Genomic DNA, 57,671 nt, shown 5'->3' on the forward strand with positions numbered 1-57,671 from the left:
TTCCTATTTCGATAAACTGGGTATTAAAAGTGTAGGCATCGCGGTGCAGGAATCAGCACTGAATCAGGACATGTATCAATACGTGGTTGCCGAGCTGCGCAAACGCAATATGCTCATGAGCGGCATCGTCCACATCAGCGGTACGGCTGCAGATATGGCCAGGGAATCCGCCGTACTGGCAAAAACCAATCCTGGCATCGTGATTGCCATTTCCGACACCCTGGGTACTGGTATCTTTCTGAAAGAGTTCAGGAAGTATGCGCCACGTACTTTTGTCGCCGGTATGTCGCTGATCAATCTGGACCGTCTGGCAGAAGTAGCCGGACCTACCGCGCTGGAGTGGACGGTATTTTCACAGGTAGTGCCAAACCCTTTGAGCAAGAAGTCTCCGATACAGATGGACCATAGCAATATGATGAAAAAATTCAGGGATGAAGATTTGTCTTCCCTGACTTTTGAAGGCTTCATGGTTGCCAAGACGCTGGTCAAGGGTATACAAATGGCCAAACCGGGACGTGATGCCGTGCAGTCATTGGCCGTACAAAAGAGCATTATTGACCTGGGTGGCATTACCGTCACGACATCTGATGGTACACATCGCATGTCCAGTTTTGTGGATATGGCCTTGTTCCGCAAAGGTGGCGGCTTGCTGTTCTGAGCCTGATCTCAGTAGTCAAACTTGGCAGTCAAACTTGGCAGTCAAACTTGGCAGTCAAACTTGGCAGTCAAACTTGGCAGTCAAACTTGGCAGCCAAACTTGGCAGCCAAAAGAAAAACCTCGCTTGCGTTTTGCAAGCGAGGTTTTTTCTTTCAGGACAGGCTGTGCTCAACCGCTATTGCGCAAACCGGCAGCAATACCATTGATGGACAAATGGATGCCACGTCGAACACGCTCATCTTCATCCCCGTTGCGATAACGTTCCAGCAACTCCACCTGCACATGGTTCAAGGGTGACAGATAAGGGAAACGGTTACGTATCGAACGTGCCAGCAAGGGGTTGGCTGCCAGTAATTCATCCTGGCCAGAGATTGCCTTCAATATGTCAATCGTCGCTTCATGTTCGGCCTGTATGCGCGGGAAGATGCGGTTACGCAAAGAGTCATCTTTCACCAATTGTGCATAACGGCTGGCGATACCGATATCGCTCTTGGCCAGCACCATTTCCATGTTCGATAACACAGTAGAAAAGAAAGACCACTCCCTGAACATGGCCTGCAAGGTCTGCATGCCGGTATCCGGATGGGCGCTCAGATAGCTTTGTACGGCACTGCCAAAACCAAACCAGCCCGGCAACATCAAACGGCATTGTGACCAGCTGAATACCCAGGGTATGGCGCGCAAGTCTTCTATCGCTGTCGATTTCTTGCGTGATGCGGGGCGGCTGCCTATGTTCAGGCCAGCGATTTCGGAAATGACTGTCGATTCCCAGAAATACTGTTCGAAGCCTTCAGTTTCATACACCAGGTTGCGGTATGCCTTGAAGGCATGATCAGACAATTCTTCCATTGTCGATAAAAATTCTGGTTTTGGTGCTGTTTCGGTATACGCCAGCAAACTGGCTTCCATGGTGGCGGCTGCCAGCACTTCCAGATTGCGCCGCCCTACTTCCGGATTACCATATTTGGCGGTGATCACTTCCCCCTGCTCTGTCAAACGAATTTGCCCCTGCACGGCACCGGCAGGCTGCGCCAGGATAGCCTGGTAGCTGGGGCCACCGCCACGGCCAACTGAACCGCCACGCCCATGAAACAGGCGCAGCCTTACCTGATGCTTGGCGAATACCTCAACCAGATCCAGTTCGGCCTTATACAATTCCCAGCCAGAAGTCAAAAAGCCGCCATCCTTGTTACTGTCAGAATAACCGAGCATGACTTCTTGCGCATTGTTGCGGCTGGCCAGCAAGCGTGCATAGGCAGGGATACCAAACAGCCTGTCCATGACTGGTGCACTATTTTGCAAATCACCAATGGTTTCGAACAGCGGGATGATGTTGACATCGACACGTCCTTCTGCCGGATGTAGCAGGCCAGACTCTTTCAAGAGCAGAGCCAGTTCCAGCATGTCGGACACACCATCGGTTTTGGAGATGATGCAATTAGGTACCGCGCCTTTGCCATAACGTTGTTGCGCAGTGCAGGCGGCGCGATAAATTGCCAGTTCGGACTGGGTTTCTTCAGAATAGCTCAGGTAAGGCGATGCCAGCGGCCGGGCCGAACTGATTTCTTTAATCAAAACCTCAATACGCTGCTCTTCATTCAAATCCAGGTATTTCAATTCAGGATTGGCAGCCTGCAATAATTCGTGCACCACGCGCTCATGCACATCAGAATTCTGCCGCAAATCCAGTGGTGCCAGATAAAAACCAAATACTTTGACAGCACGTCGCAGGTGACGCAGACGCCCACGGGTAATCGCTGCAGAACCATTCGCATGCAGGGAATGATGGACGATATCCAGATCCGCCACCAGTTCTTCGGCCGTGGCATAAGGCTCGGCAATGCCGCTGGGGTGAATCACCGGTTCAAGATCAAGCAATTGCTTGTAGGTGGCAGACAGTCGCGCATACACGCCGCTGATGGCCAGGCGATAAGGCTCATCTGCACGATGCGGTGAATGATCGGGCGAACGCTGTGCCAGTGCCAGCAGATCGTCAGATACCTTGACCAGCAGGTTGGCCATCGATAATTGCGAACCCAGGGTATGCAATTCGTCGAGATAAAATTTAAAGGCACGGGTCGCCTGCATGGCCAGGGTTTTTTCCAGCACGGTGGCAGTAACAAAAGGATTGCCGTCGCGGTCACCACCTATCCAGCTACCCATTTTCATGAAACTGGGCAATTCTGTTTGCGTCAATGCCGCATCTTTGCTGGCCAATAAATCTTCCAGCCCTGCATACAGTTGTGGCAATTCGCGCAGGAAGGTGTAGTCATAAAAACTCAGACCATTTTCCACTTCATCCAGCACCGACAGTTTGGAAGTACGCAACATGCGTGTCTGCCACAGCGTCAGGACGGCACGTCCAAGAGCTTCTTCATTGGCGGCTGATTCTTCGGGGGTCAGTTGCATGCGGTCACGTTCATCCAGCAAACGTGTAATCACCATCTGGCAATTCAAGATACTCTTGCGTTGCACCTCGGTAGGATGGGCTGTCAATACCGGAAACACTTGCGCTGTCTGGAAAAAATCCAGCAATTGTTCGCTACTGTGCCCGGTGTTGTACAGAGCTTCTATGGTATGCGCCAGGCTACCCTGACGCGGCGCAGAACCGGCGATCAAATGGGCACGCGTGCGACGTATGTGATGCTGATCTTCTGCCAGATTCACCAGATGCGAAAAATAACTGAAGGCACGTATAACTTGCGTGGTCTGGTCATTGGTCAGGGTATCCAGTGTGGTTTCCAGCTCGGCACGCGCGGCTTCATCTGCATCGCGGCGAAAGCGTATGGAATTCTGGCGCACCTGTTCGATCAGGTCGAACACTTCATCACCATGCTGGTTTCTTACCGTATCACCTAAGATACGCCCCAGCCTGCGTATGTCCTCACGCAGGCTCTGGTCTTTGTCGTCGCTGATGTCGTTCATTTTTAATTGTGGATGTAGGTGGGCGTTCATGCTGACAAATTCTACGGTAAGGATAAAATCGGAATGATGAAAATTCTTGCGTGTCTGACTGAGGCAATATATCTGGCAACAAATCGGGCAACGTTTCGGGCAATAATATCAAGCGATAATTTTATCTGTATCAAGACGCAGCTCTATAGAGTAAGCACCTGTCTTGACAGCATGCTTACACCACAATCTGCGACTTGATATATCAAACAGGCTGCGGCTTGCTTACAACAAATGCCTGACTTATCTACCCGCATGCGAGGGCGTGCTGCCGTGTGTTACCGCGTGTTACCACGTATTACCTACGCAGCCTTCTTCAACTTGTGACTGCGTCCCACCGCCTGCAACAGGCCCTTGGTGGAACTATCGTAATCTTCCTTGACGGCACTGGGGTCGAGACTGATCAGTTGCTGGGCCAGGGATTTACCCAGTTCCACACCCCATTGATCAAAGGCATTAATATCCCAGATCACGGATTGCACAAAGACCTTGTGTTCATACAAGGCAATCAATGCGCCCAGGGAACGTGGCGTCAGGGAATCCAGCAAGACGGTCGAAGTTGGGCGATTGCCCTCGAACACACGGGGTGCCAGTACTTTATCTGGCAAATCGCCCAGTTCTGCACGCACTTCTTCGATGCTCTTGCCCCAGGCCATAGCTTTGGATTGCGCAAAACAATTCGCCAGCAGCGCCTGATTGTGGCCAGGCAAACCGGCATCGTCATCCGCCACCACGATAAAATCGGTTGGGATGATGGTTGCACCCTGATGCAGTAACTGGAAGTAAGCATGCTGGCCATTGGTGCCTGCTTCACCAAACAGGATGGGTGAGGTGGTGTAATCAACGCGCTGGCCTTCACGTGTGACGGACTTGCCGTTGCTTTCCATTTCGAGCTGTTGCAAATAAGCTGGCAGGCGTGTCATGCGCTGATGATACGGAGCAATCGACAAGGCTTGCAGGCCAAGGAAATTGATATTCCATACACCTATCAAGGCCATCAAGACTGGCAGATTTTGTTCCAGTGGCGCCTGGGCGAAATGCAAATCCATTTCATGTGCACCGGCTAGCATTTCTTCAAAACGGTCTGCGCCCACGTAGAGTGCAATCGACAGACCGATTGCACTCCACATCGAATAACGGCCACCCGCCCAGTTCCAGAACGGGAACACATTTTCAGGTGCGATACCAAAATCAGCTGCCGCCTTGACATTGGTGCTGAGTGCCACGAAATGCTGGCGTATCTGGTCAACCGGGCAACCGTGCGACAACATCCATTCACGCGCGGTACGGGCATTGGTCAGCGTTTCCATGGTGGTGAAGGTTTTTGATGCCACCACAAACAAGGTGGTTTCGGGATCGGCATTCGCCAGCGCATCGGCCACATGGCGGCCATCGACGTTGGAAACAAAATGCAGTGACAGGTTTTTTTGTGACCAGGGTGCCAGGGCGATGCAGGCCATTTGCGGGCCCAAATCAGAACCGCCGATACCAATATTGACAATGGTACGTATGGCCTTGCCGGTATAGCCCAGCCAGCGCCCTTCCCTGACTGCATCACTGAAGCTGCGCATTTGCGCCAGCACCTGATGCACATCCGCCGCGATATTGTCGCCATTCAAATCAAAGGTTTCACCTTTCGGCAGGCGCAAGACCGTGTGCAGGACAGCGCGATTCTCTGTCTGGTTGATGGCTTCGCCACGCAACATGGCGTCACGACGCGACTCCACATCCTGCTGTCTGGCCAAAGCCAGCAAATTAAGCTTGGCTGTTGTGTCTATGCGCTGCTTGGAATAGTCCAGCATGATGCCGCAGGCAGACGCAGAAAAATGCGTAAAGCGCTGTGGATCAGCGCGAAACAATTCTTTCAGGCTGGGCATATTGGTGGCACGTTGCTGCAACAAACACCAGAGCGGAGTACGGGAAACGGAAGTAGCCATAATCTTGCTTATTTTGCGAAAAGTGATTTACGAAAACTGCTAACACTGCTAACACATATGAACCAGTACCAATGCAGGACTATCACATGCCGGCATCGGTGACAATATTTACTTCTTGCCAGCCGCAGTTGCTGCTGCGGCCAACACACCTATCGCTGCCCAGTCACCGGCATTGATCAGCGCAGCCGGACACATCCATGATCCGCCCACGCACAGGATATTCGATTGCTGCAACAAGGCCGGTGTCGCTTCCACAGTAACGCCGCCGGTCAGGCAAAACTTCACATCGGGGAAAGGGCCGCCCAGGGCTTTGGCCATCTTGGTACTGCCAACGATGTCCGAAGGAAAAAGTTTGACAACATTAAAACCATGCTCCAGCGCCAGCATCAAATCACTGGCACCACCGACGCCAGGAAAATACGGCAGGCCGGAATCAGCAGCAGCCCTGGCCAGTAATGGTGTGATGCCAGGGCTGATACCAAAGGCAGCTCCCGTAGCCTTGACCGCTTCCAGTTGTGCCTGCGTCAGTATCGTGCCGGCACCTACCGTTACGGTTGGGCAAGCCTTGACAACTTCACGCAGTACCGTCATGGCATTCGGCGTACGCAGCGTGATTTCCACGGCTGGCAAGCCGTTTTCTGCCAGGGTTGTGACACAGCGTATCGCCTGATCCACATCATCGGTGACCAGGATAGGCAGTACGCGGATTTGTTCAAGCTGGGCGATGATGTTGCGTTTGCTCATACTGATATTCAGGCTCATGATCTTGTCTCGCTTTCAGAAATAGTGATGGAAGTTTCCGGCATTAGTCGATGAACAGTGTGGACGCGCCATGTTCTGGCGCAGTCACGACTCGACGTTGTGCGGCAAACAGGTCACGGCCATAACCGAAGGTCGGTTCCTTGCTGAGTTCACGCACGGCACGTTGTGCCCAAATATCGGCATCCACCAGTGCACGTAATTCGCCGGTATGGACATTCAATTCAATCAGGTCACCATCACGCACCTTGCCCAAGGGCCCACCTTGCGCCACTTCAGGGCTGACATGCAAGGCCGCCGGTACTTTGCCGGATGCGCCTGACATGCGACCATCCGTCACCAGTGCCACCTTGTAGCCAGCCGACATCAGGCTGCCCAGTACAGGCGTAAACTGATGCAACTCAGGCATGCCATTCGCCTGCGGGCCCTGGAAGATCACGACAGCAACAAAATCCATATTCAGTTCGCCGGCCTTGTATGCCTTGACCAAGGCATCCTGTGATTCAAACACCTTGGCAGGTGCCTTGATGATCCATGCATCTTCAGGTACGGCAGACGCCTTGACGATGGCACGACCCAGATTGCCATGCAATAAGCGCAGACCACCGGTAGGTGCGAATGGATCCGTCACATTCCGTACCACGGTGGTATCTGTCGATTCCGCAGGCAGTGCTTCCCATCTGACCTTGCCTTCATCCGTCAATACCGGACGGCTGGTATGTGAGTTCAAACCGTCATTGCCATAGACAGTCATGACATCAGCATGCATGAGACCGGCCGACAGCAATTCGCGTATCACGAACACCGGGCCACCGGCATCTTCAAAGGCATTCACGTCGGCAGTACCATTGGGATAAACACGCGTCAGCAAAGGAACGACGGATGACAGCTCATCAAAATCCTGCCAGTCGATGATGATGCCGGCGGCGCGGGCCACTGCGATCCAGTGAATGGTGTGATTGGTGGAACCACCCGTCGCCAGCAAGGCGATGACCGCATTGACGATGGTTTTTTCATTGACCAGTTGGCCAATAGGTTTGTAGTTGCCGCTTTGTTCGGTCAATTGCAGGACGCGTTCTACGGCTGCATCGGTCAGGACGCTACGCAAAGGGTCGGATGGATGGACAAAGGCTGCGCCCGGCAAATGCAGGCCCATGGCTTCCAGCAACATTTGATTGCTGTTGGCCGTGCCATAGAAGGTACAGGTACCGGCGCTGTGATACGCCGCGCTTTCTGCTGCGAGCAATTCTTCTTTTGTCGCCTTGCCCTGCGCATAGCGTTCACGCACTGCGGCTTTTTCTTTATTCGACAAGCCAGAACCCATGGGGCCTGCCGGTATAAAAATGGTTGGCAGATGGCCAAAGGCCAAGGCACCGATCAGCAGGCCAGGCACGATCTTGTCGCAGATACCCAAACAAAGAGTCGCATCAAACGCATCATGCGACAAGGCCACCGCCGTTGCCTGGGCGATCACATCGCGCGAAAACAAAGACAATTCCATGCCTGGACGCCCTTGCGTCACGCCATCGCACATCGCAGGTACGGCACCGGCCACCTGGGCTGTACCACCAAAGCGCAAGGCTGTCTGGCGTATCTGCGCCGGATAGTTTTCGTACGGCTGATGTGCCGACAGCATGTCGTTATAGGCAGTGACGATGCCGATGTTCGGCTTTTGCGCCTGGTTCAGCCAGATCTTGGTGCCACTATCCATAGCTGCATTGGCGTGTGCCTGATTGGCGCACGACAGGCTGGCACGACGTGGGCCGCGGCCACGCATGTGCTCCAACTGGGAAAGATAGGTACTGCGCAAGGTTTTGCTGCGCTCAGTAATACGCTGGGTAACCTTGTCGATAACAGGGTGCAGCGTCGTGGATGGGGATGTCGTCATATAAACACCTGAGGCCCTTAAGGGCGAAAATAAGAAAGCTTTTGCAAGACTGATGCGATACCCATAAAGATAACATAAATCGAATTTTTCTGTAACAAACTTTCAGTATTTTCAAATACAGCCATTATTTTAAGCAAACACATCAAATTTATCGTAATGAAACTACATTTCTGATTATTTTCTGGCATAATCAACATAAATCCTTATCATCACTGTAGACCATTTATAGAGCTACACTGATTTTAAACAGAATCATCTGTTTTAATCAAAACACAACACGGAGTCAGCATGACCACATTTGTCTTATTTGGCGGCACTGGCGATCTTGCCAAGCGCAAGATCATCCCTGCTTTGTATAGCGCATTTGTGAATGGCCGGCTGGACCAGAACTTCAAGTTTATCGGTGCGGCCCGCGAAAAGCTGACTGATGAAGAGTTTCGTGTGCGTGTCGCTGCTGCCATAGCATCCTATGCCGCCAATGTCGATGGTGCGACGGAAGAAAAACGTACCGCCTTCCTGGCGACGACGTATTACTCAAAAATCGACGCACGCATCCCCGAAGACTTTGCGGCCCTGAAAGACAGCCTGCATACCAGCGACGACAACGCTACCCTGTTTTACCTTGCAACTGGCCCTGACATTTTTATCCCCGTGGTTGAACAATTGTCCAAACATGGTCTGGTCGAAGGCAATGCCCGCGTGGTGGTTGAAAAACCGCTGGGTCGTGATGCGCAGTCGGCCAAAGAAATCAACCAGTCCCTGCGCAGCTATCTGAACGAAAACCAGATTTACCGTATCGACCACTATCTGGGCAAAGAGATGGTGCAAAACCTGCTGGCCCTGCGTTTTGCCAATTCTTTCCTCGAACCATTGTGGAATCGCAAGTGGATACAAGATGTACAAATCTCCATCTCTGAACAGGTGGGCGTGGAATCGCGCGGTGATTTCTACGACCATACCGGTGCCCTGCGCGACATGGTACAAAACCATTTGCTGCAACTGGTGTCCATCGTCGCCATGGAACCACCGGTGAATGCCAACCCGGATGCCATCCGCGATGAAAAAGTGAAAGTCTTGCGCGCCCTGCACAAGTTCACGCCGGATGAAGTCAGCAAGAAAACCGTGCGTGGTCAATACCGGGCTGGCGCAGTCGATGGCAAACCCGTCATCGCTTACCAGAATGAACCCGGCGTACCGCCAGCATCGCGCACAGAGACCTTTGTCGCCATACGTGCCGAGATTGATAACTGGCGCTGGGCCGGCGTGCCCTTCTATTTGCGCACAGGCAAACGCATGGCCAGCCGCAGCGCTGAAATCACGATTAATTTCAAGCCGATTCCTTACTCCATTTTTGGCAAGTCGCAAGGGCCATTGCGCTCGAACCGCCTGGTCATATCCTTACAGCCGGAAGAAAGCGTACAACTGTACATGAAGGCCAAAGAACCCGGCGAAGGCATACGCCTGTCTGACGTGGCCCTGAACCTGGACTTTGCCGAAGTATCAAAGTCACGCCGGGTGGAATCATATGAACGCCTGCTACTCGATGCCATGCATGGCGACCTGACCCTGTTCGTGCGTGATGACGAGCTGAGTGCCGCCTGGGCCTGGATAGACCCTATCATGAGCGCCTGGCAAAACGATAGCGAAGGCTTGAAGTCATACATCGCCGGTAGCTGGGGGCCATCTGCTGCCAGTTATCTGCTGGCCCAGCACGGTGCCGCCTGGGGCGAAGAATTCGTGGAAAGTTAAGCCGGAAAATGAGCATGAAATACCACAACTTCGAGAATTTCGCCGCCCTCAGCGAAGCCCTGAGCCAGCAATGGCTGGACGTAATTCAGACCACCCCGACAGGCAGCAGCTCAAGCTTTGCGCTGGCTGGCGGTTCCACGCCCGCCCCTGTGTATCAGCGCCTTGACCAGTTGCTGGCCGACATCGATAAACATCAACCGATCAAACTGGTCGCCACCGACGAACGCTGGGTCCCGGACCAGGACACACAAAGCAATGAAGGCCTGTTCCGCCGCTGCCTGTCAGCATCGGCCACAGACAAACGCTGGCAACTGGTGTCACTTAAAAATGCAGCAAATACACCTGAAGTCGCCACCGAAGCCATCAATGCCAGGCTGAATGAACAATTACCTCAGGCTTTCAGTGCGGTGTTACTGGGCATGGGTGCAGACGGGCATATCGCTTCGCTATTCCCCGGCGCGCCTACCCAGCATGATGATCTGGCCTGTCTGGCAGCAGTACATCCGCAAACCCGGCAAAGCCGCATGTCGCTGTCGCTGCCGCGCCTGCTGAACACCAAACGCATCTGGCTGGTGATTACCGGCGCAGAAAAACGTCAGGTGCTGGATCAGGCCATAGAAAATAATCTACCGGTTGCGTCCTTATTACGTGAAGCAGGCTGTACCATAGATGTTTTCTGGTGTCCGTAAGACCAAACCATATGGCAAACCCGTTTTCCGACAACAAACCCAACAACCCGCCTGAAAAAGGCTTGCTGGCACGCATACGCACTGCGAGCACGGCCCTGAGCCGTGCTGAGCGTCAGGTGGCAGAATTTTTGCTGCAAAAGCCGCATGATGCGCTGGAAATGTCGATACGTGTACTGGCCCAGGCCTGTGATGTCAGTGAACCCACGGTCGCCCGTTTTGCCCAGAGCCTGGGCTTTGATGGTTTCAAGACCTTCAAGCTGGCATTTGCCAAAAGCCTGGCAACCGGCATCCCTTACCTGCATCTGGATGTCAACCAGGCCGATCATGTACGTGATGTCTTGCCCAAGGTATTTGACCGCACCATCGCCGCCCTGATGGAAGCCCGCAATAATGCCAACACCGCCACCTTTGAAGCCGCTGTCAGCCTGCTGGCGCGGGCGCGGCGCATAGAATGCTATGGCCTCGGTTATTCCGGCGCACTGGCGATTGATGCGCAGTTGAAGTTCTTCCGTTTTGGCATACCCACGACGGTATTTTGCGATGCCCACTTGCAGGCACAGTCAGCGACTTTATTGAACAGCGATTGCGTCGTGGTCGCCTTTTCACGCACAGGCCGTACACGCGACCTGATCAATAGCGTGCAACTGGCCAAGGAAGCTGGTGCCAAAATATTGGTATTGTGTGCCAGTGGCGGCCCCCTGGCAGAGCTGGCTGATGTACACATCGGTGTGGATGTGGAAGAAGATCCTGATATTTACACCCCCATGACTTCACGCCTCGCGCATCTGACCTATATCGATGCGCTGGCAGTCGCCGTCACACTGCTGCGCGGCCCGGCTGCCATCGACATGCTGGAGCGCGCCAAGGCCAGCATCAGTGAAAAACGCCTGGTTCCCAAGATAGGTTGAAAGATAGGCTAAAACCAGACAGGCCACTACGAAATAACTGGATTAGTTAATCTTACCGGGGCTTTGGCGACCACCCTGGCGCGCCGTTTCCTGATCCAGATGATCAGGCCGGTGATGCTCAACATGGCTACCACCAGACCCAGCATTGAAATAAGTATGCGCCCCGTCAAACCCAGGATGCGCCCGGAATGCAGCGGGAATTGCGCTTGCAGGAAAATATCCCCGGCACTGCCGGTACCAGGGATTTTGCCACCCAGTGCGTGCCCATCCTTGCCATCAAAATACAGCCAGGCATTGCCCAGACCCACATCGCCATGATCATTGCCGGCCTCAAAAAATCCCACACCGTATACGCCGAAAGCTGGTGAATAAAATATGCCGCCTGCCGGCAAAGTCCAGCCACGCTGTTGTGCTTCCTGTTTCGCCAGTTCAATAACGCGTTCACGGCTAATGTCTGGTATGACAGGCTGGTCTTGGGCCTTTGGCACGCGGCTGGCAAATACGTCAGCACTTAAAGGGGAAAAGAATGAAACCACGGGGCGCACAACCTGCGTATTCAGGTTCATCGATACCGATGTAATCGCCAGCAACAGCATGAACAGCCACAGCCAGACACCACCGGAGCGATGCAGGTCAAAATTGAGTTTATGCCCGCCCTGCGACCAGCGAAAAGCAAACGACTTGCGCCAGCTACGCCAGTTGGGGAAAGAAATCCACAGTGCAATAAAACAATCCAGCACCCATACCAGGCCAATGATGCCCATGAACCAGATACCCAGTTCCACGCCCGATACATCGGGAATATGCATGGTGTAGTGCAGCTTGTACAAAAAGGGCAAAAGGTTTTCGCGGCTGAGGGATATTTCACCCCATTGCCGCTTACCCTGCACATCACCGGTAACGGGATCAACCGCGATCTGATTAAAGCCCAGAACATATGGTTTCCCCGTGGCAGGATTGATCTTACCATCCACCGACATCTGTATGGTGTGACCAGGTTCCGCCTCATTCAATACATAGGTCACCTGTATTCTGGGATCATTTGCCTCTATCTTGTTGGCAAGTTCCAGTCCTGACAAGGTTTTGCCACTCTCACTTTGTGCATGGCTGCGTGCCTGGAACAGTTGCGGATTCAGCAAAGCATCCAGCTCATGATCCCAGGAGATGAAAGCGCCGGTCAAACCGGAAATGAAAAGGAAAACCGCCACCGCCAATCCAAACCAGCGGTGCAGCAAGACGAATACAGGGCGCATCAACATGTGTTACCAGACCTGTCAATATTTCCAGTTGATCGTGACGCTGCCATTTCTTGGTGCGGCATAATAGCTCTGGCTCCAGTACAGGCTGGTCAGGTATTTTTCATTACTGACATTGTTCAGGTTGGCCGATATGCTGAAATTCTGGTTCACGTCATAACGTGCCATCAGATTCATCGTTGCATAGCTGTCCTGGCGAATGATGATGCCTGCACCTTCGTCACGGAAAGCAGCGCCCTGCCAGTTCAAACTACCACCGACTTTTGCATGCGGCATGAAAGGCAGTTGATAGGTAGTCGACAGACGGAACAGTTTTCTGGGCACATAGGTTTTCACATCCTTGTCGTTGCTGCCCTTCAGGCTTAACTGGGTGTACCCGGCACTGAGGTTCCAGCCTTTTGCCAATTCACCACTGGCATCCAGTTCAAAGCCTTGTGATTGCGCATCGATGCCTTTGTAATAGGTTTTGGTACCGATATAACCGGCCTGCTCTGCTGCATTGTTTTGCTGTATCTTGAAAACAGCCGCAGACAGGTTGAGCTTGCGCTCAAACAGTTCAACTTTAATACCCAGTTCATCACCCTTGCCTTTGACAGGATCAAGAGTCTTGCCACTGACATCCACCTCACTTTGTGGATTGAATATTTCAGTATGGCTGGCATACACAGAAGCATAAGGGGTCAGGTCATAGACCAGGCCCAGATACGGCGTAGTCTTGCTGGCATTCTTTTGACTGCTGACTCCATAAGAAAAGCCCGTGCTTTCAGCCTTGGTGCGATTGGCACCGGCGATCAGTTTGAATTGATCTGCCAGGTTAAAGCGTGAAGCAATAAAGACCGTGCTGCGCTTGTCTTCATAGGCGCTGCCATCGGTATAAGCATTAAATGCCGGTTGCGGATAATTGCCTGTCCAGTTCGTGATATCCGGCAAGGCTGTACCTATACCCACGCCATAGTGGGAAATATCATCCATTTTCGACTTTGACCAGTTGACACCAAAACTGAGGTCATGCTGACGCCCTGCCAGCGTAAATTTACCAGTGGCAGACAGGTCAAACAGGGTCTGGGTATTAACGTCGTTATACAGTGAAGGGTAGCTGTACAAGCCGAGGCCGGTCTTGCGATCAGGCGTACCATAGACATAAAAAAGTTTGGAATCTGCCGTTGAACGATTGTGGCTCAGGGTAGTCTTGATTTGCCAGTCATTGTTCAATTGGTGGCTCAGCTCAACAAAGCTGCGATCATCTTGCGTGAGCCAACGTGACCAGTCTGCTGCAGTGCTGGTAGAGGTTCTGTAGTTGGTCGGGCTGCCATCGGTGTAATACAGGGGCAAAGCACCCCACATGCCGCCCTTGGCATCACTCTTTTGATGTGAATGCCCTAGCGTCAGCACGGTAGCATCACCCAGATTGGCTTCAATTACACCATATACCACCGTTTTTTCTGGTGAGTAGCGGTCAAGATAAGAATCACTCGCCTGTTTGGCCACGACGATGCGACCTGCAATCGTACCAGCCGCATTCAGGGCACCGGACACATCGGCATCCAGCCTGCGTGAATTCCACGAACCCAGAGTCAATCCGGCCGATGCCTGGAATTGGTAAGCGGGACGCTTGCGGATAAAGTTGACCGTCGCAGAAGGATTGCCGGTAGACGACATCAAACCATTCGCCCCGCGCACGATATCCACCCTGTCGTAAATCGCCGTATCAATATCACCGGCCACATTGCCAGTCGTGAATGGCAAGCCTACACCGTCATACTGGAAATTGACGATATCAAAACCACGTGCCATGTAATAGGTGCGGTCCGTTTCTACTTTTTCCACCGACACCCCGGTGGTGTTGGCCAGCACGTCATTGGCGTTAACTTGTTTGAAGTCATCCATTTTGGCGCGCGTCACGACCGACACGGATTGCGGCGTTTCACGCAAAGACAGGTCTAGGCGGGTAGCCGAACCACTTTTACGCGTGGTGTAAGCGCCGGTTTTTTCGGTACTGGGCTCATTCGTTGCTGTTCCGCTGACCACTACTTCAGGCAATTCGGCAGACAATTCAGCCTTGTCCATTTTCACTGTCACCATCTCATCCGCAAAAACCATTGCGGGCGACATCAATGCAATCGACAAGGCCCACGCCATCGGGCGCAGACGGGGTGAATTTTCATGGTTGACACGGGGAATTTGATAGATGGATTGCGAAATGCGCTGAATCATGAAATTGCCTTGAAATAGATCTGAGTACAAAGGTGCACCCCATCCAAAGTCTGGTATCAGACTCTGGATGGAATATAGATTGCACACATTGTACCCAAGCAAATATTCAAATGCAAATCATTCTCATTTATATTTGCAACTTAAATTAAGTAACTTCTTTCAGCTTTACATCGGTGGTACGGCCAAGCCTGCATCACAGGCACATGAAAAACCAAGTGCCGGGCTTAGCAATGCCTGCCATCAAATCAATCAAGTCTTTTCGAGTATTGTTGTCGCTCTTTTTTGATAGAAATGCAAGATCACTTCTTCAAAATCCGTAATGAGTAATTTGGCAACAGCGTCGGCATACCAATTGAAATCTGTGCTCACCCGATAACGCATTTGTATTTTCAGTTCTGTAGTTTGTGCGTTCAATGGCTTGAGGGAATAAGTCGTATCCAGAATATCGAAGTATCGCCCACCTATCATCACATGATCATCAAGCGCATTGGGCGGGAAAGAATCCGGGTAAAAGTGGTAACGCCAAACCACATATTGATTTTTCACCCAATCGTTGGACACCTGATCAAAGTAAATAGCCTTGTTCATCCTGATTGTGCGCACCAGTCCAGTCGGAGTTTCTCGGGTGATGCCAGCAAGCGGCGAAGGAACACCTATTCGATACATCCAGGCCTGCCCTACTTCATCTTGCTGTATGTTTTCTGCATGATGTAATTGATGCCAGATCTGTTCTGGCGAAGCCTGTATCTGTATCGTACGTTCAAGCATAGCTATACGTTGCAGATCAGGATCAGAAGCCGGGATTGCACCAAACAACAGTGGCAACACCACAAAACCGGATACTGCCTGTCTGGGCCAATTGGTGGTACGGCAAATTACTCCCATCAATAGCCCTCCAAGCGCACCAACCACGGCAAACAGAGGGATGATAATAATGGCGCAAATCATGCCTTCTATTAAAATCGCCATCGTACCTAATACAAACAGGGTGTTCGCAACAATAGGTCCTGTCACATAGAACCACCAGCTTTGCCGCGTTTGGCACTCTGCAACAAACACGGTACTTGCCCCAACCGCCATTGGTACCAGCCAGATAAACGCACTTGCCATAGCGGTATAAGCCGACCCGGTGGTGCCTGAAAAAACCAGTCTCAGCACAACACCGATGACTGCACCGGCAACGAACGGCAGCCATTTTGAAAAAGGCAGCGCTTTCTTGTGTGGTGCTGGCAGAACCGAACCATTTACTATTTCCGGAACAGGCCCTTCAATGATGTTTTTATTTGCGTTCTCTGCCACCAATGGAACTAATGGCTGCACTTCCTTACCCTCATCTTCATTCATAGATGTCTTTTATCTCGTTAAACTGCCGCATTTGGGTATTTTTTTGGGGGCACATACGGTCCGGCTACCGTATATACATGCAATTCAGGTCGAACCGGCAAATCATCCGGCAGCTTCAAATTGGAAACCAGCCTCATTTTCTTTAACAGCAGAAGAGCCCACCAACCCGGATCCCATTCACCAGCCAGCAAACCCAGTCTTGCAGAACCTGGATAGGCGTGATGGTTGTTGTGCCAGCACTCTCCCATGGTCAGCAGTGAAGCGAGTCGTATGTTACGCCCCTGTACCGCAGCACCGCTGACTTCATACCGCAGTTGCCCATGATTGTGTGCAAGGTAACCAATGAACCAGTGACCAAAAACACCTGTAGTAACGCGTGCGCATACGCCCCAAAATACAAATGCCCAGCCACCCCAGCAATAAAAAAGCATGGCAACCGGTAATTGCTGCAACATCCAGGTTTTTTCCAGAAAACGATAAAAACCGTCGTCTGCTATTTTGCTTTCTATACGAATTTTTGGTGAGTGATGTAAATGCAGATCACAATGTAATTGCCACCATCCATCCACCAAGATACGACGACCATGCCGCAGGTAATCATGGCAGTCTGGCAGACGTTGCGCGTAATCACGCAATTCGTGTTGTCGCAACAGCCCTATCGGCCCAGCCAGCCCCACTTGCACACCCAGATAAACCATAAGGTATTCCAGCCATAACGGACATTCGAAGCTATTGTGTATCAGCTTTCTGTGGCTGCCCAGCGAATGTCCAAACAGCAAAACCACGATCGTGGACGAGATGAACAGTGTCAATGCAGCCCAATTGAAATGCGTGATGCCGCCTATCACGGCGGCAGACAGCATCCCTATAAACCAGAAAGATTTCAATAACGAATAGTTGACACTGCCTGCCTGAACACAAAGGGCATCAGTAGCAAGCACACGATGATCAATAATAAAAGGCTGAATTGATTTCATAAATTTTCATGCAGGAAAGGATCTATTTCTACACGTGCACCAACGAAGCAGCTCACCAGACCAAGGTTGGCTAACAATCAGCATGGTTTTACACCTATTCTTTTTGGCAACTTATCTTGTATCCTGACACAAAAATGCGAGTTGCTGCACATTCTTTGAATTACTCAATTTCATAGCATCTTGCGTAGTAAATTGGTACACATAAGAAAAATGCATGTTCAATTGCCAAATTTCTGGCAATCTATGGGGATCAGCATTGCAGGAAAACCCGTATGAACTCCATCTCACTTGCACAGATTATCGACGGCGTTAAAGATTTGCCAACTTTACCAGCAATAGTGATGGAATTGCTGAACAGCATGGATAACGACGAACTGGATATGCATGAACTGGCGCAAAAGGTCAGCCTGGATATCGCACTGACGGCCAAGACTCTGCGTTATGCCAATTCGGCTTATTACTCGACCATGATCAAGGTCACCACGGTGCAGCAGGCAATTTCACTACTGGGACTGAGTACGGTAAAACAGATAGTGATGACCGCCGCCCTGTCTGGCTGTTTTCCGGAAAATAATTGTCGTGGTTTCAGCCATAAGGAATTTTGGCGTCACTCAAATGCAGTTGCGATTGTCGCCAAGATCCTGGCAAGGCGCCTGAACTTTAATACTGACGTTGCCTTCACCGCCGGTCTGCTGCACGACATAGGCGCGCTGGTACTGGCGACGTCGTACACAGAGGCATATGAAGCGGTGCTGGCCCATAGGCAAGAGCATCCGGAAACACAATACGAAACTGAAAAAAGTTTAATCGACATCGACCATGCCGCGATAGGCGAAGCGCTGGCGATACAGTGGAATTTTTCGGAAATGATGATCAAGGCCATTTCTGGCCATCATCAGCCAGAAAAACCCGGACTGGGTTTTCTGGCAACCATCATCCATGTGGCTGATGGCATCGCCCATGCACTGAGGGTAACGACCACACCCGATCTGGCGCCGCCAGAAATCACCGGGCAGTCATGGGAAAGCCTGGGACTGGATCAGGCTTCGCTGGATGAAGTCTTGAATGAAGCCACCACCGAATTTGAGAAACTGCAAGACATGGTGGAAGTATGAATCTTGCAGGCGAACTGGCTGGCGGCAGAATGTCTTACAGCTCTGGTTGTATCAGATGCCCGAGCTTGGTGGCCTTGGTGGCCAGGTAACGCTCATTAAAAGGATTGCGCTTGATGATCAGCGGCACATGTTCTTTCACCGTGATCTTCATGCCTTCCATCGCAGCGATCTTGCGTGGGTTATTGGTCATCAGTTTGACTGAGTTGATACCTAGATGCTTGAGCATGGGGTCACACAGACTATAGTCACGCAAATCAGCCGCGAAACCCAGCCTTTGATTGGCTTCTACGGTATCTGCACCTTCATCCTGCAAGCGATAGGCACGCACTTTATTCACCAGGCCAATGCCACGTCCTTCCTGGCGCAGATATAACAAGACACCGCGGCCTTCATTAGCGATCTTTTGCAGGGCAAGTTCCAGTTGCGGGCCGCAGTCACAACGCTGGCTGAACAAAGCATCACCAGTCAGACATTCGGAATGGATGCGTGCCAGCACAGGCTGGCCGTCGGCCACGTCACCCAGGGTCAGGGCAATATGTTCCTTGCCTGTTGCTGTTTCAACAAAGGCATGCATACGAAATGTCGCCCAGCTCATGGGCAGATTACAGGAGGTAACGTATTCCAGTGCCTGTTCCTTCAGATCGACAGGCTGGTCATTGCTTAACATACAATTCTCGCGGATTCTTTTTATGAATATTGCTTGGTATTCTGTTATGACCGGCATCAAAAAACCTGACGGCTCAGACCAGAGTATAAACGAGGCGCGCATTTCCTACTTTTTGCGGTGAACGATCGTATTATTTACCAACTCTGGTCAGTATGTATGGTCAGCGTGCCAGAAAGCAAGTAGCGAGAACTCATTTCATAAATAGGGGTGAGATGCGTTTGCCTCATAACGTGGGCTGGCAAGGCGGACGAGGCAGTCAATAGCGGGTCTATTGACAACGAGTCCAACGCAGTCCAGCACGCGTTATGAGGCAAACCCTCCGGGAGCTAGCGATTCGGGCGCATTGCAGCGTTGCGCCGCTTGCTTAGGCACCAGCCTTAGCTGCGCGTCACGCCTTGCACTGCATCCCGAATCGCCTTGCTCGCACTCATCCCTATTTATGAAATGAGTTCTACCAGCTTAGAGGATTTCTACAATTAAAAAAGGGCATCGGTATATACCAATGCCCTGCGATGTCAACCAGCGAACAAATTTGCCCGAACGAGGCTTTATTTACGCTGCAACTGGGTAATGTCCCTGACTGCGCCACGATCAGCCGATGTTGCCAGGGCTGCATACGCCTGCAAGGCTTGCGAGACATAACGCTCACGGTCTACCGGCTGCCAGGCTTGCGGGCCACGTGCTTCCATTGCTGTCCTGCGCTGAGCCAGATCGCTGTCGCTGACTTTCAGGTTGATAGTACGGGCGGGAATATCGATTTCTATGATATCACCCTCTTCTACCAGACCAATCGTCCCGCCTTCTGCTGCTTCGGGTGAAGCATGGCCGATGACCAGACCGGAAGAACCGCCCGAGAAACGACCATCAGTGAACAGCGCGCAGGCTTTGCCCAGGCCCTTGGATTTGATGTACGAAGTCGGATACAGCATTTCCTGCATGCCGGGGCCGCCTTTGGGGCCTTCATAACGGATGATGACGACATCACCTTCATGTACGGTATCACCAAGGATGGCTTCGACAGCAGAATCCTGGCTTTCAAATACACGGGCTTTGCCGGTGAATTTCAGGATGCTTTCATCGACACCTGCGGTTTTGACGATACAGCCTTTTTCCGCCAGATTGCCATACAGGACCGCCAGGCCACCATCCTGCGAATAGGCATGTGCCCTGTCGCGTATGCAGCCAGCTTCGCGGTCAGTATCGAGGCTGTCAAAACGTTTGTCTTGTGAGAATGCAGTCTGGGTAGGCACGCCACCCGGCGCAGCGCTGAACAGTTTGCGTATCGCGGCATTGTCAGTCACGGCGATATCGTTTTGCGCAATCGCGTCTGCCATGGTCGGACTATGCACGGTCGGGCGTGTGGTATCCAGCAAACCGGCGCGTGCCAGCTCACCCAGGATAGAGATAATGCCACCAGCGCGATGCACGTCTTCGATATGGTATTTATCGGTCATCGGTGCGACCTTGCACAGACAGGGTACTTTGCGCGAGATGCGGTCGATATCAGCCATCTTGAAATCAACGCCAGCCTCATGTGCCGCAGCCAGCAAATGCAAAACGGTATTGGTAGAGCCACCCATGGACACATCCAGCGCCATGGCGTTTTCAAAGGTCGCCTTGTTGGCAATCGAACGTGGCAGGATGGAATAATCATCCTGCTCATAATGGCGCTTGGCCAGTTCGACCACCAGACGACCAGCGCGCAGGAATAATTCCTTGCGGTCAGCATGCGTCGCCAAAATTGTGCCATTGCCTGGCAAGGACAGGCCCAGTGCTTCGGTCAGACAGTTCATGGAGTTTGCCGTGAACATACCGGAACAGGAACCACAGGTTGGGCAAGCAGAACGTTCTATACGTCCAATTTCTTCATCCGATACCTTGCTGTCACCCGCCTTGATCATGGCATCGACCAGATCAATCTTCATTATCCTTTGTTCGCCAGTCTGCTTGGGATGCAAAGTCTCCAGCACCTTACCCGCTTCCATCGGGCCACCGGATACAAACACGACGGGGATATTCAGACGCATGGCAGCCATCAACATGCCGGGGGTAATCTTGTCGCAGTTGGAGATACACACCATCGCATCAGCACAGTGGGCATTGACCATGTACTCAACCGAATCAGCAATCAATTCGCGTGAAGGCAGCGAATACAGCATGCCGCCATGACCCATGGCGATACCGTCATCCACGGCAATGGTATTGAATTCTTTTGCCACACCACCAGCCGCTTCAATCTCGCGTGCCACCATCTGCCCCAGGTCTTTCAAATGCACATGACCAGGCACGAACTGGGTAAAGGAATTGACGACAGCAACGATAGGCTTATCGAAATCACCATCTTTCATGCCAGTCGCACGCCACAGGGCACGGGCACCGGCCATATTGCGGCCATGGGTGGTGGTACGGGAACGGTAAACGGGCATGATGCGACTCCAGAGGTTGAACAATAAAAAATAGTATATGAGAGATTGCCTTGCAGGGAGTGATATGTCAAATATTGAATTTATTGATAATTAGGTCGAAAAAAGTATTAATTAATTTTTCAAGACCAAAAAGCTCACCACAGAGACACAGAGAAAGGCAGGAGAAAACCTGAGTGCTTTTCAAGGTTTTGATTTTCTCTGTGTTTCCTCTGTGTCTCAGTGGTGTAGCAGGGAATTCGTGTGGTATGCCGCACGCCTGCGCAACGAAGACTTCTTGCAAGAAGTCTTTCCCTCCTCTGTGTTGAGAGGTCTTCACTCAAAAATGCGCTGAACGTAAAAAAACGCGAAGCTCTAACACTTCGCGTTTTTCAGGTTAATGACTCCATCATTCCTGATGGTATTGCGTCACTCTTTCCACTTCATTTTTTGAACCCAAAAACACAGCCACACGCTGATGCAGCTTTTCTGGCTGGATATCCAGCATGCGTTGCTTGCCGTCAGTGGATGCGCCGCCAGCCTGTTCGACGATGAAGGACATGGGGTTGGCTTCGTACATCAGGCGCAGTTTGCCTGCCTTGTCCGGTTCACGCTTGTCTGCCGGGTACATAAAGACACCGCCACGATTGAGGATGCGGTGTACGTCGGCCACCATGGAGGCGATCCAGCGCATATTGAAGTCTTTGCCGCGTGGCCCGGTGCTGCCGGCCAGCATTTCATCGACATAACGCGTGACGGGTGGATACCAGTGACGGGTGTTGGAAGCATTGATGGCAAATTCCTTGGTATCTTCCGGGATCTGCATATTGCGTTGTGTCAGTACCCAGGACCCCATTTCGCGGTCGAGGGTAAAGCAGTTCACGCCATTACCCGTGGTCAGTACCAGGACTGTTTGCGGGCCATACACGGCATAACCGGCGGCGACCTGCTTGCTGCCTGGTTGCAGGAAGTCTTGCTCAGTTGGTTTACCCATGCCTTCCGGTGCTTTTAATACCGAGAAGATGGTACCGATGGAGACATTGACGTCAATATTGCTGGAGCCATCGAGTGGATCAAACAGCAGCATGTATTCGCCCTGGGGGTAGCGGTTAGGTATCGGATGGATGCTTTCCATTTCTTCCGATGCCATGGCGGCCAGATGCCCCCCCCATTCATTCGCTTCCAGCAAAATCTCATTCGACAGGATGTCGAGCTTCTTTTGCACTTCGCCCTGAATGTTTTCGCTACCGGCGGTACCCAGCACTTCGCCTAATGCGCCTTTGCCTACTGCATGGCTGATGGTTTTGCAGGCACGCGCCACCACTTCGATCAGCAGGCGCAATTCTGCCGGTATCGAATTATTCAGGCGCTGCTCTTCGACCAGGTACTGGGTCAGGCTTACACGTTTCATGTTGTTCTCTCGATTTTTTCAGTAATTCTTGTCAATAGTTTGTTCAATAAGTCGTTCAAAACCTGTTTACGATCTGTAGCGAGCGTGCGTCAGCGGGCTCAGTGGCAACAAATAGAGCCGCGCAAAAAGCGGAATGTACTGTAGTACATGAGCATTTTGAGCAGCGCATGAGCCCCGCGCAGACTCCGATTGCGCTCGCGCAGTAAGATCGAAAACAGGTTTTCAGGAAGCCAGGGCCTTGCTGACTACTTCCAGCACATCTTTCGACAGTTTCTTGGTGTCAGCCACTTTTTGCAAGGCGGCCTTCATATGGGTTTGCAAATTCTTTGGATATTTCTTCCAGCGGTCCATGCTGCGGGCCAGACGGGCTGCCACTTGCGGATTAAGTTTGTTGAGCGCAATTACCAGTTCTGCCCACAAGGCATAACCACTGCCGTCAGCAGCATGAAAGCGTGCCGGATTGGCATTGCAGAAGGCAAAAGTCAGACTGCGTGCGCGGTTAGGGTTGTTCAAGGTGAAGGCTGGGTGCTTCATCAGTTCACGCACTTTGGCGACATCAGTAGTACGCGCAGTGGCCTGCAACATGAACCATTTGTCGATGACCAGTGCTTCTTTCTTGAAATCTTTGTAGAACTGGTTCAGGGCTTTGGCGGCTGCTTTGGCATGCTTGTCCTTGCCACTGAAGTTAGTCAGCGCAGTCAGTGCTGCCAGGCGATCTGTCATATTTTCAGCTTCATCGAACTGGGTTTTCGCCAGGTCAAAGGTGGAATCATCCGACCATTCAAGCAAATACGACAGGGACAGGTTTTTCAAACCGCGTCTGGCCATGGATTGTGCATCCGGGCTATATTTGCCCGGTGTCAGGTGGCCTTCATAGGCACTCAGGAAATCGGCACGCAGATGTTCGGTCAGGGTAGCACGGGCAAACTGGCGGGCAGTATGAATAGCCTGCGGATCAACAACCTTGAATTCTTCTGCAATCATTGCCTCGGAAGGCAAAGTCAGCACCAGTTCGCGGAATGCCGGGTCGAGGCTGGCATCCTTCAGCGTGGCACGCAGGGCTTCTATGAACATGCTGTCGAGCGTCAGTTCTTCACCCTGTTGTACTGCTGTCGTCAGTTTGACCAGACGGCGTGTCGCCAGGCGCTGGCCAGCTTCCCAGCGGTTGAACGGGTCGCTGTCATTGGCCAGCAAAAGGCCCAGTTCTTCATCGCTGTAATCAATCTCCAGCACCACAGGTGCAGAGAAATTGCGCAGCAGTGAAGGCACAGGCTTGTTGCTGATTTTGCTGAAGCGGAAGGTCTGGCTTTCTTCTGTCAGTTCCAGCACCAGACTGCTTGCGCCTGCGTGGGCTTCGTAACCATCGCAATGCAAGGCCATGTCCTTGCCATCAGCACCCAGCAAACCCATCACTACCGGGATATGGAAAGGCAACTTTTTCACTTGTCCTGGTGTGGCAGGGCAAGACTGGCTGAGTTTGATGTCATAGGTCTGCGCCTCTGCATCATAGGTCGTTTCTACCTTGACGCGCGGGGTACCGGCCTGGCTATACCAGCGTTCAAACTGGGTCAGGTCACGACCGCTGGAATCAGCCATGGCTGCACGGAAGTCATCGCATTCAACAGCCTGTCCATCATGCCGCTCGAAATACAGATCCATACCCTTGCGGAAGCCATCGTGGCCCAGCAAGGTGTAATACATACGCACGACTTCAGAACCTTTTTCGTAGATCGTAACGGTGTAGAAATTATTGATTTCAACAAAAGAATCAGGGCGTACCGGATGGGCCATAGGACCGGCATCTTCCGAGAATTGTACCTGGCGCAGCAGGCGCACATCTTCGATACGTTTGACGGCGCGACCGGTGGCGGTACCAACCAGATCGGCAGAAAATTCCTGGTCACGGAAAACTGTCAGTCCTTCTTTCAGCGACAGCTGGAACCAGTCGCGGCAAGTAACACGGTTGCCGGTCCAGTTGTGGAAATATTCATGGCCAACCACAGATTCTATGCCTGCGTAATCAACGTCAGTGGCGATGGATGGATTGGCCAGCACGAACTTGGTATTGAAGATATTCAAGCCCTTGTTTTCCATCGCGCCCATATTGAAGTCGCCAGTGGCAACGATCATGAAACGATCGAGATCCAGCTCCAGGCCAAAACGCTGTTCATCCCAGCGTATGCTATTTTTCAGGGAATCCATGGCATGCTGGGTCTTGTCCAGATTGCCTTCTTCCACCCAGACTTGCAGCAAGGCTTTGCGGCCGGATTTGAGCTTGTAATTTTCTTCCTGACAGACCAGCTTGCCCGCCACCAGGGCAAACAGATAGGAAGGTTTTTTGAACGGGTCTTCCCACTTGGCGAAATGACGGCCATCGCCCAGATCACCTTCTGCAATCAGGTTACCGTTACTCAACAGGACAGGGAATTTTTTCTTGTCGGCACGCAACATGACGGTGTATTTCGCCATGACATCGGGACGATCCGGAAACCAGGTGATCTTGCGGAAGCCTTCTGCCTCGCACTGGGTGATGAAGTTACCATTCGATGCATACAGACCGGACAGCGAGGTGTTTTTTTGCGGGTTGATCAGGGTTTCAATTTCCAGCGTGACTTCATCCGGTGCATTGGCAATGCGCAGGGTTTCGCCTTCTATCTTGTAAGCGCTTTTCTTCAGGTTGACGCCGTTCATGCGCAGTTGCAGCAATTTCAGGGATTCACCGAACAGTACTAGGTCTTTCTCTTTACTGTCATGGTTGCGTCGCATGGTCATGCGTGTTGCTACGTGTGTAGCTTGCAGATCAAGGTCAAAACCCATCTCTACCGTATCCACCCAAAAGCCTGGGGCAACGTAGTCTTTACGAAAAATAGTCTGTGGTGTGCTGGCAGTATCGTTGCGCATGGATTGAATATCTCGCGAAAATAAATGGAATGGCAAAGTCTTGTGAACCCTGCGAAGACTGCCATTTTACCAAGCCGCGTGTGAGCAGGCACAAAAGCAGTCATAATTACTTTGTAATAAAGCAGAAAATTTGGTCAGATTGTGGATTTTTTGCTGAGACCTGCTACCTATTTTATAAAAAACTGGGAATATCACCAATTTTTACCGATGCTCACAAAGTCGTTACAACACGTTACAGAAATCGCAACATGTTTGCGCAATGATGCATATCATGAAGTGATGAAACAGAAACTGAATTATCAAGGAGTAGCAACATGAAAAAGATCGCCATGCTATTTGCTGTGGTCTGTAGTGTTTTACTGAGTGGCTGTGCAACCACCTTCAGCAGCCAGGTCAGCGTATTCCATGAATGGCCGGCAGCAGCGACCAATAAATCGTATATCTTTGAACGTTCGCCAGGCCAGGAAAATAATCCCGAACACAAATTATATGAAGACTTGCTGCGCAGTCGCCTGCAGGTTCTGGGCTTCACTGAAATCAGCGCCGGTGCAACGCCTGCTATGAAGGTAGGGATGAAATACGGCACCACACTAAGGGAAATCCAGTACTCGCCGTTATGGCATCCTGCGATTTATGACCCATTCTGGAACATGCATTTCAGCCGCGGGATTTATCGCTATCGCCTGGGCTATCCTTACCCTTACTGGGGTTGGGGCGGCTATCCACGCTACTGGACCGATTTCAGCCTGCGTGCCAGCTATCTGCATCAACTGGAAATACATATAGACGAAATCAATCCGGCCAAAAAGCTGGCAGACATCAAGGTCAGTTCAGAGCAGACCGATCCGGAAATATCGACATTCATGCCCTGGATGATGGACAGCGCGCTGAAAGACTTTCCAGGTAAAAATGGCAGCACTACCGCAGTTGAAATAAAGATGGGTAAATAGTAAATCTCTTCACTATAGCCTATAGAAAATGCCCCTGGATTGATGCAATCCAGGGGCATTTTTGTAAGGCATTGTAGCGGCGTTACACTACTCAATCAGGCTGGCGGGTCTCTCAGTGCTTCCACCAGGGCACGGTCCACTACCGATTCGGCAACGATCTGTATCGCATTGCCTTCCCGGAACTGGGTAATCAATTCTTCGCTCGATACAGAGAACGCATCATGTCCCTGACGGTTGGTGAAGATATAACGGGTACGTTTGGGGCTGACCCAGGCCAGCTTGAAACGGGTGGTCACACCATTCTGCCGGGTAAAATCAACCCAGATGCCGCGCTCCATGGTTTCTATGACGCGCGCCCATTCATCGACCGGTTGCTCTATCTGATCCTGCACATGACGGTTGAGTCGTCGTTCACTCGCTCTTTGCGCAATATTGACGGCAATTTCCAGTTGGCGGCGCGGTGAAAATTCCAGTGGCGCACGGGCAATCGCTGCATGCCGTTCTGCCAGTTTGGAAAAGAATATGACGCGTTCCGGCTCATCCCATTTGATCGCATTCAGCCAGGCATTCAACAGCGACAGCATGGCCGGCAATTTACTGACCAGTTCCTTGCGTTCTTCCGCGCTGTTTTTCGGTTTCAGACTCCAGATCAGGTCATCCATCGTCCGCAGGGCATTTTCCAGGGCGTTGGGTTTTTCTTCCTTGACGTTATGGGAAATGGTCAGAATACGTATCCACTGCTCTTTCAAAAACACTTCCAGAAAGCCAGCAACTTCACCTGTTTCTACCCGGATGGCGACATCGTTTTCAGCAAACTCGCGCGCCAGCCGCATTTTCTCCTGCTTCAGGGCGACTGCCACCGGTTCACTGATGGCAACTTCAGTTTGCTGCTCTTCTTCCTTCAGAAAGGCTTCCAGATCGGCGACAACATCTGAAAACAATTCTATCTGCTGATCGAAATCCTGCTGCACGCGTTCGACGATGCCTTCTATCATTTGATAGAGGGGGTCTTCTGCTGTCGTATCACTATTGAGCAAGACACTGGATTTTGCCAGCGTATCAATCAGTACCCTGGCTGGATGGTTCTCTTTGAAAAAGAAATCCTTGTCCAGCAACGCCACTTTGAGCGTGGGTATCTGCAACTGGCCGATAAGGCCCTTGATATCTGCCGGAATACTGGAATCATTGAACACATAATCAAAGATCCGTGCCAGCAATTCGATGGTACTTTGATCGATGTGGGTCAGGCTTTCGGCATTCGGCTGCTGCGACAATTGCCGCAAATGTGCCGTATCCATGGGCATGGGGCTGACCGAGAAATTCCTTTGTACGCTAGTCAGGTAGTCAAAAAACTGACGGTCAATGGTTACCATATCGGGTGCGTGCATGCCACCACCGCCGACATTGCCATCACCGGCAAAACCTCCACCACTGCTGCCACCAGCTCCGCCACTGCCGCCCTGCTGGCCGCCGGCGTAAGGTATGCCGTCCGCACCGCCACCGCCACCGCCACCGCCACCGCCACCGCCACCGCCACCGCCAACAGTATTACTGAAAGAAGCAGGCGTAGAGTTACCAGAGAAAATATTTCTTAGTTTATTTTCAAGATAAGGATCGCGGTCGCTAATATCTTCTGTAGGCGAAAGCATGTTTTTCTTTTGTTTGTTCTTATACCCGTCATTGATATCCGGAAGAATGCCACGTTCTATCAATGCCTGGTTCAATTCCCTGTAAATCGCACCCAACTGAAAAAATAATTCCGGCTGCAATAAGCGCAAAATCAGGTGATGGGTTTCCGGATCAGGTTCCAGTTCCATCCAGGCTTGATGGACAGCCTTGACAAACAGCTCAGGACGAAACGGGTTTTGCGACACGCTGATAGGGGTTCTGCGCAAGACATGTCCTATACGTACATTTAAGGCCACCAGTTGCTCGGCATTATTCACTTCCAGCGCCTGGCTAAGGTTACGGCTGAGTACCTTGCTCTCCATCTCTTCGAAACTGACCAGCGAAAAATCCTGCTTTCCTTCATCGGTTCTGGCACGCTTGCGGGTATTCACCACGCTCACTTCCTTGGCCAGCGCAGCATTGATCTGTCCCGCCACCAGGCGGTAAAAAGTGGTGCCATTGCGTTTCAACTGCTGATACGCCTGGAAACTGATGGCGACCTCTTCGGGCCTGACCGTCTGATCAGACAACTTGAACAAGGCTTCGGTCAGGCGACCGGCAAATGCTTCCAGTTGTGAAGACACCAGATTGGTCGCTATCGGCACCAAGCTTTGTAAGATCAGCAAACGACTGGAGCTGGAAAATTCGCTGGTTTTAGCGGTATTCAGTGGAAGGGTGTCCATTGCTAGTTTTTATTGTAATCAGAATGGTTGATAAAACTGCGGTGACATGGCGCACCAGGCACTTGCGCCACGCACCACCAAATGTACACTGTTCACGGCCTGAATTGTCTGCATAGACAAAAAATGACAAAAAGCAACGAAGAAACGAACAACAAAAAAACCAGCCAAGCTCTTGTGTAACCCGGCTCGTCTGATTGTTTTAATTAGTATAGTAAGCCTCTGAAGCCAGCGTAATAACAACGATCAGCATCACGGCAAAAATCAGAACAACCAGCAGGCGTCCAAATTTGGGACCATCATTTTTCTGTTCATCTGCGCTTTTTTGTGGTGTCGTTTGTGTCATATTATCTTGCATCATGGAATTAATATGGTAGAACCTGTTGTTTTTCGCGCTTCCAGATCACGATGCGCCTGGGCAACCTCGCTCAGGGTATAGCGCTGGTGAATATCTATTTTAATTTTGCCGCTTTCCACCATGGAAAACAACTGCGCCGCCATTTGCTCAAGGTCATCGCGCTTCGCGGTATAGCTCATCAAACTAGGGCGAGTAATAAACAGCGAGCCACGCGAAGCCAGTTCGCTCAGGTTGAAAGCCGGCACTGGCCCAGACGCATTGCCAAAACTGACCATCATGCCCAACGGTGCCAGGCAATCAAGTGAATTGATGAAAGTGTCCTTGCCGATGGAATCATAAACGACAGGGACTCCTTTTCCATCCGTAATTTCACGAACGCGCTGTACAAAATTTTCTTTGTTGTAGTTGATAACGTGGGTGCAACCATGTGCTTTTGCCAACTCTGCCTTCTCATCAGAACCCACGGTACCTATCATGGTCACCCCGATTGCCCGTGCCCACTGGCTGGCGATCAGACCTACACCACCGGCTGCGGCGTGAAACAGTATGGTTTCACCGCCCTGTAAAGGAAAGGTACGATGAAACAAGTATTGCACAGTCAGTCCCTGCAACATCATCGCTGCGGCTGTTTCAAAAGTTATGCTGTCAGGCAGGCGTACCAGGTTGTCGGCTGGCATGATGCGCGCCTCGGCATAAGCACCGCATGGCCTGCCAGCATAGGCAACACGGTCACCAACACGCACATAGGTAACATCCGGCCCTACCGCTTCGACTATGCCTGCACCTTCCATGCCCAATCCGGCTGGCAGGGGCTGCGGGTAGAGTCCGGTGCGAAAGTACACATCGATGAAATTCAGGCCACAAGCCTTATGTCGCACCAAAACCTCACCGGCGCCAGGTTGCCCCAGCTCCACATCGACATATTCCATGACTTCCGGACCACCGGTTTGCTGCATCCTGACTGCTTTTACCATTACCATTTTTTGTCTCCTGCTGGTTGAAGCCGTTAGCAAACGATGTTGCTGCCCAAGTTTAACCTGAGGTTTTCTTTGCCGACAGCAAATACATTCCCCCCATGACCAGCACTGTACCTGCCATTTGCCAGGCCGTGATGGGCTCATCGAGAAAATAGGCACCTAAAAACAAGGTCGATACCGGTCCTATCATGCCAGCCTGCGATGCTGTCGCCGCACCAATCTTTTTTACGGCGATCATGGTCATAAAAACCGGCAACACCGTGCAAAATATGGCATTCACCACTGACAAGGAATATACGGCAAGTGGTTGCACCAGCATGGACGCCGGCCGCAAGACAAAAAACTGGCTTATGCAGGCGGCACTGGAGACGCACATTGCATAAGACACCAGGCGCAAGGACCCCAGCCGCTGTACCAGTTGGCCAGACTGTATCAGATACAGGGCATAGGACACCGCTGCCCCCAGCACCAGTACCGAGCCCAGCAAGACATTACTGCCACCAAACTTCAAATCATGGAAAAACACCAGCACGATGCCCATATAGGAAACCACCAGGGCAGTCCATTCCAAGCTGCTGACGGCCCTTTTCAAAAAGAACGCGGATATCAGCAACACAAAAGAAGGCGTAAGAAACAGGATCAGCCTTTCCAGCCCGGCCGTGATGTATTGCAAACCCAGGAAATCAAGGAAAGATGACAGGTAATAACCAATCAGCCCCAGAACTACCAGACTCAGGCGGTCTTTTGGGCTCAGGCTACCTGCCTTATGCATCTGCCACAGGGCAATGCCGGCAAAAATCGGCAGGGAAAATGCCATACGAAAAAAGATCAGGGTGACGGCGTCCACGTTGTAGCGATATATCAGCTTGGCCACGATGGCTTTGGTAGAAAAAAGGATGGCACCAACCAGGGCGATTGCAAGACCGGTCAGGTAGGAACGTCTTGCGAGTAAAGCGGTATTGTTATTGGGATGCATAAATAATTTGTTTAAACCTTGCGACACATTGGTAGCAGCAAAAAATCATTACTGCCACGCATCATTCTCTCACTCTGGAAACAATCAGAGGAATATAAATTTCCACATGGAAAAGAACTCACAATCTTTTACAAGCCTCCTCTGATTTAGCTGTCCATTTGACTTTGCGTAACCATTGAAAGATGCAAATTTCATTACACTTGATTTATGGATAACAGCACTGTCAAGGAATATCAAATGTACACACCGAGATTGCAATATGCGGATCAACCCGTACTCCGCCCTAAGCGCGCGCAAACTGAAACACCACAGTTGCGCCAGAAGCCTGTCGCCCTGAAACAGCAGGTTGCGGATTTGAACAGCATTTTCAAGCGTCTGGCCTCAGGTCAGCAAGGCTGAAACTTGCATAGCAATGTTGAGGGCTGAGGGCTGATAGCTGAGGCATGAGCCCTCTTGCCAGTTCTTATTTCTTCAGGATGGACCCCAGCACGCCCCGGATGATTTCACGTCCTACCTGGGATCCCATGGTTCTGACCGTGGACTTGATCATGGTTTCCACCACGTTGTCCTTGCGTCGCAAGCCACCACCGCCAAGCAGATTGCCGAATACGCTTTTCAAGGTATCACCAAAACCACCACCTTCCTGTTGCTGTGTAGTTTGTGCAGGTTGCGCAGGTTGAGCTACCCGCCCGGTGCCACCTGCGCCACCTGTGGGTCGTGCAGGTGCTGATGGCGCATTGCCCCAGCCATTGGCATCTGCCGCTGCGGGTTCTTCACTGCTGCCAGGTTGCAGACTTTCATCCCTATCAACAGCAGTTCCAGCCGCTGTTCCATTTGTCGCAGCACGTGCAGCCACCCGGCCTGTCAGTTTTTCATAGGCAGATTCGCGGTCTATATGTTTTTCATACACACCAGCGACGATGGAGGTCTGCATGACTTGCTGACGTTCATCGGCAGTAATCGTACCTATCTGCGAAGATGGCGGCACGATCAGGGCGCGTTCCACGATGTTGGGCCGGCCTTTATCATCCAGGAAGGACACCAGGGCTTCGCCCACACCCAGCTCAGCAATCACCGCTGCCGTATCCAGTTTTGGATTGGGACGGAAAGTCTCTGCCGCAGCCTGCACTGCTTTCTGGTCACGTGGGGTATAGGCACGCAAGGCATGCTGCACACGATTACCAAGCTGGCCCAGCACGGTATCCGGAATATCCAGCGGATTTTGCGTCACGAAATATACGCCGACACCCTTGGAGCGTATCAGGCGCACCACCTGCTCTATCTTTTGCAATAAAACCTTGGGGGCTTCATCGAACAGCAAATGGGCTTCATCGAAGAAAAATACCATTTTCGGCTGATCGACATCACCGACTTCCGGCAGATGTTCATACAGTTCGGACAACATCCACAGCAAAAAAGTCGAATACAGACGCGGCGACTGCAGCAATTGATCGGCAGCGAGGATATTGACGTAACCACGGCCATCGCCGTCGGTCTGCATCATGTCATCCAGGTTCAGCATGGGTTCGCCAAAGAATTGCTCGCCTCCCTGCTCAGAAATAGTCAGCAAGGAACGCTGGATGGCCCCCACGCTGGCGGCAGAGATATTGCCGTATTCAGTCTGGAATGCGGAAGCATTCTCGGCCAGGTATTGCAGCATGGCACGCAAATCCTTGGTATCGAGCAGCAACAGGCCGTGATCGTCGGCGATCTTGAAGGCCAGTTGCAAGACCCCTTCCTGGGTATCGTTCAGATTGAGCATGCGTCCCAGCAGCAAGGGCCCCAGGTCCGACACGGTAGCCCGCACCGGATGGCCCTGTTTGCCAAATACGTCCCAAAAAGTCACAGGACAAGCCTGCCATTTGGGTTCATCCAATTGCAGCGCCTGTAGCCTTTGCTGTATCTTGCTGCTGGCAGTGCCAGCCTTGGCCATGCCGGATAAATCACCTTTGACATCAGCCATGAATACCGGTACCCCGATATCGGAAAATGCCTGTGCCATGGCCTGTAGTGTGACAGTCTTGCCGGTACCGGTTGCTCCGGTGATACAGCCATGCCGGTTGGCCCAGTCTGACAGTAAATTCAGGTCGATTTCGGAATTTTTAGCGATCAACAATGGTTTTGACATAGTTTTGAGGGGTGATTTGGGGAATTCGGTCTGTACCACTATGGTAAAATACTGGTCTTCATTATAAAACCAAGCCAGGCAAAATTGCCGCCCTCAGGGTGAGCTATTGTCAATTCAGGAAAGAGCGATCATGGCAGGACATAGTAAATGGGCCAATATCAAGCATAAAAAAGCCGCAACCGACGCCAAACGCGGCAAGATCTGGACACGTCTGATCAAGGAAATCACGGTTGCAGCGCGCATGGGTGGTGAGGATGTCGACTCTAATCCGCGCCTGCGTCTGGCAGTAGATAAGGCTGCTGACGCCAATATGCCCAAGGAAAACGTCACGCGCGCGATACAACGCGGCGCTGGCACGCTGGAAGGTGCAAATTACGAAGAAGTTCGTTATGAAGGTTATGGCATAGGCGGCGCAGCCATCGTGGTTGACTGCATGACTGATAACCGTGTCCGTACCGTGGCCGAAGTACGCCATGCCTTCAACAAATACGGTGGCAATATGGGTACCGAGGGTTCGGTTGCCTTTTTGTTCCAGCATTGTGGCCAGATGTTCTTTGCCCCAGGCACGAATGAAGATGCACTGATGGAAGCTGCTTTGGAAGCTGGTGCTGACGATGTCGTCACCGACGAAGAAGGCGGCATAGAAGTGCTGTGTGCACCATTCAGCCTGTCTGACCTGCGTGCCAGCCTGGAAAAAGCAGGTTTCAAGGCAGAAGTCGCAGAAGTGGTCATGAAACCAAATACTGAGACCGTATTTGCCGGTGAGGAAGGCATCAAAATGCAAAAATTGCTGGATGCACTGGAAAACCTCGACGACGTACAAGAAGTATTCACCAACGCCATCATAGAAGATTAAGATGAAATTACTCGTTGTCGGCTCTGGTGGCCGTGAACATGCACTCGCCTGGAAACTCGCGCAATCTGAACGTGTACAAACCATTTTTGTAGCGCCCGGCAATGGCGGTACAGCTGCTGACGTACGCCTGAAAAATATCAACGTTACCGATCCGGCTGCACTGGCAGATTTTGCCGAACAAGAGAATATCGGCATTACCGTGGTCGGACCTGAAGTCCCGCTGGCAGCCGGTATCGTGAATATTTTCCGTGATCGTGGCCTGAAAATCTTTGGCCCGACCAAAGAAGCGGCACAACTCGAAAGCTCCAAGGATTTCGCCAAGGCCTTCATGCACAGGCATGCCATCCCCACGGCTGAATACCAGACCTTTTCCGATCTGGCACCGGCGCATGACTATATCAATGCCAAAGGCGCACCTATTGTCATCAAGGCTGATGGCCTCGCCGCCGGCAAGGGTGTGGTCGTGGCCATGACGCTGGAAGAAGCACATGCTGCCGTTGACATGATGTTGTCTGACAATAAGCTGGGCGATGCGGGTGCACGCGTGGTGATTGAAGAATTTTTGGCTGGTGAAGAAGCCAGCTTCATCGTCATGGTGGATGGCAAAAATATTCTGCCACTCGCCACCAGCCAGGATCACAAGCGTTTGCTGGACAATGACGAAGGCCCTAACACGGGCGGCATGGGTGCTTACTCCCCTGCCCCTATCGTCACACCGCAATTGCATGCACGCGTCATGCGCGAAATCATCGTGCCTACGGTACAGGGCATGGCCAAGGACGGTATCGTGTTCACCGGCTTTTTGTATGCCGGCCTGATGATCGATGACCAGGGTAACCCAAAGACGCTGGAATTCAATTGCCGCATGGGCGACCCTGAAACCCAGCCCATCATGGCGCGCCTGAAAACCGATCTGCTGCATGTCATGGAACATGCCGTGAATGGCACACTTGATACCGTAGAGCTGGAATGGGACAGGCGCACGGCCATGGGCATCGTCATGGCAGCCGCAGGTTACCCGGACAGCCCGCGCAAGGGTGACAGGATTACCGGTATACCGGCAGAAACAGCTGAAACCGTGACCTTCCATGCCGGCACTACATTGAATGAAAAAACCTTGAGTGCGAGTGGTGGCAGGGTTTTATGCGTGGTTGGCCTGGGTGATACGGTCAAGCAGGCACAGAAACACGCCTATGATACGGTTGAAAAAATCCATTTCGATGGCATGCAGTATCGCCACGATATAGGCTGGCGTGCGCTGAATCGCAAACATTAACTCCTGATCAGCAGCATTGTCAGAACAACATAGCGCGCAATAGATCTTTTAAAGCGGGTTGGGCACAGTCCAGGGTCCAGCCCCTTGCGTTTTTTAGAGTAGATAGCAGAATGACAGATACACTCGCGGTTAAAAATTACTTCTTGGGCCTGCAGGCTGGTATAGTCGCGGCTCTGGAAGAAGTTGACGGCCATACTTTTATCACAGATAGCTGGGAACGCCCTGAAGGTGGTGGCGGTATCTCGCGCGTGATAGAAGAAGGCAAGGTATTTGAACGTGGCGGTGTGAATTTTTCCCATGTCATGGGTAAAAACCTGCCACCGTCCGCCGCTGCCAGCCGCCCTGAACTGGCTGGTCGCCAGTGGGAAGCCATGGGTGTATCGCTGGTCTTGCATCCACGCAACCCCTATGCCCCTACCGTACACATGAATGTGCGTTTTTTCACCACCCATGCCGAAGGGCATGAAGATGTCTGGTGGTTTGGCGGCGGTATGGATTTGACACCTTATTACGGTTTCACTGAAGATGCGGTGCATTTCCACCAAACCTGTAAAATGGCGGTCCAGCCTTTTGGCACAGATTTGCACGCCCGCTTCAAAAAATGGTGTGACGAGTATTTTTACCTGAAACACCGCAAGGAAGCCCGTGGCGTAGGCGGTATCTTCTTTGATGATTTCAATGAAGTTGATTTTGCCGGCAGTTTTGCCATGATGCGTAGCGTGGGCGATGCCTTTATTCCTGCCTATCGCCCGATACTGGAAAGACGCAAAGACCTCGCATATGGCGAACGTGAGCGTGATTTCCAGGCTTATCGTCGCGGCCGTTATGTAGAATTCAACCTGGTATTTGACCGTGGTACGCATTTCGGTCTGCAATCCGGCGGCAGGACAGAATCCATACTAATGTCCATGCCCCCTATCGTCAAATGGCGTTATGACTGGAAACCGGAAGCGAGCAGCCCGGAAGCAGCACTGGCAACCGACTTTCTGGCACACAGGGAATGGGTATAGAAACTGCCGCGAAACCTTGCGTCCTGGTACTGGGTGGCAGCTTTGACCCTGTCCATCTGGGCCATATCGCCCTTGCGCATAGCCTGGCAACGGTATTGAAACCGGATGAATTACGCGTCATTCCCGTTGGTCAGCAATGGCAAAAGAATGCATTTCAGGCGACAACGAAACAAAGGCTGACCATGCTGGAGCTGGCTTTTGAAGACTGGCAACTCTGCCCTGTCAGGATAGACCAGCAGGAAATCATCCGGTCAGAACAGGGTAAAAGTAATTTCACCATCGATACCTTGCACCAGCTACGTACGGAAGTTGGCGAACAGGCATCATTGGTGTTTGCCATGGGTGCAGATCAGTTGCAAAATTTGCATACCTGGCACAATTGGCAAGCCTTGCTTGATGTAGCGCATCTTTGCGCTGCTTCACGACCGGGTTTCAGCCTGGATATCAGCAGCCCCGACATTGCTGACATCTGGAAGAAAAATGCCATCAGCGCCCTGGAAATGCGCTCGCGGCCAGCAGGTGGCACTTATCTCGAAAGAAACCTGGCGCAAGATGTATCTGCTACCCAACTACGTACAGAATTAAAACAGCATAACCCGACAACAAGATTGCTAGTCCCGCACAAGGTGCTAGACTACTTACAACAACAAACTATCTACCAATAAAATATGGATATTAAAAAACTGCAAGCTTTGGTCATTGACGCTCTGGAAGACGTCAAGGCACAAGACATAGAATTATACGAAACCACCCACCTGACCAGCCTGTTTGACCGTGTTTGTATCGCATCAGGTACGTCCAACCGTCAAACCAAGGCTTTGGCGGCTTCGGTACGCGATAAAGTCAAGGAAAACGGTGGCACCATCGTCAGCATGGAAGGTGAAGCGACTGGCGAATGGGTACTGGTCGATCTGGGCGATATCGTCGTCCATATCATGCAACCCGCCATCCGCGCTTACTACCGTCTGGAAGAGCTGTGGGGCGACAAGCCTGTGAAATTCGGTGCGGCCAAGCGTATCACAGCGAAAAAAGTCGATGCACCTGATGCAGATGAAGCCAGCGACAAGCCAAAGCGTGCGCCACGCAAAACAGCAGGCAAGGCAGCTCCACTGGAAGTCACGCATGACATGATGGCCATCCAGACCACGCTGGATGATGAAAAGAAACCAGCCCGCAAGCCACGCGTCAGCAAAACTACAGGCGAAGCAGAAGCCAAACCGGCGCGCAAACCGGCTGCCCGCAAAGCTGCCGATGGCACAGCCAAACCAACCAAGCCAGCCAAAATACCAACTGGTGGCCGCGTCAAGGTAGCCTCTACCAAAACAGCCGTGGCTTCAGCCAAACAGGCTGCGGAAAAACGCGGAGCGGCAGCAGCTGCGCCAGCCAAACGCGCAACAGCCCGTAAAAAAACAGAGGAATAATTCTGTTGAAGACCCATTTCAAATGGCTGCCCTGGTGCAGCCATTTGTTTAAGCAAGCCCGTTTTTTCAAGCTGTTATTTGCAGCAAACAGACATAAACATGCAATTGATCATCGCCGCCGTCGGCCACAAAATGCCGGCCTGGATAGAAACCGCCTTTCAGGAATACGCCAAACGTATGCCGCCGGAATGCCGTGTGCTGCTCAAAGAAATCAAACCGGTAGAACGTTCTGGCAGCAAAACAGCTGAAACCGTGATGGCACTGGAACGCACAAAAATCGAAGCCGTCATTCCCAAAAATGCCCGCATAGTCGCCCTCGATGAACGCGGCAAGGACTGGACCAGCGTCGCCCTCTCACAAAACCTGACACAATGGCAGCAGGATGGCCGCGATGTCGTGTTTGTCATTGGCGGTGCTGATGGGCTGGATGCAGAATTCAAGGCCAGGGCCGATACCCTGATACGCATCTCCAGCCTGACCCTGCCACATGGCATGGTCAGGGTACTGCTGGCAGAACAACTGTATCGCGCCTGGTCGATTACCCAAAACCATCCATACCACAGGGTGTGATCAAGATACGCCAGGACAACCATATACATACCTATGCTCCGCGAAAATAAAATCTACCTCGCATCCAAAAGTCCACGACGCCGTGAACTGCTGCACCAGGTCGGCATAGAATTCGACCTGCTGCTCTTGCGCGATGCACCGCCACGCGGACCCGACGTGACCGAAATCGTCTTGCCCGGCGAAGCACCCGAGGCCTATGTTAGCCGTGTCACCAAAGAAAAAGCCGACAAGGCATGGGAAGCCATGCATTTGCGCAAAATGCTGGCGCGACCAGTGCTGGCAGCAGATACGACCGTGGTGCTGGGCCAGCAAATTCTGGGGAAACCTGCCGATCTGGAAGAAGCAGTCCACATGCTGGAAATGCTGTCTGGACAAACTCATCTGGTACTGACCAGCGTCGCTGTCCATTCAGCCCAGGGCAGTGCCGCCGTCACGCAATGTTCGGAAGTCAGTTTCGCCAAACTGGATCAACAGCAGATCATGGCCTACTGTCGCAGCAATGAACCGTATGACAAAGCTGGCGGCTATGGCATACAAGGAGCGGCTGCACGCTTTATTTCGCACATCAAAGGCAGTTATTCTGGCATCATGGGATTACCCTTGTTTGAAACCTGTCAGTTATTGCGTCAGGCCGGCATCATTATTCCCTAACAGATAAAGTTTTTGAGAAGTCCATGAGCGAAAATCTCCTCATCAATATCACTCCGCAAGAAACCAGGGTTGCCCTGATGTTTCAGGGCGCAGTACAGGAACTCCATATAGAACGTACCTTGTCACGCGGTCTGGTCGGCAATATTTACCTGGGCAAAGTCGTGCGCGTTTTGCCCGGCATGCAGTCAGCCTTCATTGATATCGGCCTGGAACGCGCTGCCTTTTTACATGTTGCCGATATCTGGGATGCCCGTCCGCAAGATGGCAATGGCAGCAATTCACCGCTGACACCGATAGAAAAATTATTGTTCGACGGCCAGTCGGTGACCGTGCAAGTTGTCAAAGACCCGATAGGCACCAAGGGTGCACGACTTTCCACACAAATCTCGATTGCTGGCCGCATGTTGGTGTATCTGCCGCAAGACTCGCATATCGGTATTTCGCAAAAGATAGAAAACGAAGCCGAACGCGAAGCCTTGCGCGCCAAAGTGCAAAGCCTGCAGCAAAATGACGAGAAAGGTGGCTTCATCGTCCGCACCATGGCAGAAGATGCCTCGGATGAGGACCTGAAAGCCGACGTCGATTACCTGCGCCGCACCTGGTCCACCATACTGCAACTGGCCAAGACCCAACCGCCAACTACTTTGCTCTACCAGGATCTGAACCTGGCACAACGCGTCTTGCGTGATTTCGTCAATGAAGAAACCAGCAGCATACAAGTCGATTCGCGTGAAAATTACATCATGCTGCAAGAATTTGCGACGCGCTACATGCCATCGGTACTGGGCAAATTGCAGCACTATATCGGCGAACGCCCGCTATTCGATCTGCATGGTGTAGAAGAAGAAATCGAAAGAGCCCTGGGCCGTCGCGTGGACCTGAAATCAGGCGGTTACCTGATCGTTGATCAGACCGAAGCCATGACCACCATCGACGTCAACACCGGCAGCTTTGTTGCTGGTCGCAATTTCGATGACACCATCTTCAAAACCAATCTGGAAGCCGCCCACGCCATCGCCCGCCAGTTACGCCTGCGTAATCTGGGTGGCATCATCATTCTAGATATCATCGATATGGAGAATGAAGAACACAAGGCCGCCGTCCTGTCAGAACTCAACAAAGCCCTGTCACGCGACCGCACCAAGCTGTCCGTCTCCGGCTTTTCTGCCCTGGGCCTGGTCGAAGTCACCCGCAAACGTACGCGTGAATCACTGGCCCACGTGCTGTGTGAACCTTGCCCTGCCTGCAACGGCAAAGGCCAGGTCAAGACCGCCCGCACCATCTGCTATGAAATCCTGCGCGAGCTGCTGCGCGAAGCCAAACAATTCAACCCGCGTGAATTCCGTATCATGGCTTCACAGGTAGTGGTCGACATGTTTCTCGAAGAAGAATCACAACATTTGGCCATGCTCGGTGACTTCATCGGCAAGCCGATCTCATTGCAGGTGGAAAACGTGTTTCATCAGGAGCAGTACGATATTATTCTGATGTGAAAATTCCTGCTCATCACTTGCGCAGGTAGTTGACATGGGAGTGGCGATGATAGTGGAATTACTCAAAAGCTGATTGCATATAGCCTGCTACTCACATTGTTACCCGCATCTGCACCAGGCTTTGCAGCACGATTACAGGATGTGCCGCAAGCCGAAATGACAGCGCCCGCGTCTACGCCGCCTGTCGCTGGGCGAATCGAATATGCGTATGACTATGCTCCCTTGCAAAAGCTCGACTTTTGGCGAGCGACTGTGACCAAGCCTGCACCGCTCATACTGTTTGTCCATGGTGGTGGATGGAAACGCGGCGACAAAACCAATGCCACCGGCATGCAAAAAGTCAATCATTTGATCAACGAAGGCTATGCCTTTGCCTCGATCAATTATCGCCTGGTCCCGACTGCAAGCGTAGAACAGCAGGCGGCAGATGTATCCGCAGCAGTCGCCTGGGTACGGGCTAATACCGGAAAACTGGGGATCGATGCGTCGCGCATCATCCTGATGGGCCACAGCGCCGGGGCGCACCTGGTGTCTTTAGTCGGTACCGATCCGCAATACCTTGCGGCAGCTGGCCTGTCCTTATCGGACATTCGCGGCGTCATAGCTCTGGATGGTGCATGTTACGATGTGCTGCGCCAAATTGCCGATGGCGGAGCATTCATGGCAAAAACTTATGTAGAACTCATTTCATAAATAGGGATGAGTGCGAACAAGACGATTTGAGATGCAGTGCAAAGCCTAAGGTTTGTACTCTGTGCAGCTATGGCTGGTGCCTTAGCAAGCGCAGTGTCACAACCTCGCGCTGCAATGCGCCCAAATCGTCAGTTCCCGAAGGGTTTGCCTCATAACGCGTGCTGGACTGCGTTGGATTCGTTGTCAATAGACCCGCTATTGACTGCCTCGTCCATAGTTTTACCATTGCCAGCCCACGTTATGAGGCAAACGCATCTCTCCCCTATTTATGAAATGAGTTCTAGAAGCATTTGGAAACGATCCTGCACGCCAGCGGGCATTATCTCCGACATTCCAGGCTGCCACACCGAATGCCCCTGCATTTCTGATTATCCATATAGCCCGCGCTGACGGCAAGGCACAATCCGAGGCACGGGCTACGGCCCTCATGCATAGCCGGAACTTCAGCAAAACTCCATGGCTTTAACGGGAAAGGTTTGCGCGGTCATCTGGATATCAACAGCTCAATTGGCAGCACTGATTTTCCTTCAACGGCATTGGTAGATGCCTGGCTGCGCAAATTGCCCGACTCGAAATAAAAGCCTGCCCCTACAGTATTACTTCTCATTATCGACGACACACATTATTTCATCGATGCACCGGTTGGCTTGATGATACGCTCGTTTCATCGCTACCCCGCACAGTTATCCAGATGATGAACTTTCAACTTACAAGCTCGGACCATAGACAACATCGGCAATTGTACAAAAAAATATCGTGCATCCCGAAGCATTGTGAACACAACTTATGTCAATGATTGCCCAGCGCAGTTTCGCTAGGGCCAATGATGGTTTACAACAATGAGCAAACACCAGATTACAGAAATCAGGTTACATACACAAAGGGCTAACTTGCATTATCTTTACTACATCTCCACCCTTGAATGCCATAACGACCTTCATTTTTTCAATTGAATATTTTGACAATTACTTGCAATGTAGTATGGGGTTTTTGTGTAAAGTTTCAGCAATCAGATTCATTGTCATAAACAACGCATACGATCATCGCTTCGTATTGCTAGCCAACGGCTCTTGTACTGTGCAGTAATCATATGTTGGTATTGAAAAGATTTCGTGTTGCATGAAGAAATATTTCCAGTCCTTACATGAAATATGAAACACGAAAACTTCAATCAACCATATCAATAATGTCTGATGCAGCCATATGTGATTTGCTGCCAAAATTGTTGCCAAAAGGTCTGGAATAACCCGACTCATGCCCAATCGAAAAATATTTTACTTCAGCATACTTGGCGTTGCATTCAGGGACGCTGAGCTTTTTAAGTCTTATGTTCGCGTGTTGAATTTTAATTTGCAGTATCAGTGGCTGCACCGCGAAATTTCACCTGATCTCATCATTTATGGCGAAGAAACAGGCGCATCCATTTCAAAAAATGAGGCTCCTGTATCACATACGCTGACTCTCACCGAGTCAAACACGGGAAACGAACAATGTTTATCCCTGCCGTTGAATTCCGTTGAAATTGCGACTGCATTAAACCGTATCGGCATGGCACTTGGTGGACAGACCAATGCGCATAAAGCACCGCAGATGCCTCTTTCCGACCTGGCTCAACCGTATCGCCTGAAGCGATGGCCGCCATCCAACCTGATCAACACGCGTGACCGGATTCGCCTGGCTACCGTCATGACCAGGCAAGCCATTTCAATAGAGACACTGAACAAAAAATCCGGTCTGGACATCGAAACCTGCAAGTCATTTGTATTCGATCTGTACACGTCCGGACTGTTGGCAAAAGAATCCATCGTAACAAAAATGGAAAGTTCAGATCAATCTGCTGCGCCTGCATATGTTCAACCGGGCGTTCTGTCCCGGATACGCAGCAAGCTTTCTCGCATCATGGGGAACGAGTGACCATGGATTACAAAATATTATTTACCGGACCAGCAGGCGCAGGGAAAACCACCGCCATCACTGCTGTGAGTGAGGTCACAACCCTGAATACGGATGTACTCAATACAGACCTGGAAATCAATAAACTGACTACCACTGTCGGGCTCGACTATGGCGAAATGACCTTAAGTAACGGCGACAAGCTCAGGCTATATGGCACGCCAGGCCAGACACGTTTTGATTTTATGTGGGACATATTGTCACGTGGCGCACTGGGCCTGATCATCTTGATTGATAACCGCAAGGCTGATCCGTTGGCTGATTTGGACGTGTACCTGAACGGTTTCAAGAACTTGATTAACTCAACCAGTTGTGTTGTCGCCATCAGCCACATGGGCACACATCCGGAACCTGATGTTGAACAATTTTCCGAGCACCTCAATACACGCGGCATATTGTGTCCCGTTTTGCAAACTGACGTTCGCGAAGCCAGACATGTAGCCGAATTATTGGAGTTGCTTATGCTGCAGTTAGAGGCGAAACAGGATATGGATACTTATGAAGATTGATGACAGTTTGATAGAAAGTGCAAAAAAAGCAGTTGATTCCGTGCATTCCCAGGTGAAGGGCGTAAAAGCCGTTGTCATTTCAACGGAAGACGGATTTGAGGTTGCCTCTCGCGTTGAAAGTACCGCACTCGTCACCCGCCTGTCTGCCATGTCCAGCTCGCTAGCCTCTCTGGGCGCCCTGGCAGGTGAAGAAAGCAATCTTGGGTCATGTGAAAACCTGATCATTGAAGCCAAATTCGGGATGTTGCTGATATTTCAGATTCAGAGAGAGCAAGGCTCGCTGATCATGAGTGTGGTTGCAGGGCGTGATGCGATAGTGGGGCAAGTGCTGTATTTCGCCAAGCAGGCAGCGCGTAACCTGCAACATACTTAACACACCAATAAAATTTTTTGCAGAAAATTAGCTTGAGATAAAAAGCTGACAAGCCCCTTCCCTGCATCACACGGGAGATCACTGGTTAGCGCTACAGATTTCTTTCAAACAAATGTCGTTTTAGGCGTCACGTCGTTTGTTTTTTTCTTGACGTCGTTATATTGGAGTTTTGAATGGCGAATATTAATCAATCAGTACAAAATTTACTGACTCTGGATGGCGCGCAATGCGCGGCTTTGGTAGATTCCAGCAGCGGCATGATACTGGGACAGGCAGGAAGCGGACTGGATCTGGAAATTGCAGCAGCAGGCAATACTGAAGTAGTGCGTGCAAAACTGAAAACCATGCAATCCCTGGCGATCGATGACGTGATTGAAGATATCCTGATCACTTTGGGTAAGCAATACCATATCTTGCGCCCATTGGCCAAACACGAAGGCCTGTTCTTGTATGTCGTGCTGGATAAGTCCAAGTCAAACCTGGCACTCGCCCGACGCAAAGTATCAGATATCGAGGCAGCATTAGAGCTGTAATTTGCACAGAAAATGGTGTGAGGCTTGCCAGCAGACCAGCTTGACACCATTTTCATCCAAACGCAAAGCACGCGTGTGACATAGCCATCTGCTGCGCGAAGCCAAACAATTCAACCCGCGTGAATTCCGCATCATGGCTTCGCAAGTGGTAGTCGACATGTTCCTGGAAGAAGAATCCCAACATTTGGCGATGCTCGGTGACTTCATCGGCAAACCGATTTCATTGCAGGTGGAAAACGTGTTTCATCAGGAGCAGTACGATATTATTCTGATGTAATACGATAGCGAGTATTCAGTATAAGTCAGGGGCAAAGCCAGACTTGCCCCTGACTATGCATGAATAGAGTGATGCGCAATGTACTAGGCTCCACTTGTTTAAACCAAGCAATATGGCAACGTAAAATCAATGAGTACCCCAGCACCCAGCCCAAGACTCTTCGTCATTTTCGCCAAAGATGCACATGTAGCAGCTATCTTCGCGCGCGGACCGACCAACTGGTTTCATGTCATTCGCTGGGATACCCGCAATGACACTTTTGAATCCGGCGCATGGATACGTGGCCGCATATATCCTGAACGTTGCGACCTGTCGCCAGATGGAGAACTGCTGGTTTATTTCGTGCATAACGGGCGACGCAGCCGCACAAGTTACACCTCTGCCTGGACAGGCGTCAGCCGTCTGCCATGGCTATATGCTCTCGGGCTCTGGCCCCAAGGTGATACCTGGGGTGGCGGCGGTAATTTTAAAACGAACCGCAAAATTTCACTTTCTGCCGCGAAGGGGACCCCGCCCCATCCTGAGCATATCCCTCATGGGCTTGAAGTCGTCTATGAAGGGAGCATACGCAAAGCATCCAGCAATGAAGTAGCAGGTGCAGAATGGTCAGGCCAAGACCAGGAGAAGCGCCTGATCTTCACGGCTAACGGGAAAGTTTACTGGCAGCGCGATGAAAAGACTGTGCAGGTGTTAGCCGATTTCAACGACGATAAACCCAACCCTTGCGAAGCGCCAGAATGGGCCAAACGATCACTGGTGGACTAGTCTCCTACAAGCATCTGGCGATAAACCTCATGGATCGTATAGTCTCAACATCTCTGGCTGATTTTGGCTTGCTATCAAGCTTGCCCCGCCTTTACGACTGACGCGAGTTATTCCCCCAACTAAATACATGTTGCTGCGCAGCGCAATGCAGCAAATGTTGATTGCACATTGCCTGAATAGATGATATTTTTTAGGCAACACCTATCGAAGCAATTTGCTCGCCAGAGTAAAGTTGCAGAATTTGGATTCGCCACTTTTCGGAGTACCTTAACCGGGTTTCACTTTTTCCTGTCCGCATGTTTTATCACAACAAGGAGTTATCATGTATCCATGGCTTTGGGTGTGGTCACCACAGGTTCACTTTCCCTGGAGTGGCAGTGTTGCACAAAGGATTGAGCCGAGGACGACCTGGTTCACGTCCATGATTCCGCCGGTATCAGGGGATGCGGCAATAGAAGAGCAAGTATTCAATGCAGCGTCTTACGGTACACAGTTGGGTCTGATCACTGACGTGCTTTTGGATATCGTCAAAGAGACTGAAACTTTGTCGCCCAGGGCATCCAAGTCGCTGGATGAGTTGAAAGCCTTGAAATCCAAGATCGAAGACATTAAAAAAATATCCGCAAAAAACGCCGCTCTAAATTAAACCTAGACCAAGGAAGTGCTGGCGTGGCTTGCGTCGCCGACAACATGCATCTCAATGCATGGCTTGCAGCAGTTGCTGTGCATCCATGGCAGCAATGCGTCCTTCATCAGTAGGTACTACCCACACTTCTGTACTGCTGTATGGGGTATGGATGGACATGATGCCGTCACCACGGGCAGCATTGTTCTTTGTCGTGTCCACCTGCACGCCGAGATAAGCTAGGCCTTCTGCGACCTGCCGTCTGAGTACGGCATCATGCTCCCCTATGCCGCCGGTAAATACCAATACATCCAGTCCATTCAGGCAGGCACTTAATGCGCCGCATTCGCGTATGACACGGTAGGTAAACAAGTCGATGGCAAAGCCCGCTTGCACATCGCTGCTACCACGCAGGGTGCGCATGTCGGCAGAAATACCGGATACACCCAGCAAACCAGATTCCTTGTACAAGGTCGTTTCCAGTCGTTGTTCATCCCAACCTTTTTGCATCAGGTGCAGCATGACACCCGGGTCAAGCGCGCCGCAGCGGGTGCCCATCATCAAGCCATCCAGAGCAGAAAAGCCCATGGAAGTAGCGATACTTTTACCGTTTTTCATGGCACAAGCGCTGGCACCATTGCCCAGGTGCAGCATGATGACACACCCGGCAGCAGGATCAAATGCCCGTGCCGATTGCTGGGCGAGATGGCTGGCAACATAACGATACGACAGACCATGAAAACCGTAGCGACGTATGCCTGTGGCGCGCAAAGCCTGTGGTAATGCCAGCGTGGTTTCGCAATCCGGCATTTCGGCGTGAAAGCCCGTGTCGAAACAGGCAATCTGCGGTATGTCGGGATAGGCGCGATGGAAGGCAACGACACCGTCCAGATTATGGGGTTGATGCAAAGGCGCCAGACTGTCCAGCGTATGCAAATAGTGGAGTGCATCGTCATCGATCACGATAGAAGCAGAAAAACGCTCTCCCCCGTGGACGATGCGATGGGCGACGGCTTTGATCTGTATGTCTGCACTATGTGCCATCAACAAGCCATGCAAGGCTTGCAGGGCTGTAGCAAACTGATCAGCGCCAGCGGCGTTGATTGCTGTCTCATCCAGTGCCAGCTCTTTAGTTTCACTAGCCGTGCGGAATTTGATCTGGGGCTTGCCACCTGGTTGCAAGCCTTCAATGACACCTGTCAGGCTGGTACTGGTCACGCCCTCATCGGTGTATGGATACAAGGCAAATTTGATGCTCGACGAGCCCGAATTCACCGACAGGATGACGGATTTTTTCATGGTGCGGTTTTCCGGTACTCATATGCCAGCAATTTGATCAGGGCTGCCGAAGCAACTCTTGAAGATGGGCCGTCAGCACGGCTGGTGAGGGCAATCGGGACCTTTGCACCAACCACCACGCCACAGGTGGCGGCACCGGCCAGATATTCAAATTGCTTGCCCAGCATGTTGCCAGACTCCAGGTCGGGCACCATGAGGATATCTACATCGCCAGAGACAGCAGAAACGATACCTTTGATCCGCGCTGCACGGGCAGATATGGCATTGTCAAACGCCAGGGGGCCATCAACAATTGCCCCGGTGATTTGCTTTCTTTCCACCATTTTGCATAGGGCTGCGGCATCAATGGTGGAATTGATCCTGGGGTTCACCGTTTCTACTGCGGACAACAAGGCCACCTTGGGTTCAGGGATATTCAATGCATGTGCCAGATTGATGGCGTTTTGCAGGATGTCGGCCTTTTCCATCAATGTGGGGTAAATATTCAGGGCAGCATCGGTCAGTAGCAAAAGCTTGTGATACATGGGGACATCCAGGTGATACACATGTGACAGGCGGCGCCCGGTGCGCAAGGCTGTGCATTCAACAACGGCATGCATCAGTTCATCGGTATGCAAACTGCCTTTCATCAGGGCTTCCACCTTGCCGCTGGCAGCCATGTCTGCTGCCATCTCAGCAGCCGCATGGCTATGGGCTACATCAATCAATTGATAGCCACTGATATCAATCTGGGCTGTAGCCGCTACAGCTGCGAGCTTTTCTGCCGGGGCAATCAATATGGGAATGATCAGGCCCTGCTTTGCTGCATCCACAGCACCCTGCAAAGAATCTGCATCGCAGGGGTGTACGACTGCACAGCGTATCGCTGGCAGGTTTTTGACGCTATCGAGCAAGCTACGCTGACGTTCACCCAAATCGAACATGGTCATGGTGGGAAGGTGCGCACGCGGGCGACTGACTTTTTCGGTCGGGGCAATGACCAGCGCATTGCCGTAGACGACCCTGGCCCCTTTCTGATTCAGGATTTCACAATCCAGGGTGACATGTTTTTTCTCATCATCTTTTGACACGACCGTCACAGACACCGTCAGCGTATCACCTATGCGCACAGGTTTGACGAAGTGCAGATTTTGCTCGAGATAAATCGTACCTGGCCCTGGCAGACGTGTGCCCAGGATAGTCGAAATCAGAGCCCCGCCCCACATGCCATGAGCAATCACGCCATGGAATAATGTATGTTCCGCATATTCTGCATCAAGGTGAGCCGGATTGACATCGCCAGAAACCGTGGCAAAAGCCTGAATGTCCGTGTTTGTCAGCGTACGGACCTGGCTGGCAGTCTGCCCTATCTGCAGGTCTTCGTACACGACGTTGGAGATCAGGTCTTGCTCATTCGTTGCTGTGTTGATGGTATTCATTTGATCTGTGCTTTCATTAATTCACGATGTGATAACCGCCGTCAACATATAGCGTTTGCCCTGTCATGCCGGATGATGCATCGCTGATCAGAAATGCGGCCAGCCTGCCTATCTCGTCCAGTGTCACCAGTCTGCCCAGTGGTGACCGGGCCACAGCTTTCTGCATCAGTACATCAAAATCCTGTAATCCAGAGGCTGCACGTGTAGGCACCGGTCCTGGTGAAATCGCGTGCACACGTGTACCACCCGGGCCGAGTTCAGTCGCCAGATAACGCACTGTTGATTCCAGCGCCGCCTTGACCGGGCCCATGATGCCATAGTTAGCAACGGCTTCGTCGGCACCCAGGTAGGTCATGGTCATGATGCTGGCATTCTTGCTTAAATGCGGCTCACAAAGTTTGGCCATGCGGGCAAAGGAATGGCAGGACACATTCATGGCACGCAGAAAACCGGCGCTTGAACTATCGATAACACGACCATGCAAATCATCTAAGGGCGCCCAGGCAATCGAATGGATGACAAAATCCAGTTCACCCAATTCCTGAATGGCCAAGTCAACCAGGGCTTCCAGCGATCCCTCCTGTTCTACGTCGCAAGCTATCAGTGTTGACTCCAGCCTGCTTGCCAGTGGTGCGACAAATTGATGCGCCCTGGCGTTCACGCAAGACAAGACCATTTTTGCACCTAGCTGCCGTATCATGGCGGCACAGCCATAGGCGATACTGTGTTCATTTGCCAGACCGATGATCAGGCCGCGCTTGCCTTGTAATGAAAATGAAGAACTTGCTGCATTCATCTTTGTATCCATCTCGGTTAAATTCAAACCAGATGCTTGCCCTGGCCACACATCAGGCAAACTGTTTTTTGAAACGCACTATCGTGGTTAAACTGATCAGTACAGCGATCAGCAATATACCTGCGAACATGGGCCATAAGACATTGAATCCAGCCCCTTTCATCAAAATTCCATAACTTGCATTGATGTAGTAATACAGCGGTGACACATACATGCCCATACGCATGATGGCAGGCATGGCTTCTGGTGGTGTCCATGCTCCCGACAAAAACATCATGGGTGCAATGATGAGGATGACCATCATGCCAGCCTGCGCCATATTGCGTGTCATAGTGGCGATTAATATTCCTATTCCAGCCAGGGTGCTTACATACAATGTAGTCAGCACAAAGAACAATAACAAACTTCCTGCGACCGGCACCGCAAATACCGGCACCAGGATGCCGAACAATCCAAGCGCGGTGCCACCCAGTATCACCGCCACCATAGCCACAATCTTGGGTATCATGATTTGCAGCGGTGACAAAGGCGACACCAGCAATTGTTCTATGGTGCCACGCTCTTTTTCCCTGACCATGGCGGCAGCAGGCAGCAGCATGGAAAATAGGGTAATGACATTCAATAATTCTGATATCCCCATAAACCAGGCATCATTCTGGTTGGGATTGAACCAAACGCGGGTCTGGTTATTGATGATGGGCACTTCCAGCGCCCCACCCATCGCACCTGCCACGACACCAAACCGTTGGGCTGCCTGCTCCAGCCCATAACGCGTAACGATTTGTGTGGCATCCACGGCTGCCAAAAAACCCTGTACCGAATTTGACGCATCGATCTGCATCTGCACTGCAGCCGTATCACCACGCGCCAGCCGGTCAGAAAAACCAGGCGGTATGTCCAGCACCGCCATGGCCTTGCCGTCATCCAGCAGTTGTTGTCCCTGGCTGGCATGACTGATTGCTCCTATCCAGCGAAATTCAGGCGGCATGAAGCGCCCAGCCAGTTCACGTGATGCAGCACTACGGTCCAGGTCAAATAATACTAAGGCTGCATTATTTAACTGGAATGACACACCGGAAGCCGCATTATAAATATCGGCAGAAAATGCATACAGCACGAATACAAGAAGAATGGGATCGCGCATGAGTTGCAATAACTCTTTCCAGGTCATGGCCTGCAAGCGGCTCCACCAGATACGATCCAACAGATTACTCATTTCACCTCCCTTCGTATCAATTCTTTGGTCGCTTGGAAAAACCAAGAAAACCCGCCGTGAACAAGGCCGCCGCATAGAGTGCCAGGATCAACATATCTTGCCACAAGGCGGCCAGTCCCACGCCCTTGAGAAAACTGCCCATGGCGATTTCAGCGTAATACATGCCCGGGAGGATATGCGCAATAACAGATGCAATTGCCGACAGTGAAGGAATAGGAATGATCATGCCTGAATACAGTACAGCCGGTACGACCGTCACAATAGCCGTGCCCACCATGGCTGCCACCTGGGTATTCACCATCACCGAAACCAGTAAGCCTATGCCGGTGGTGCAAATCACATACAGTATTGTGGACAGCAAAAAGAATACGGGATCGCCCTTGAATGGCGCACCGAACAACAGCAGGGCAAACGCTGTCAGCGCAGAGGCATTAACAACCGAAATACCGACGTAGGGCAGCAATTTCCCGATCAGGTATTCACCACGTGACAAGGTGGAAGAGTAGACATTGTAGATGGCACCTGATTCTTTTTCCCTGACTACCCCCAACGCTGTCAAAAACGGCGGTGACAGCATGAGGATGACCATGATAAGTTTGGGTGCAATTGACCAGATACTTTTGACTTCCTGGTTGTACAGATAACGTGTTTCCAGCTTCACCGCCTGCATACTGTTACGCAGGCTGTCCTGCCCTATTCCTGTCAATGCAGAAAAATGGGCCGATAGACTATCAAGATTCATGGCAGCATTAATGGCCGTGACATAGCCTTTTGCCGTCAAGGCACGGAACGGGAAAGTGCCATCTATCCAGGTCTGCACCGTGGTCGCCTGCCCTGACTTTAAACGTATGCCAAAATCGGGCGGGATAATAATCACTGCCCGCAGACTGTTATCGATCAATAATTTTTCTACATCCGATTCTCTTTGCGCATAGCCCTGAAATGAAAAATAACGGGAATCGCTGAAGTGATGCGCGTAGTCACGTGAGCTGACGGACTGGTCATAATCAACAATGGCCAGCGGGATGTTTTCCACATCCAGTGACAGGCCATAGCCAAACAGCAGCATCAACAGAGATGGCACGACGAATGCCAGGGCAAAAAATAGGCGGTCGCGCACAATTTCGCGCCATTCCTTATAAGCGACTACGCTGATGCGCCGCAGATTCATGCTTGCTCCCCCCTGGCTTTGGCATCTTCAGCTTCCAGCCTCGTCACGATGTGAACGAATACATCTTCCATGCTCAGTCGCTTTTGCAGGAACTGGATTTTTTGCTGGAACTGAATTTCAAATGCTTGAATCAGCATTTGCAAGCGCGACAAATCTTGCACTGGGTCCGGCAACATGACGTGAATGCGTGAGCCAAACAATGCCGCACTGGAAAATCCGCTTTTCTGCAAAATATCCACCATGGACTGCGCCTGGTTGGCGTCACCAGCCGTCTTCAATTCATACAGTTTGCCTGCCTGCGCCTCCACATCTGCTTTCAATCTGTCAGGCGAAGCATCGGCCACAATACGTCCGGCATACATGAGGGCGATATGGTCACAATGTTCAGCCTCTGACATATAGTGGGTCGTGACCAGTATCGTCACGTTTTCTTCGCGTGAGAGTTTGAACAGTACTTCCCAGAAGGCCCGGCGCCCCAAAGGGTCTACGCCAGATGTGGGCTCATCCAGAAACAAGACTTGTGGCCTGTGTATTAATGCGCAGCCCAAAGCCAGCCGCTGGCGCAAGCCCATGGGCAAGCTGGCCGCCAGTGCGCTGCCAAAGGGGCGCAAGCCCGCCATGTCGAGTATCCAGTCCATGCGTGCTGCGGTTTCCTGCCTGGTCAAGCCGTAGATACCCGCATACAGGCGTATGTTTTCCAGCACAGACAAATCCAGGTACAGTGAAAAAGCCTGGGACATATAGCCTATACGTTCGCGTATCTGCCGACCGGCGTCACGCATGTCTGCTCCTGCCACCCTGCCCTTGCCGCTGCTGGGGCTCAGTATGCCTGTCAGCATTTTAATGACAGTGCTTTTACCTGCACCATTCGCCCCCAGCAAACCAAAAATCTCGCCTTGTGGTACGCGAAAGCTAAGATCATCGACCGCTTTGAAAACACCGAAAGTACGTGACAGATTTTCTGCCTCTATTGCCAGGCCAAGATCGGCATGCCGCTTTACAGACGAATCTTGTGTGTCTAAAGACTTTTGCGTGCCTTTACCAGCCAATAACTGCTTTTTTCGCAAAAGGGCGATAAAGACATCTTCCAGTTCAGGTTCCAGCACTTCGCTATGACTGATGGCAATATCGGGTATGCATTGTTGTACTTGCGCGCTGGCTTTTCCGGCATAGGTTTCATCCACGTAGACACGTATATCTTGCCCCAGGACCTCCATCTGCGGAAATTGCAGGCCAAGTTGGTGAACCGCTGCAACTTGCTGTAATGGCTGGCTACAGAGCATGCTGATAATCGAACCTGCTGCCAGTGCCTTGATTGTTTCCGGTTCGCCAGATGCCAGTATCTTTCCGGCATGCATGAGTGAAACGCGGTGAAAGCGGCTGGCTTCATCCATATAGGCGGTCGATACCAGCGCAGTAATACCTTTTTCTTTCAGCAGACGCGCAAGGATGCTCCAGAATTCTCGCCGGGACACCGGGTCTACACCCGTGGTTGGCTCATCCAGGATCACCAGTTGTGGCTCATGGATGAGTGTACAGACCAGCCCCAGCTTTTGTTTCATGCCGCCGGAAAGGTTTTTCATGGGGCGATCACGGAATCTTTCCAGCCTGGTACTGCGCAACAGGGCTTCCTTGCGTTCGTTCAATTCGGCTTTGCGCAAGAGACGCAAACCGCCGAAGTAATCGATGTTTTCCTCAACCGACAGATCCCCATACAAATTCTGACCCAGACCCTGAGGCATGAGCCCTATCCGGTCCTTGATCAGTTCACTGCTTTTTTCGGAATTGATCAATGTCCCAAATACTTGCAGCTCACCGCCATCATGTGCCAACACGCCAGCAACAGATTTCAGCAAACTACTCTTACCTGCCCCGTCAGGGCCTATCAATCCATAGATCTCACCAGCATCCACCTGCAAATCAATCCCGTCCATGGCAATACTGCTGCCATACGACTTCATCAGTGCATGCGCCAGCACCACCGGCTTGGGCTTATTCACTTCTGGCTGCATTTGACTCATCTTCTTTGGCCATCGTTGAGATTTATTTCCAGCGAGGCTTTTGCCAGGCCTGGTCGTCTTTCCAGCGGATAACGGCATCTGCCGGAATGCCAGGCGTCAGTTTGTGTTCAGGATTTTTTTCTATGCTGAGCTTGACTGCATACACCAGTTTCACCCGCTCGTCTGTGGTCTGCACTTCTTTGGGTGTGAATTCTGCTCTGGTGGCAATGTAGCTGACTCTGGCTTCATAGAATTGGTCTCCCTGGGAATCGACATAGATACGCGCTGGCAAACCCAGACGCAATTGACCTATTTTGGATTCTGCGACATAGACCTTCAGGTATAAATGATCAAGATCCACCATCTCCAGTATGGATCCACCAGGCATCACAACCTCACCCGGCTCGCGCAGGCGTGTCAGCACCACACCAGAACCAGGCGACTTGATGAGCAAATCTGACAGTACAGAATTGGCTTCGGTCACCGCCGCTTCTGCCCTGTCGTGCTGTGCTTTCAAGGCTGTTATATCCTGCTGCCGGGCTTTGACCTTGTCATTTCCCAACTGCGCCTGGGACAGTCCCTGCCTGGCCCGATTGATCGCTTCCTGTGCTGCCTTGACATCAGACTGCGCGACCTGCCATGCCAGATCAGCCTGTTCATAACGATGCTTCTCGATAACGCCACGCTCAAACAAATCCTTATGTCTGTTGGCATCAAGCTGTGCTTGTCGCTCAACGGCAGACGCTTTGGCATAGGCGGCCTGTGCCTGACTGACAGTCGCATCTGCCAGACTGATGCCGAGTGGCACTTCCTTTTGTGCTACGTCCAGCGTACCCTGGGCCGCCCGGACCTGCGCCTCAGTTGCGTTGGAAGCCTGCCTGGCTTGCTCGACCTTGGCCTGAACGCTTTCCTCTTCAAGCTGCGCGATAACTGTACCTGCTTTGACGCTATCCCCCTCTTTGGCAAACACCTTGCTGATACGGCCAGGATATTTGGCAGCAGCGACTATGCGGTCACCCTCAACACGGCCATTGGCAACAATCAGGCCTTCGGGCATCTTCCTGCTTTGTGCCAGGTAGTAAAAGTAGCCACCGGCAATGACTGCGGCGGCGACGCCAAGCAATACCGGACCGAGTAATTTCGATTTATTTTCCATCTGCTGTTCCTGGATCTATGCGCTTTTTATTGCAGGTATTTGGAGTTCGTTTTTTCAAAGCTGTCCGGATGCGTGCAACAATTGCAGGCGGGCGAATTCATGGTCATAGATTGCGTTGTCGCGATTTGAATATGCTTGCAGGCGACGGGCTTCGGCATCCAGCACATCACTATTCGGTGCCAGGCCAGAACGATAACGCTCACGTGCCAATGCCAGGGTTTCGTCAGCCTGCTCAACCGCCTTACCGACCAGACGCATGCGGGCGCTGGCTTCCTGGCGGGAAAGCCAGGATTGATGCACCTGTAGTGCAATACGTTCACGCGTATCCGCTTCCATTTCATTGATGGCTTGCGCAGTGGCAGACAATTGAGAAGCCTGATGGCGTATCAGGCCGCCGTCAAACAGATCCCATTTCATGACTATGCCTACATACCAGCCCTTGTCTTCAGCCAGGTAGCGATTATCGAGTTTGCTATAGCCCGCAGTCAGCCCAATCTGCGGCAAATGCCCGGCGGCGACACTGCTGGCCTGCTTTTTATAGGCCATGCTTTGTCTGGCCAGTTCTTGCAATTCCTTCCGTTGTGCAGTGGCAGTTTGCAACAACGCCGGCAAATCCGTTGCAGAGGCCTCGTTAGCAATGTTGCCGATATCCTGTATTGCGACAGCACTGTCGTACTGGCGACCCAGCCATCGGTTCAGTGCCGCACACGCCAGTTCATAGGCATTATTCGCCTGCAAACCCAATTGGCGGGCATTGGCCATCGCCACCTGTGACGCCAATAAATCATGCCTCGCAACATAGCCTTTGTCGAATAAGGCCTGAACATCATCCACATGCTTGCTGACCGACGCAATATGGGCATTGCTGACATTGACTGCATGCCCCGCGCGCAGCACCGCGATATAGCTCTGCGCAATGGCCAGCTTCAAATCACTGCGTGTGAGCTGGCTATGTGCCTGCGTTGCTTCTGACTGTGCCTGGGCGGCAGCGACGCCTGAAGAAATTTTCCCGCTGGTAAAAAGAGGAGCAGAAATACTGACACCTCCAAAATAGGCAGAATCCTGGGCAAACGGCAGCGTTGTCCCTTTCAGCATCGGCAGCGCCGGTATATTCACTTTCGCAGCGGGTTCGCTTTCAGTACGCGTATAGCCACTTTCCAGCGTTATCCTTGGCAAATAATTTGCCTGTGCCGACGACAGTTGATGCAGTGCTGCCTGCTCTTTTTGCTGCGAAGCAGCAAGTACGTGATCGCGTTGCAATGCGATGCCCCATACCTGCTCTAACGTCTCGGTAGCGCCAACCGGAAAACAGATCAGTAAAACATTGATGCAGATCAAACTTTGAATTAAAGGCTTTAATGTCAATGCCTTACGGCATATGCCCATGAACCGGAAAGCAGCCAATTTCAGTCGCAGGCTGGCCATAGATTGAGTGCGTTCATAAAGGTAATCAGAACCAAGCAGAGTCATCACGAATTCACCAAAGAAGAGTACGCTTAGTGTATTGCTGCATTTGCACAATGTAGTTGATTAACATCAACTCAGTTCACTGTCATATTTGCAAGAATAGCGAAACATCCTTTTGAGGAAGCACAGATGAAATCCGATTACAGTCAGACAGCACCCGCCAAAACCACTGGAACCACTGGAACTGCATCGTATGCACCACAACAGTCGCAGCAGATTTGCTATCTCAGCGGTAATGAAGCAGAAGTCCACCCTCTGGACATGGCATTGCAAAACCATATTGCCAAACTGACCGGCGGTATTTCGCCGGCCAGCGTCACACTGGCAGTGATGGACTGGGCAATGCACCTGGCTCTGTCGCCTGGCAAACAATTGGAATTGATGAATCTGGTCCAGAAACAAATCGCCAGTTGGCCTGAACTGCTGGCACCGGCTCTGCTGGGCAAGACTTCTGAACAGTCTGCCATTCATCCATCGGTATCCGACAGCCGTTTCGCAGATGCAGGCTGGTCAAACTGGCCCTTTAATGCCTTCAGCCAGTATTTCCTGCAAAGACAGGAGTTCTGGCAAAAAGCAACG

48 protein-coding genes and 1 pseudogene (2 of these 49 running past the window's edge) are annotated in these 57,671 nt (G+C 51.6%); 24 read left to right on the top strand and 25 right to left on the bottom strand.

Annotated features, from left to right (window positions below; genetic code table 11):
- Positions 1–658 carry the 3' portion of an ABC transporter substrate-binding protein gene (locus tag ACO0LK_RS21595; protein ID WP_422978712.1) on the top strand. Its footprint begins 383 nt before the window's first position, so only the last 658 of its 1,041 coding nucleotides appear in the window; the start codon falls outside the window, past its left edge; it ends in the stop codon at positions 656–658.
- 168 nt (positions 659–826) lie between these two features.
- Here the strand turns inward: ACO0LK_RS21595 and ppc are convergent, their stop codons facing one another.
- The 4 genes from ppc to edd form a co-directional block, all read right to left on the bottom strand.
- Entirely contained in the window at positions 827–3,583 is a 2,757-nt protein-coding gene (ppc, locus tag ACO0LK_RS21600) for a phosphoenolpyruvate carboxylase (RefSeq protein ID WP_422978714.1), read from the bottom strand.
- Between the two features lie 329 nt (positions 3,584–3,912).
- Positions 3,913–5,547: a glucose-6-phosphate isomerase gene (pgi, locus tag ACO0LK_RS21605; RefSeq protein ID WP_422978716.1), complete on the bottom strand. Its 1,635-nt coding sequence runs from the start codon at positions 5,545–5,547 to the stop codon at positions 3,913–3,915.
- Positions 5,548–5,655: 108 nt separating this feature from the next.
- The gene (gene eda / locus ACO0LK_RS21610) at positions 5,656–6,309 is read right to left on the bottom strand and encodes a bifunctional 4-hydroxy-2-oxoglutarate aldolase/2-dehydro-3-deoxy-phosphogluconate aldolase (protein ID WP_422978718.1); all 654 of its coding nucleotides are present in this window, start codon (positions 6,307–6,309) and stop codon (positions 5,656–5,658) included.
- Between the two features lie 43 nt (positions 6,310–6,352).
- A complete protein-coding gene (edd, locus tag ACO0LK_RS21615; protein WP_422978720.1) occupies positions 6,353–8,194 on the bottom strand; it encodes a phosphogluconate dehydratase in 1,842 nt (613 codons plus the stop codon).
- Between the two features lie 288 nt (positions 8,195–8,482).
- On the opposite strand from edd, the gene zwf reads away from it, so the two are divergent.
- The 3 genes from zwf to ACO0LK_RS21630 are packed head-to-tail and all read left to right on the top strand — an operon-like array spanning position 8,483 to position 11,540.
- Entirely contained in the window at positions 8,483–9,943 is a 1,461-nt protein-coding gene (gene zwf, locus ACO0LK_RS21620) for a glucose-6-phosphate dehydrogenase (RefSeq protein ID WP_422978722.1), read from the top strand.
- Positions 9,944–9,957: 14 nt separating this feature from the next.
- A complete protein-coding gene (pgl, locus tag ACO0LK_RS21625) occupies positions 9,958–10,632 on the top strand; it encodes a 6-phosphogluconolactonase (RefSeq protein ID WP_422978724.1) in 675 nt (224 codons plus the stop codon).
- An 11-nt stretch (positions 10,633–10,643) separates the two neighbouring features.
- A complete protein-coding gene (locus ACO0LK_RS21630; protein WP_422978726.1) occupies positions 10,644–11,540 on the top strand; it encodes an SIS domain-containing protein in 897 nt (298 codons plus the stop codon).
- Positions 11,541–11,566: 26 nt separating this feature from the next.
- Here ACO0LK_RS21630 and ACO0LK_RS21635 read toward each other — a convergent pair whose 3' ends face one another.
- From ACO0LK_RS21635 to ACO0LK_RS21650, 4 genes are all read right to left on the bottom strand, one after another.
- The gene (locus ACO0LK_RS21635; RefSeq protein WP_422978826.1) at positions 11,567–12,793 is read right to left on the bottom strand and encodes a PepSY-associated TM helix domain-containing protein; all 1,227 of its coding nucleotides are present in this window, start codon (positions 12,791–12,793) and stop codon (positions 11,567–11,569) included.
- Between the two features lie 21 nt (positions 12,794–12,814).
- The gene (locus ACO0LK_RS21640) at positions 12,815–15,010 is read right to left on the bottom strand and encodes a TonB-dependent siderophore receptor (protein WP_422978728.1); all 2,196 of its coding nucleotides are present in this window, start codon (positions 15,008–15,010) and stop codon (positions 12,815–12,817) included.
- Positions 15,011–15,259: 249 nt separating this feature from the next.
- Positions 15,260–16,354, bottom strand: a complete 1,095-nt coding sequence (locus ACO0LK_RS21645) for an SRPBCC domain-containing protein (protein WP_422978730.1) — start codon at positions 16,352–16,354, stop codon at positions 15,260–15,262.
- A gap of 17 nt (positions 16,355–16,371) precedes the next feature.
- Entirely contained in the window at positions 16,372–17,331 is a 960-nt protein-coding gene (locus ACO0LK_RS21650) for an acyl-CoA desaturase (RefSeq protein WP_422978732.1), read from the bottom strand.
- A 272-nt stretch (positions 17,332–17,603) separates the two neighbouring features.
- Here ACO0LK_RS21650 and ACO0LK_RS21655 point away from each other — a divergent pair, with 272 nt between their 5' ends.
- Entirely contained in the window at positions 17,604–18,446 is an 843-nt protein-coding gene (locus ACO0LK_RS21655; RefSeq protein ID WP_422978734.1) for an HDOD domain-containing protein, read from the top strand.
- A gap of 34 nt (positions 18,447–18,480) precedes the next feature.
- On the opposite strand, the gene ribA is transcribed toward ACO0LK_RS21655, so the two are convergent.
- The 4 genes from ribA to pepN form a co-directional block, all read right to left on the bottom strand.
- The gene (ribA, locus tag ACO0LK_RS21660; RefSeq protein ID WP_230412292.1) at positions 18,481–19,113 is read right to left on the bottom strand and encodes a GTP cyclohydrolase II; all 633 of its coding nucleotides are present in this window, start codon (positions 19,111–19,113) and stop codon (positions 18,481–18,483) included.
- Between the two features lie 548 nt (positions 19,114–19,661).
- Positions 19,662–21,539 (bottom strand): dihydroxy-acid dehydratase, encoded by a 1,878-nt coding sequence (ilvD, locus tag ACO0LK_RS21665; RefSeq protein WP_422978736.1) that lies wholly within the window; start codon positions 21,537–21,539, stop codon positions 19,662–19,664.
- Positions 21,540–21,924: 385 nt separating this feature from the next.
- Positions 21,925–22,926 carry a class 1 fructose-bisphosphatase gene (locus tag ACO0LK_RS21670; protein ID WP_422978738.1) on the bottom strand — a complete coding sequence of 334 codons (1,002 nt, stop codon included), beginning with the start codon at positions 22,924–22,926 and terminating at the stop codon, positions 21,925–21,927.
- 222 nt (positions 22,927–23,148) lie between these two features.
- Complete coding sequence (pepN, locus tag ACO0LK_RS21675) at positions 23,149–25,827, bottom strand: aminopeptidase N (RefSeq protein ID WP_422978740.1); 2,679 nt, start codon at positions 25,825–25,827, stop codon at positions 23,149–23,151.
- A 314-nt stretch (positions 25,828–26,141) separates the two neighbouring features.
- Between pepN and ACO0LK_RS21680 the strand changes: the two genes are divergently transcribed.
- Positions 26,142–26,777, top strand: a complete 636-nt coding sequence (locus ACO0LK_RS21680; protein ID WP_422978742.1) for a DUF4136 domain-containing protein — start codon at positions 26,142–26,144, stop codon at positions 26,775–26,777.
- A 95-nt stretch (positions 26,778–26,872) separates the two neighbouring features.
- Here the strand turns inward: ACO0LK_RS21680 and ACO0LK_RS21685 are convergent, their stop codons facing one another.
- The 4 genes from ACO0LK_RS21685 to ACO0LK_RS21700 all read right to left on the bottom strand — a co-directional run bounded on the left by ACO0LK_RS21685 (position 26,873) and on the right by ACO0LK_RS21700 (position 31,436).
- On the bottom strand, positions 26,873–29,128 hold the full coding sequence (locus ACO0LK_RS21685; protein WP_422978744.1) for a DUF1631 family protein: 2,256 nt from the start codon (positions 29,126–29,128) through the stop codon (positions 26,873–26,875).
- 199 nt (positions 29,129–29,327) lie between these two features.
- Positions 29,328–29,483, bottom strand: a complete 156-nt coding sequence (locus tag ACO0LK_RS21690; protein WP_422978746.1) for a hypothetical protein — start codon at positions 29,481–29,483, stop codon at positions 29,328–29,330.
- The gene (locus ACO0LK_RS21695) at positions 29,483–30,457 is read right to left on the bottom strand and encodes a quinone oxidoreductase family protein (protein ID WP_422978828.1); all 975 of its coding nucleotides are present in this window, start codon (positions 30,455–30,457) and stop codon (positions 29,483–29,485) included. The genes ACO0LK_RS21690 and ACO0LK_RS21695 overlap by 1 nt, the downstream gene beginning before the upstream one ends.
- Before the next feature lie 58 nt (positions 30,458–30,515).
- The gene (locus ACO0LK_RS21700; RefSeq protein WP_422978748.1) at positions 30,516–31,436 is read right to left on the bottom strand and encodes a DMT family transporter; all 921 of its coding nucleotides are present in this window, start codon (positions 31,434–31,436) and stop codon (positions 30,516–30,518) included.
- A 237-nt stretch (positions 31,437–31,673) separates the two neighbouring features.
- Between ACO0LK_RS21700 and ACO0LK_RS21705 the strand changes: the two genes are divergently transcribed.
- Positions 31,674–31,835 carry a hypothetical protein gene (locus tag ACO0LK_RS21705; RefSeq protein WP_422978750.1) on the top strand — a complete coding sequence of 54 codons (162 nt, stop codon included), beginning with the start codon at positions 31,674–31,676 and terminating at the stop codon, positions 31,833–31,835.
- A gap of 64 nt (positions 31,836–31,899) precedes the next feature.
- Here the strand turns inward: ACO0LK_RS21705 and ACO0LK_RS21710 are convergent, their stop codons facing one another.
- On the bottom strand, positions 31,900–33,564 hold the full coding sequence (locus tag ACO0LK_RS21710) for a helicase HerA-like C-terminal domain-containing protein (protein ID WP_422978752.1): 1,665 nt from the start codon (positions 33,562–33,564) through the stop codon (positions 31,900–31,902).
- Between the two features lie 130 nt (positions 33,565–33,694).
- Here ACO0LK_RS21710 and ACO0LK_RS21715 point away from each other — a divergent pair, with 130 nt between their 5' ends.
- The 16 genes and pseudogenes from ACO0LK_RS21715 (at position 33,695) to ACO0LK_RS21790 (ending at position 46,590) form a co-directional block, all read left to right on the top strand.
- Complete coding sequence (locus tag ACO0LK_RS21715; RefSeq protein WP_186948625.1) at positions 33,695–34,420, top strand: YebC/PmpR family DNA-binding transcriptional regulator; 726 nt, start codon at positions 33,695–33,697, stop codon at positions 34,418–34,420.
- Between the two features lies 1 nt (position 34,421).
- Positions 34,422–35,696 (top strand): phosphoribosylamine--glycine ligase, encoded by a 1,275-nt coding sequence (gene purD, locus ACO0LK_RS21720; RefSeq protein WP_422978754.1) that lies wholly within the window; start codon positions 34,422–34,424, stop codon positions 35,694–35,696.
- 110 nt (positions 35,697–35,806) lie between these two features.
- Positions 35,807–36,706, top strand: a complete 900-nt coding sequence (gene hemF, locus ACO0LK_RS21725) for an oxygen-dependent coproporphyrinogen oxidase (protein WP_422978756.1) — start codon at positions 35,807–35,809, stop codon at positions 36,704–36,706.
- Positions 36,697–37,371 (top strand): nicotinate (nicotinamide) nucleotide adenylyltransferase, encoded by a 675-nt coding sequence (gene nadD, locus ACO0LK_RS21730; protein WP_422978758.1) that lies wholly within the window; start codon positions 36,697–36,699, stop codon positions 37,369–37,371. Before hemF ends, nadD begins: the two co-directional genes overlap by 10 nt.
- A gap of 3 nt (positions 37,372–37,374) precedes the next feature.
- Positions 37,375–38,127 carry a ribosome silencing factor gene (gene rsfS, locus ACO0LK_RS21735; protein ID WP_422978760.1) on the top strand — a complete coding sequence of 251 codons (753 nt, stop codon included), beginning with the start codon at positions 37,375–37,377 and terminating at the stop codon, positions 38,125–38,127.
- Between the two features lie 99 nt (positions 38,128–38,226).
- On the top strand, positions 38,227–38,697 hold the full coding sequence (gene rlmH, locus ACO0LK_RS21740; RefSeq protein ID WP_186948620.1) for a 23S rRNA (pseudouridine(1915)-N(3))-methyltransferase RlmH: 471 nt from the start codon (positions 38,227–38,229) through the stop codon (positions 38,695–38,697).
- Between the two features lie 33 nt (positions 38,698–38,730).
- On the top strand, positions 38,731–39,348 hold the full coding sequence (locus ACO0LK_RS21745; protein ID WP_422978762.1) for a Maf family protein: 618 nt from the start codon (positions 38,731–38,733) through the stop codon (positions 39,346–39,348).
- A 23-nt stretch (positions 39,349–39,371) separates the two neighbouring features.
- Complete coding sequence (rng, locus tag ACO0LK_RS21750) at positions 39,372–40,841, top strand: ribonuclease G (RefSeq protein ID WP_422978764.1); 1,470 nt, start codon at positions 39,372–39,374, stop codon at positions 40,839–40,841.
- A 156-nt stretch (positions 40,842–40,997) separates the two neighbouring features.
- A complete protein-coding gene (locus ACO0LK_RS21755; protein WP_422978766.1) occupies positions 40,998–41,534 on the top strand; it encodes an alpha/beta fold hydrolase in 537 nt (178 codons plus the stop codon).
- A gap of 1,254 nt (positions 41,535–42,788) precedes the next feature.
- Positions 42,789–43,448 carry a hypothetical protein gene (locus tag ACO0LK_RS21760; RefSeq protein ID WP_422978768.1) on the top strand — a complete coding sequence of 220 codons (660 nt, stop codon included), beginning with the start codon at positions 42,789–42,791 and terminating at the stop codon, positions 43,446–43,448.
- 2 nt (positions 43,449–43,450) lie between these two features.
- The gene (locus ACO0LK_RS21765; protein ID WP_422978770.1) at positions 43,451–43,996 is read left to right on the top strand and encodes a GTP-binding protein; all 546 of its coding nucleotides are present in this window, start codon (positions 43,451–43,453) and stop codon (positions 43,994–43,996) included.
- On the top strand, positions 43,986–44,369 hold the full coding sequence (locus ACO0LK_RS21770; RefSeq protein ID WP_422978772.1) for a hypothetical protein: 384 nt from the start codon (positions 43,986–43,988) through the stop codon (positions 44,367–44,369). Before ACO0LK_RS21765 ends, ACO0LK_RS21770 begins: the two co-directional genes overlap by 11 nt.
- Positions 44,370–44,542: 173 nt before the next feature.
- The gene (locus tag ACO0LK_RS21775; protein WP_422978774.1) at positions 44,543–44,902 is read left to right on the top strand and encodes a hypothetical protein; all 360 of its coding nucleotides are present in this window, start codon (positions 44,543–44,545) and stop codon (positions 44,900–44,902) included.
- An 88-nt stretch (positions 44,903–44,990) separates the two neighbouring features.
- A pseudogene (locus ACO0LK_RS21780) lies at positions 44,991–45,179 on the top strand (Rne/Rng family ribonuclease); the annotation flags it as partial.
- Between the two features lie 129 nt (positions 45,180–45,308).
- Positions 45,309–45,944: a hypothetical protein gene (locus ACO0LK_RS21785; RefSeq protein ID WP_422978776.1), complete on the top strand. Its 636-nt coding sequence runs from the start codon at positions 45,309–45,311 to the stop codon at positions 45,942–45,944.
- Between the two features lie 322 nt (positions 45,945–46,266).
- A complete protein-coding gene (locus ACO0LK_RS21790) occupies positions 46,267–46,590 on the top strand; it encodes a hypothetical protein (RefSeq protein WP_422978778.1) in 324 nt (107 codons plus the stop codon).
- 51 nt (positions 46,591–46,641) lie between these two features.
- Here ACO0LK_RS21790 and ACO0LK_RS21795 read toward each other — a convergent pair whose 3' ends face one another.
- Genes ACO0LK_RS21795 through ACO0LK_RS21830 form a run of 8 tightly spaced genes read right to left on the bottom strand, consistent with a single transcriptional unit; the run spans position 46,642 to position 57,095 of the window.
- Positions 46,642–47,868 (bottom strand): acetate/propionate family kinase, encoded by a 1,227-nt coding sequence (locus ACO0LK_RS21795; protein WP_422978780.1) that lies wholly within the window; start codon positions 47,866–47,868, stop codon positions 46,642–46,644.
- Positions 47,865–49,286, bottom strand: a complete 1,422-nt coding sequence (locus tag ACO0LK_RS21800) for a bifunctional enoyl-CoA hydratase/phosphate acetyltransferase (protein WP_422978782.1) — start codon at positions 49,284–49,286, stop codon at positions 47,865–47,867. Before ACO0LK_RS21800 ends, ACO0LK_RS21795 begins: the two co-directional genes overlap by 4 nt.
- Before the next feature lie 16 nt (positions 49,287–49,302).
- Positions 49,303–50,082 carry an enoyl-ACP reductase FabI gene (gene fabI, locus ACO0LK_RS21805; RefSeq protein WP_422978784.1) on the bottom strand — a complete coding sequence of 260 codons (780 nt, stop codon included), beginning with the start codon at positions 50,080–50,082 and terminating at the stop codon, positions 49,303–49,305.
- A 52-nt stretch (positions 50,083–50,134) separates the two neighbouring features.
- Positions 50,135–51,298, bottom strand: coding sequence for an ABC transporter permease (locus ACO0LK_RS21810; RefSeq protein WP_422978786.1), 1,164 nt, complete (start codon positions 51,296–51,298; stop codon positions 50,135–50,137).
- 16 nt (positions 51,299–51,314) lie between these two features.
- Complete coding sequence (locus tag ACO0LK_RS21815) at positions 51,315–52,469, bottom strand: ABC transporter permease (RefSeq protein ID WP_422978788.1); 1,155 nt, start codon at positions 52,467–52,469, stop codon at positions 51,315–51,317.
- Complete coding sequence (locus ACO0LK_RS21820; protein WP_422978790.1) at positions 52,466–54,490, bottom strand: ATP-binding cassette domain-containing protein; 2,025 nt, start codon at positions 54,488–54,490, stop codon at positions 52,466–52,468. The genes ACO0LK_RS21815 and ACO0LK_RS21820 overlap by 4 nt, the downstream gene beginning before the upstream one ends.
- A 22-nt stretch (positions 54,491–54,512) precedes the next feature.
- Positions 54,513–55,625, bottom strand: a complete 1,113-nt coding sequence (locus tag ACO0LK_RS21825) for an HlyD family secretion protein (RefSeq protein WP_422978792.1) — start codon at positions 55,623–55,625, stop codon at positions 54,513–54,515.
- Between the two features lie 54 nt (positions 55,626–55,679).
- Positions 55,680–57,095, bottom strand: a complete 1,416-nt coding sequence (locus ACO0LK_RS21830; protein WP_422978830.1) for a TolC family protein — start codon at positions 57,093–57,095, stop codon at positions 55,680–55,682.
- A 126-nt stretch (positions 57,096–57,221) separates the two neighbouring features.
- On the opposite strand from ACO0LK_RS21830, the gene ACO0LK_RS21835 reads away from it, so the two are divergent.
- On the top strand, positions 57,222–57,671 hold the 5' end (the start) of the coding sequence (locus ACO0LK_RS21835; protein ID WP_422978794.1) for a PHA/PHB synthase family protein. 1,410 nt of this gene lie beyond the right edge of the window; the window shows 450 of its 1,860 coding nt (coding positions 1–450); the start codon lies at positions 57,222–57,224; the stop codon falls past the right edge of the window.

Origin of the sequence: Undibacterium sp. Ji49W (assembly GCF_049340205.1) — a bacterium.
GTDB lineage: Bacteria > Pseudomonadota > Gammaproteobacteria > Burkholderiales > Burkholderiaceae_D > Undibacterium.

Excerpts from the sequence above, each read along its gene's own strand:
- ppc (WP_422978714.1), bottom strand. The coding sequence starts at position 3,583 with ATGAACGACATCAGCGACGACAAAGACCAGAGCCTGCGTGAGGACATA.
- pgi (WP_422978716.1), bottom strand. The coding sequence starts at position 5,547 with ATGGCTACTTCCGTTTCCCGTACTCCGCTCTGGTGTTTGTTGCAGCAA.
- eda (WP_422978718.1), bottom strand. The coding sequence starts at position 6,309 with ATGAGCCTGAATATCAGTATGAGCAAACGCAACATCATCGCCCAGCTT.
- edd (WP_422978720.1), bottom strand. The coding sequence starts at position 8,194 with ATGACGACATCCCCATCCACGACGCTGCACCCTGTTATCGACAAGGTT.
- zwf (WP_422978722.1), top strand. The coding sequence starts at position 8,483 with ATGACCACATTTGTCTTATTTGGCGGCACTGGCGATCTTGCCAAGCGC.
- pgl (WP_422978724.1), top strand. The coding sequence starts at position 9,958 with ATGAAATACCACAACTTCGAGAATTTCGCCGCCCTCAGCGAAGCCCTG.
- ACO0LK_RS21630 (WP_422978726.1), top strand. The coding sequence starts at position 10,644 with ATGGCAAACCCGTTTTCCGACAACAAACCCAACAACCCGCCTGAAAAA.
- ACO0LK_RS21635 (WP_422978826.1), bottom strand. The coding sequence starts at position 12,793 with ATGCGCCCTGTATTCGTCTTGCTGCACCGCTGGTTTGGATTGGCGGTG.
- ACO0LK_RS21640 (WP_422978728.1), bottom strand. The coding sequence starts at position 15,010 with ATGATTCAGCGCATTTCGCAATCCATCTATCAAATTCCCCGTGTCAAC.
- ACO0LK_RS21645 (WP_422978730.1), bottom strand. The coding sequence starts at position 16,354 with ATGAATGAAGATGAGGGTAAGGAAGTGCAGCCATTAGTTCCATTGGTG.
- ACO0LK_RS21650 (WP_422978732.1), bottom strand. The coding sequence starts at position 17,331 with ATGAAATCAATTCAGCCTTTTATTATTGATCATCGTGTGCTTGCTACT.
- ACO0LK_RS21655 (WP_422978734.1), top strand. The coding sequence starts at position 17,604 with ATGAACTCCATCTCACTTGCACAGATTATCGACGGCGTTAAAGATTTG.
- ribA (WP_230412292.1), bottom strand. The coding sequence starts at position 19,113 with ATGTTAAGCAATGACCAGCCTGTCGATCTGAAGGAACAGGCACTGGAA.
- ilvD (WP_422978736.1), bottom strand. The coding sequence starts at position 21,539 with ATGCCCGTTTACCGTTCCCGTACCACCACCCATGGCCGCAATATGGCC.
- ACO0LK_RS21670 (WP_422978738.1), bottom strand. The coding sequence starts at position 22,926 with ATGAAACGTGTAAGCCTGACCCAGTACCTGGTCGAAGAGCAGCGCCTG.
- pepN (WP_422978740.1), bottom strand. The coding sequence starts at position 25,827 with ATGCGCAACGATACTGCCAGCACACCACAGACTATTTTTCGTAAAGAC.
- ACO0LK_RS21680 (WP_422978742.1), top strand. The coding sequence starts at position 26,142 with ATGAAAAAGATCGCCATGCTATTTGCTGTGGTCTGTAGTGTTTTACTG.
- ACO0LK_RS21685 (WP_422978744.1), bottom strand. The coding sequence starts at position 29,128 with ATGGACACCCTTCCACTGAATACCGCTAAAACCAGCGAATTTTCCAGC.
- ACO0LK_RS21690 (WP_422978746.1), bottom strand. The coding sequence starts at position 29,483 with ATGCAAGATAATATGACACAAACGACACCACAAAAAAGCGCAGATGAA.
- ACO0LK_RS21695 (WP_422978828.1), bottom strand. The coding sequence starts at position 30,457 with ATGGTAAAAGCAGTCAGGATGCAGCAAACCGGTGGTCCGGAAGTCATG.
- ACO0LK_RS21700 (WP_422978748.1), bottom strand. The coding sequence starts at position 31,436 with ATGCATCCCAATAACAATACCGCTTTACTCGCAAGACGTTCCTACCTG.
- ACO0LK_RS21705 (WP_422978750.1), top strand. The coding sequence starts at position 31,674 with ATGTACACACCGAGATTGCAATATGCGGATCAACCCGTACTCCGCCCT.
- ACO0LK_RS21710 (WP_422978752.1), bottom strand. The coding sequence starts at position 33,564 with ATGTCAAAACCATTGTTGATCGCTAAAAATTCCGAAATCGACCTGAAT.
- ACO0LK_RS21715 (WP_186948625.1), top strand. The coding sequence starts at position 33,695 with ATGGCAGGACATAGTAAATGGGCCAATATCAAGCATAAAAAAGCCGCA.
- purD (WP_422978754.1), top strand. The coding sequence starts at position 34,422 with ATGAAATTACTCGTTGTCGGCTCTGGTGGCCGTGAACATGCACTCGCC.
- hemF (WP_422978756.1), top strand. The coding sequence starts at position 35,807 with ATGACAGATACACTCGCGGTTAAAAATTACTTCTTGGGCCTGCAGGCT.
- nadD (WP_422978758.1), top strand. The coding sequence starts at position 36,697 with ATGGGTATAGAAACTGCCGCGAAACCTTGCGTCCTGGTACTGGGTGGC.
- rsfS (WP_422978760.1), top strand. The coding sequence starts at position 37,375 with ATGGATATTAAAAAACTGCAAGCTTTGGTCATTGACGCTCTGGAAGAC.
- rlmH (WP_186948620.1), top strand. The coding sequence starts at position 38,227 with ATGCAATTGATCATCGCCGCCGTCGGCCACAAAATGCCGGCCTGGATA.
- ACO0LK_RS21745 (WP_422978762.1), top strand. The coding sequence starts at position 38,731 with ATGCTCCGCGAAAATAAAATCTACCTCGCATCCAAAAGTCCACGACGC.
- rng (WP_422978764.1), top strand. The coding sequence starts at position 39,372 with ATGAGCGAAAATCTCCTCATCAATATCACTCCGCAAGAAACCAGGGTT.
- ACO0LK_RS21755 (WP_422978766.1), top strand. The coding sequence starts at position 40,998 with ATGACAGCGCCCGCGTCTACGCCGCCTGTCGCTGGGCGAATCGAATAT.
- ACO0LK_RS21760 (WP_422978768.1), top strand. The coding sequence starts at position 42,789 with ATGCCCAATCGAAAAATATTTTACTTCAGCATACTTGGCGTTGCATTC.
- ACO0LK_RS21765 (WP_422978770.1), top strand. The coding sequence starts at position 43,451 with ATGGATTACAAAATATTATTTACCGGACCAGCAGGCGCAGGGAAAACC.
- ACO0LK_RS21770 (WP_422978772.1), top strand. The coding sequence starts at position 43,986 with ATGAAGATTGATGACAGTTTGATAGAAAGTGCAAAAAAAGCAGTTGAT.
- ACO0LK_RS21775 (WP_422978774.1), top strand. The coding sequence starts at position 44,543 with ATGGCGAATATTAATCAATCAGTACAAAATTTACTGACTCTGGATGGC.
- ACO0LK_RS21785 (WP_422978776.1), top strand. The coding sequence starts at position 45,309 with ATGAGTACCCCAGCACCCAGCCCAAGACTCTTCGTCATTTTCGCCAAA.
- ACO0LK_RS21790 (WP_422978778.1), top strand. The coding sequence starts at position 46,267 with ATGTATCCATGGCTTTGGGTGTGGTCACCACAGGTTCACTTTCCCTGG.
- ACO0LK_RS21795 (WP_422978780.1), bottom strand. The coding sequence starts at position 47,868 with ATGAAAAAATCCGTCATCCTGTCGGTGAATTCGGGCTCGTCGAGCATC.
- ACO0LK_RS21800 (WP_422978782.1), bottom strand. The coding sequence starts at position 49,286 with ATGAATACCATCAACACAGCAACGAATGAGCAAGACCTGATCTCCAAC.
- fabI (WP_422978784.1), bottom strand. The coding sequence starts at position 50,082 with ATGAATGCAGCAAGTTCTTCATTTTCATTACAAGGCAAGCGCGGCCTG.
- ACO0LK_RS21810 (WP_422978786.1), bottom strand. The coding sequence starts at position 51,298 with ATGAGTAATCTGTTGGATCGTATCTGGTGGAGCCGCTTGCAGGCCATG.
- ACO0LK_RS21815 (WP_422978788.1), bottom strand. The coding sequence starts at position 52,469 with ATGAATCTGCGGCGCATCAGCGTAGTCGCTTATAAGGAATGGCGCGAA.
- ACO0LK_RS21820 (WP_422978790.1), bottom strand. The coding sequence starts at position 54,490 with ATGAGTCAAATGCAGCCAGAAGTGAATAAGCCCAAGCCGGTGGTGCTG.
- ACO0LK_RS21825 (WP_422978792.1), bottom strand. The coding sequence starts at position 55,625 with ATGGAAAATAAATCGAAATTACTCGGTCCGGTATTGCTTGGCGTCGCC.
- ACO0LK_RS21830 (WP_422978830.1), bottom strand. The coding sequence starts at position 57,095 with ATGACTCTGCTTGGTTCTGATTACCTTTATGAACGCACTCAATCTATG.